Raw genomic sequence first — 44,331 nt, forward strand, 5'->3', positions numbered from 1 at the left:
GTACGTCCGGGTGTCGTCGTCGTCAGCGCTCATCGGACCCCCTTCGCCGGAAGGATTTCAGCCACGTCGATCGCGTGTCAAGGAATCGGGGGCCACCGGGCAGGCGATCGCGGTGACCAGGCGTCCCGGTGACCGCCCGTGGTGCCGGTCAGGCCACCCGGGCGACCGTCACGCCGCGCCCGCCCGCAGCACGAGCCGGTCGGTGGTCCTCTCCTCGACGTACGGCAGGTCGGCGTCCCAGCCGAGCCCGGGCGAGTCAGGCACCGCGACGAGGCCGTCGGTGCTCACGATCGGGCGGGTGGTGACGTCGCGGGCGTAGTACTTGTCGGAGCCGGAGACGTCGGAGGGCAGCGTGAAGCCGGCGAGTGCGCTCAGCGCGACGTTGGCGGCCCGCCCGATGCCGAACTCGTGCATACCGCCGCACCAGACCGGGACACCGTGCTCGCGCGCGAGGTCGTGCGCCCGTACGGCGTGGGTCAGCCCGCCCATCCGCGAGACCTTGACGTTGAGGACGCGTACGGCGCCCAGCCGCAGCGCGGTGACGAGGTCGTCCACCTCCTCGACGGACTCGTCGAGACAGACGGGGGTGTCGATCCGCTCCTGGAGGGCGGCGTGCGCGACGAGGTCCCGTGGCGCGAACGGCTGCTCGATCATCATCAGGCCCAGGCCGTCGAGCGCCTCCAGGACGGCCCGGTGCCCGGGGACGTCCCGGTAGGCGCCGTTGGCGTCGACGTGCAGCGGCACGTCCGGGTGCGCCGCGCGGACGGCCCGTACGGGCTCGACGTCCCAGCCGGGCGCGATCTTGAGCTTGATCCGGCGGTAGCCCTCGTCTACCCGCAGCCGCACCTGCGCGAGGAGGTCGTCGACGGTGGGTTCGATGCCCAGGGAGACGCCCGCCTCGACGGTGCCGCGCGAGCCGCCCAGCGCGTGCGCGAGGGAGACGCCGTTCGCGGTCGACCACAGCGCCCAGGCGGCGATGTCGAAACCGGCGCGGGCGAAGTGGTTGCCGCGTACCTTGCCGAGCGCCGTGGCCAGCTCCGCCGGGTGCGCCCAGTCGGTGCGCAGCACCATCGGCGCGAGGTGGTCCCGGGCGACCGCCCAGCAGCTCTCGACGGTCTCGGCGCAGTAGAACGGCCCGCTCGGCGACGCGATCTCGCCCCACCCCACTGCGCCGTCGGTGTCGGTGAGCGTGACCAGGACGTGCTCCAGCTCGCGCTTGGCGTGGGAGCTGGTCTGGAACCGGCGCACGAGCGGCAGCCGGACCCGGCGCAGCTCCACCACCTCGATCCGCCTCACGACGCCCCCTTCCCGTGCTCGGCGTGGCCCCGGGCCGGCCCGTGGGCGGCCTCCGCGCCCCGCCACCGGCCGGTCACGGCCGCTCCGCGTAGAGACCGAGCTCGGCGGCGAGGGCGTCGCGCTCGCGCAGGCGGCGACCGGCGCCCTTCGAGCTGGCGATGGTCAGGGTCGCGAGCAGGTGCAGCGCGAGCACCACCGAGGTGGGGGAGTTGGCGTACGAGGCGCTGTCGGCGCCGATGACGATGCGCGCGGCGGCGCTCTCGGCCAACGGCGCGTCCTCGGCGTCGGTGACGAGCACCAGCCGACCGCCGTGGCGGACGTACGCGGCGGCGACGTCGATGGTCTCGCGCCGGTAGCGCGCCATGCAGACGGCCACGAGCAGGTCGCCCTGGCGGATGTCGCCGAGCACGTCGAGGGAGCGCAGCGCCGCGCCGTCGACGAGGTGTACGCCGGAGAGCCCGGCGCTGAGGTCGGCGGCGAGCAGGGACGCGAAGCCGAGCGACTTGCCGTGGCCGAGCAGGTACCGGCGCCGGGCCGACACGATGAGGGCCGCGGCCCGTTCGATCGCGTCCTGCTCGGCGGCCCACGCCAGGGCCCTGGCGAACTCGGTGCGTTGCTGCTCCAGGACCCGCTGCTTGAGCACCTGCGCCGACCTGCGCTGCACGTTGCGGTCGAAGCGCTCCGCGGGCGTCGATCTCGTCGTGGTCATGTCTCGTCCCGTTCGAACAGGTAGCTGACGCGGCCGGGGGTCCGGGTGCGCCGCACGACGCCGACCAGCCGTCCGCCCGTGGCGAACCGGTCGGCCAGCTCCCGGCGCAGCCGCGCCCGCTCGTCGGGCGCCCGCGCGGCCGTACGGTCGTCGGCGGGGGAGTCCACGGCCGCGTGCCCGGGGGCGGGCGTCGGCGTGCTGCCCCGGGCGCGGTCGAGGTCCCAGCGGACCAGGACGCGGTCGCTGCCGCCGTCGTCGTAGAAGTCGGGCAGGAAGCGGATCCCGACGGCGCCCAGCACGTTCAGGTTGAAGTGGGCGTTGCGCAGCGCGTACGGGTCGAAGGTCCACCGCATCGTGTGCACGCCCGCGCGCCGGGCGGCGTCGGCCTGGGCGTGCTTGAGCAGACGGCCGACACCGCGCCCCTGGACCCGCGCGTCGACTACGGCGGCCTGCGAGTAGTGGTAGAGCTCGCCGTGCTCGACGCCTGTAAAGCCGTAGCAGAAGCCGACGAGGCAGCCGTCCTCGTCGAAGGCGCCGATCGCGGTTCCGGCGTTCTCGCCCAGCGCGGCCAGGAGGCGGGGGCTGACGGCGTGCTCGGGACCCTCGTAGCCGAAGACGCTCCGGTAGAGCGCCGACGCCGCCGTCCGCTCGGCCAGCCCGGCGAGGTCGCGCGCCACGATGCCGCGGGTGTCATCGGCCATCGCGCCTGCCCTCCTCCCAAGATAGCGATCGTATGTCTGCCAGGCTGCCGTAACGTCCGCTCGTTGACAAGGTCTTGGTTCGATCATAGTGTCCGTATGTGTCGTCGTCGTCGCATCCCGGTCCCGCGCTCGCCGCGCTGCGCCGCTACACGTTGCACGAGTCGCCGACCGGCGACCGGCGGGCGCTGGCCGCGCTGGCCGACGTGCTCGACGCGGACGCCGCTGACGCCGGCTTCCACACTGCCCGGGAGCCGCACCCCGACGGCGACCATCTGGTCTGGACCCTCCCGGCGTGCGGGGTCGCGGGCGGTCCGCTGCTGCTGCTGACCCACTACGACACCGTCTGGCCGGTCGGCACGCTGGCGGGCATGCCGTGGTCCGTCGAGGGCGACACCGTCCGCGGCCCCGGCGTCTACGACACCAAGGCCGGGCTCGTCGCACTGCTCGCGGCGGCGGCGCGCGTCGTACGCGAGGGCGCCCCGCACCCCGAGATCAGGGTCGTCGTCGTCGCCGACGAGGAGATCGGCTCGCCCACCGCCACCGGGCTGGTCCGGGCCGAGGCGGGCCGGGCCCGCGCGGTGCTCGGCCTGGAGCCGCCGCATCCCGGCGGCGACCTCAAGACCGGCCGGCGCGGCAGCACCCGGGTCCGCATCGAGGTCACCGGCGCCGAGGCGCACGCCGCGCTCGACCCTGACGCCGGGGTCAACGCCATCGACGAACTGGTCGATCAGCTCGTGCGGGTCCGCGCGCTCGTCGCGGGCCGGCCGGTCCTGCTCAACACCGGCACCGTCGCCGGCGGGGGCCGGACCAACGTGGTCGCCGGCGCGGCCCACGCCGACCTCGGCCTGCGCTTCACCGACCCCGGGAACGAGGACGCCGTCCTCGCCGGCCTGGCGGCGCTGCGTCCGGTACGCGGGCGCGCCCGGCTCGCCACCCGGCTGCTGTCGCACCGGCCCACCTGGCAGCCGGACGAGGCGGGGGCGCACCTGCTGGACCGGATCGTGGCCGTCGCCGCCGGCCTCGGTCAGCGCCTCGCCGGTCGCCCGGCCGACGGCGCCGCCGACACCAACACGACGGGCGCGCTCGGCCGTCCCACCGTCGACGGGCTCGCCCCGCCCGGCGGGGGCGCGCACGCCCGGCACGAGTGGGTCTCGGCCGCTGGCCTCGGTGCGCGCGCCGACCTGCTGGCCGCCCTGTTCACCGGCCTGCACACGGCGGGCCCGTCCCACGGGGACGGTGCCTGACCCGGCGCGCTCCCGGGAGCCGGGGCGGCGGGCACGACCCCGTGGCCCGGGACCGGGACGGCGGGCACGACCCCGGCGCCAGCGCGCGGATCAGCGCCGCGTCCTCGGTCAGCGCGACCGGGAACGCCGCGCGCGGGCCAGCGCGACCAGCCCCACGGCGATCAGCGCCAGCCCGAGCGCGCCGGCCGCCACGAGGTAGGTCCCCAGGGCGCCGGAGCGGCCGGTCCCGTCGCCGGCGGCGCGGACCGTCGGTTCGGGCGCGGCGGGCGACGTGGGGGACGCGACGGGCGCCGGCAGCGGGTAGCGCAGGACCGTGGGCAGCGTCCCGGGTGGCTGGTCGGCCGTCTCGGACACGGTCAGCAGGGACTGCCCGTCGCGGCTGTAGGTGACCGACTCGCCCTGCGGCTCGTCCGGCAGCGCGACGACCCGTGGCGTTCCGCCGGTCAACGCCGAGACCACGTCGCCGTCGCTGACGTCGAACTCGTACGCGTCGGCGTACGTGCGCAGGACCACCCGGCGTCCGTCCGGCGCGGTGGCGGCACCGGTGACCGCCGTGCGGCCGAGCGCCCCGAACGGGTTGCTCGTCGTGGAGGCCGGCAGCCGGGCCTGCCCCACCTTCTCCAGCCTCGCCGTCGTGCCCGGGCGCAGGGGGGCGCTCGGGGCGTACAGCGTGGCCGAGTACTTGGTCACGACCAGCGGCCGGTCGTCGGCGGTCACCAGCAGGGCCTCGGCGTCGTGCGGGCCGTCCGGGTACGCCATGCGGTACAGCACCGGTCGGTCGGCACCCGGCGGCAGCTTCCACACCGCGATCGTCTGCCGGGAGCGGTCGTTGTCGCCGGTGTCCGCCACCCAGACCGTGCCGTCCGCTCCGACGGCCAGGTCCTCCGTGTCGCGCGGACGCGACGGATAGGACACGCTCCGTACGACGGAGCACCGCTCGTCCAGGAAGAAGATCCGGCGGCGGGCCTCGTCGTCCGCGCCGTCGTTGACCATGACGAACCCGCCGTCCGTGGCGACCATCCCGGAGATCTCGCTCAGCCGGCCGCCGCGCACCTCGCACACCGGCGTCGCGGGTGCCGGCGCCGGCGTCGGATTGGCCACGGCCGGGCCGGGGGCCGTCGTGGCGGCCAGGACGACGACCGCCCCCGCCGCGACCCGTAGCCTCCGGGTCCCGTTGCCTCGTCGCCTCACCAGTAGTCCCCTCGGTGCGGGCCCGCCCCGCCCGGCAGCGGCGGTTACGCGAACCGGTGTCCCGCTCCTGCCGGACCGGGCGCCGCGTCGTGTGTCGTCACCGGCCGCCGTCCGCGCGGCACCGGTGCGTCGCCGACCCCGGACGCGAGCAACGTCCGGGCGCCTGACCAGGGGGTGAGTGTATGACCCGGGGGCACCACGCCCGGCACGGCCCGCCGGTGCGACGCGACCCGGGCCGCCGCCGTGACCGCGCGGGCCGCGACGGGCGCCCCCACCGCCCGGCACCGGCCGGCCGACGGCGGCGTACGCTGCCGCGATGACCGCACCGGCCCGCGTCCTCGTCTACGGGGTGTACGGCGCCGGCAAGTCCACCCTGGCGGCGCGGCTGGCCGAGCGGCTCGGGCTGCCGTGGTACCCGGTCGACGACCTGCTGTGGCAGCCCGGCTGGGTCGAGGTGCCGGTCGCCGAGCAGCGCCGCCGGATCGAGGCGGTCTGCCGACGCGACCGCTGGATCCTCGATGGCGCGTACCACGGCTGGCGGGACGTGGTGCTGGCGCGCACCGACCTCGTCGTCGGCCTGGACTATCCGCGCTGGCTCTCCTTCTGGCGGCTGCTGCGGCGCACCGTGCACCGGCTGCTGAGCGGCGAGGAGATCTGCAACGGCAACCGCGAGTCGCTTCGCAGCGTGTTGTCCCGGGACTCCATCCTGCTGTGGCACGCGACCGCCTTCCGCCGGGCCCGGCGGCGGATGCGCGCCTGGCAGGCCGATCCCGCCGGCCCGCCGGTGCTGCTGTTCCGCTCCCCGGCGGAGCTGGAACGCTGGTTGGCTGGCCTGACCCGCCGGTGAGGATCCTCGACCACCCCGCCCCGCCACCGGGCCGGGCCGGCGACGCCGGCGGGATCCACGCATGGACGTGCGCCATTGCCTTGGTCCCCGTGATCACCTAGGTTTTCACCCGATCGCACCCAGCCGCAGCGAGCACCTCCCCGGCTCTTGGCCAGGCAGCGAGACAACACCCATCGCGCCGCCGACGTGACTTAGGAGCTCACCGTGGCACCGTCTTCCGGTCGAAGAACGTTCCCCTCCCGCTGGCGGACGCCGGTCCGGCTGGTCGCGGCGGTGGCGGCGGGCACCATGCTGCTCGCCGTGGCCCCCGCCCCGGTCGTGGCGGCACCGCTGCCAGCGGGCGACACGACAGCCGAGGGGTCAGCCCGCCCGGCGTCGAGCAAGGCGCAGCCCAAGAGCGGGCTCTGGCTGGTGAAGATGGACAAGCCGTCGGTGGTGGCCGCCTCGCGGGCGAGGCCGGCAGCCACCGGCAGGATCGACACCCGGTCCGCGGCGAGCACCTCCTACGCGCAGGAGTTGGCGCGGCAGCAGGACACGCTGGTGGACGAGATGGAGGCGATCCTGGGCCGCTCCGTACGGGTCGCCCACACCTACCGCAACGTGGTCAACGGCCTGGCGGTCGAGGTCAGCGCGGACGAGGCGGCGCACCTGTCCGGCCTGCCGGGGGTCAGCGCCGTCGTACCTGACGAGGTCCTGGAGCTGACGACCGACACCAGCAACGCGCTGATCCAGTCGCCCGCGGTGTGGGAGGGCAGGACGGCGGAGAACGTCGGCACCCGTGGCGAGGGTGCCGTCGTCGGCATCCTGGACTCCGGCATCAACCCCGACCACCCGTCGTTCGCGGCGGTGGACGGCGACGGCTACCGGCACACCAACCCGTACGGTGCGGGCAAGTACGTCGGCGTCTGTGCCCCGACCCACGCCCAGCACAAGGCGATCTGCAACGACAAGCTGATCGGCGCCTGGTCGATGGTCGGCGCCGACGCCCGGGACGACAACGGTCACGGCAGCCACACCGCGTCGACCGCCGCCGGCAACCGGCACGAGGCGACCATGACCGTCGGCACGAGCACGCACAAGGTCACGGTCTCCGGGGTCGCGCCGCGGGCCAACGTCATCTCGTACAAGGTCTGCATGGTCATCGGCTGCCTCTCCTCGGCGACGATCGCCGCCGTGGACCAGGCGATCGCCGACGGCGTGGACGTCCTCAACTACTCGATCTCCGGTCGCGACGACCCCTGGAAGGACCTCGTCGACCAGGCGTTCCTGGAGGCGTACTCGGCCGGCATCTTCGTCGCCGCCTCCGCCGGCAACAGCGGCCCGGGCGCCAGCACCGTCGCGAAGACCGCGCCGTGGAACATGTCCGTCGCCGCGGTCAGCCACGAGCGGGTCATCGCCCACCGGCTCGACGTGACGGGCCCGACCCCCGTCCCGGCGGCGCTCACCGGCATCGCCGCCGTGATCGGGGAGAACTCGCCGAACCCGCCCATCGAGGGTGAGATCCGGTACTCCGGCGCCGTCGACGCGAACAACGTGCAGGCCTGCGTTCCGTTCCCGGCAGCGGCGTTCAGCGGCAAGGTCGCCCTGCTGCCCCGGGGCGGCTGCGACTTCTCCGTGAAGGTCAAGAACGCCACCGCCGCCGGCGCGACCGGCGTGGTCGTGCACAACCAGTACAGCGGCCCGCCGATCACGATGGGCGCGCTCGCCGGGACCACCATCCCCGCCGTGATGGTCTCCCTCGCCGACGGACAGCGGTTGCGCGACCACGCGGCCGCCACCGACGGCCCCGTCACCGTGCGCGTCGACCCCGGCAGCGAGGTGCTGCGCAACGGTGACTGGACCGACGTCGTGGCCGACTTCAGCTCGCGCGGACCCAGCAGGTTCGACATGCTCGCGCCCACCGTGGCCGCCCCGGGCCGCAACATCCTCGCCGCCACCATGGCGGCGAAGGACAACTCGGCCACGTACGCCTTCATGCAGGGCACGTCCATGTCGTCGCCGCACGTCGCAGGCGCCGGCGCGCTGCTGGCGGCGCTGCACCCCGACTGGTCGCCGACGCGGATCCGGTCCGCGCTGGCGGTCACCGCGGACCGCGACGGGGTGGTCAAGGAGGACGGCCGCACGCCGGCCGACGCGTTCGACGTCGGCTCCGGCCGGATCAACCTGGCCCAGGCCGCCCGGACCGGCATCGTGCTCGACGAGACCGCCGCGAACTTCGTCGCGGCCAACCCCGACGCCGGTGGCGACCCGCAGACGCTGAACCTGCCGGCCGTCGTCGAGCACCACTGCCTCAAGGTCTGCACCTTCACCCGGACGGTGTCCAGCGTGGCCAAGGTGGCCGCGACCTACCAGGTGACGCCGCAAGCCCCGACCGGGGCGCGGATCACGGTCGCGCCGACGCAGTTCACCCTGGCGCCCGGCGCCAGCCAGGAGCTGACCATCACCCTGGACGTCACCGGGACCGCCCGCAAGAGCTGGCTCTTCGGTGCGATCAACCTGACCACCGACGCCCGGCACGCGCCGGACGGGCAGCCGATCGCCCAGGCCCACTTCCCGGTCGCCGTCCTTCCCGCGGCCCCGGACCTGACGGTCGACAAGACCGAGCTGAGCTCCAGCATGGACGTCGCGCAGAACGAGAGCCACACCGTCAAGGTGGGCAATGCCGGCGGCGCCGAGCTCACCTGGCGGGCGACCGGCGACGGCGACGACTGCGCCTGGCCGACCTGGGTCAAGGTGACCCCGGCGCAGGGCATCCTTGGCGCGTTCAAGAGTCAGGACATCCAGATCACGCTCGACTCGACCGGCCTGGACGACGGTGGCGTGTTCCGGGCCAACCTGTGCCTGGCCAGCAACGACCAGGACCAGCCGACGACGACGATCGCGCTGGAACTGACGGTGGTGCCGGTGCCGAAGATCGAGGTGGCACCCAGGTCGCTCTCCGCGCGGCAGCCGGCCGGGCTGGTCACCAGCCAGAAGTTCGCGGTACGCAACGCCGGGCACGGCGTGCTGGACTGGCGGCTGGACGACCCGGACGCCGGCCCGGGCGACGAGCGGATCCGGCTCCTGCGCGACGGCGTCCTGCTGGTGCCCAACTCGGGCAGCGCCACCCGTGGGGTGATGGCGTTCGACCCGCACTCCGGCAAGCTGATCGACCCGCAGTTCGTCCCGCACACCGCGTTCGACCCGTCGACCAGCCTGTACACGCCGTTCCAGGTCATCGCCAAGCCGGACGGCAGCGGCTTCCTCATGTCCGACCAGGTCAACTCCGTCATCACCGAGTACGGGCTGGACGGCCGGTTCCGTCGGGTCTTCGCGCCGGCCTCCGGCGTACGCGACCCGGCGATCATGACCAACGTCCGGGGCATCGCGCTGTCGCCGCGCGGCACCGTCCTGGCGACGGTCGCGAGCCAGGCCAACGCCCACTCCGTGGTCGAGTTCGACGCCGAGGGCAAGTATCTGGGCACGTTCGTCGCCCCGGGCGCCGACGGGCTCAAGGGGCCGTGGGGGATCCTGTTCCGCGGCGACGACATGCTCGTCTCCGCCAGCGACAGCGACGCCATCCACAGCTTCACGAAGGACGGCTCCCGCGCCAACGCCCGCTTCTTCGAGGGACTGAGCTGGCCCGGCCAGCTCGCGGAGCTGCCCAACGGCAACGTGCTCGCGGCGAGCTGGGGCAGCGGCTCCACCGCCGGGGTCTGGGAGATGGACCGCGCCGGCAAGCTGGTCGGCGTCTACGCGCCGCCCGGTGGCTCCGGGTACCAGGGCGTACACCCCCTCGGCAACGGCAACATCCTCACCACCAGCTCCAAGGGGGTCCACGAGATCGACCGCTCCGGCCGCCTGGTCGAGGTCGAGAACGACAAGGGGGCGGCCCGCTTCATCACCCACGTACGCCTGCCGGACCTCCAGCCGTGCGTCACGCCCGACGAGGTGCCGTGGCTGACGGCGTCGCGTACGGCGGCCGGCACCGGCGCCGGCAGATCCAGCGAGGTGACCATCTCGATGGACAGCACCGGGCTGGCCGCCGGCACGTACCGGGCCCAGCTCTGCGTGACCAGCGACGACCCCACCACCCCCCTGGTGACGCTGCCGGTGACGCTCGAGGTCACCGACCAGACCTGCACCCAGGTGGTCAGCGGCGAGCGCCGCGGGCCGCTGCTGGTCGGCGCCGGGGTGGCCTGCCTCGCGCCCGGCGCCGCGGTCTCCGGACCGGTGAGCGTCGGCAGGGGCGCGGGGCTGGTCGCGCTCGACGCCAGCGTCGTCGGGCCGGTGACCGCCACCGGGGCCTCGGTGGTGGAGCTGACGCGCAGCCGGATCGACGGCCCGCTCTCGGTCGCCGGCGTCACCGGCCGGGTCCTGATCGCCGGGACGCGGGTGACCGGCCCGGTCGCCGTGGTCGACAGCCGCACCGGCGACACACCGGTCGTGCTCTCCGGCAACCGGATCGACGGGCCGCTGCGGTGCGTGGGCAACCAGCCGCCGCCGGTGGACGGCGGCGTGGCCAACACGGTCGGCGGCCCCGCCTCCGGCCAGTGCCGAGGGTGGTGAGCGGGCCGCCCCGCCCGGCTCGTCGCTGACGTGGCCACCCCCGCCGGTCCTCGGGCGGCCGGGTGGGTGGGTGCGATGAGTACGCGGGCTCACGTCCCGGAGCCCCGGCTGCGCCAGGCTGTACGCCATGACCCCGTCGACATCCGCCGCCCGCCCCCGGTACGCCCTGGTGCTCATGACGGCGCTCTGGGTGGTGGCCTGCCTGGCGTTGCTGTGGTGGTTGTTCACCATCGGCATGGAGGGATGGGCCGACCACCACTCGAACGGTGACGCGCGGGCGGCGGAGATCGGGCGTCGCTCCGCCCGTGCGCTGGTACTGCTGGCGGTGGTGGCGGCGGGCGGAGCGGCCGTCATCGCGCTGGTGGCGTTCGGCTGCCGGTACCGCCGCACCGCACTGGTCTACGCGTTCCTGGCCGTCGTGATCACGGTGGCGTTGACGCCGGCGGTGGCGGACGCGGCGCGCACGCTGAGGCCGCCGGCCACGCCCGTCCCGGCGCCGACGACCTGCCAGGAGCACAGCGGCGGCGACAGCCGCTGCCCGGGCGGCTGAGCGCGCCGGGTGGGTGGACCGGCCTCGTGCCCGGCCGGGGCCCGGCGGTCGACAGATCCATTCGTGGCTATGTATCGTCACTGCCTCGACCGGCGCACCCGACCAGCAGGGAGCACGTGATGGACCAGCTCGACCCGCCCGCCTGCTGTGGCGACGGCCCGCCGGCCACCGGCATCGACCGCCGGGCGGTGCTGCTCGCCGCCGCCCTCGGCGCGGGCGCCCTGGCCGGTCTGGCCGTTCCCGGCCGCGCCTCCGCCGCGCCCGCGATCTACCACCCGTTCGCCGCGTACCCGGTCACCGGCACCTGGCAGGACCACCTGAACCGGGGTTCGCTCGGCGGCGTCGACTTCGGCATGCCGGTCGGCACCCGCCTGCCCGCCTGCGGCGCGGGCACCGTGCAGAACATCCCGTACAACGGCACGGGCGGGCACACCGTCACCATCCACCACGCCGACGGGTACCGCAGCCAGTACATGCACCTGTCGCAGTTCCTGCTCGGCAACGGCGCGGCCGTGTCCAGCGGCACCGTCGTCGGTCTCTCCGGCGGCGCGGCCGGCGCGCCCGGCTCGGGATCCTCCACCGGGCCGCACGTCCACTGGCACATGATCAATCCGGCCGGCGTACGCATCAACCCGTTGGCCTACCTCGGGCAACAGCCCGCGCCCGGGCGACTGCCCAAGACCTCCACCGAGCACGACGGCATTCCCGGCACCATCTTCTACCAGCGCATGCAGAACTGGCTGCGGCTCACCGCCGGATACACCGGCCCGATCGACGGCGTGCCGGGGCCGAACACGTATGCCGCCCTCCAGCGGGCCATGCGGGCCTACGGCTACACCGGACCGATCGACGGCCAGCCCGGCCCGAACACCTGGCGTGCCGTGCAGCGCCTCGCCTCCGGCCACGGCTACACCGGCCCGATCGACGGGGTGATGGGCCCCAACTCGTGGCGCGGCTTCGCCCGCTTCCTCAACCAGGACAGGTGGGACTGAGCGTCCGTCGGGCTCACAAGAGCGCCGACGAGGGCCGTCCCCCGATGCTGCGGAGGACGGCCCTCGTCGACGTACGCACGCGTCAGGCGACCGAGGCGGGGAACCTCTCCCACACCCGGTGGGCGGCCAGCAGGCGCTGCACGGCGGCGAAGACCTCGGCCCCCGAGCCACCCGCGACGACGCCCGGCGTGCCGGCGACCCCGGCCTGGCTCAGCACGTCGACGCCGGCGCCCCACGCGCCGATCGCCTTGGCGTGCCGCCAGCACTCGTCGATCAGCAGCAGCACCCGCGGGTCCACGGTGGCGGAGTCCGCCGCGCCCGCCTTGGCGTCGCGCGCCGGCGACGCGTCCGGTGCGGGCGTCGGCGCCCCGGCCAGCAGGAGCACGTCGAACTCGACCGAGCGGCCGGTGGCGAAGGTGCGCTGCACGGGCAGGTCGCCCACGAGGCCGCCGTGCGGGGCGATGAGGAGCGGCACCATGCCGGCGGCGAAGACCGCCCGGCGTACCTCGTCGACGTCGTCGAGCCCGGCGCGGGGGTCGACGACGATCCCCACCGTGCGACCGTCGGCCGGCCACTGCCTGCCGACCTGCGACAGCGCGGGGCTGGGCGCGGCGTCCGTGAGCGGCACGGTCGGCTCCGGTGCGGGCAGGCCCAGCCCGGTGGCGACCTCCGCGCACAGCACCGGGTCGATGTTGGCGAGACACTGGAGCTGGCGCTCCCGGATCGCCTGGTGGTAGCACTTGCCCAGCTCGAAGGTGTAGGCGCGGACGATGTGCTCCTTCTCGACCGGCGACATGCTGAGCCAGAACAGGCGGACCTGGCTGTAGTGGTCGTCGAACGAGACCGGGTTGGCGCGTACCTTGGGCGCCTGCGTCACCTGCACCGGCACGTCGACGAACGCGCCGTCGGTGTCCCCGGCGGGGAAGGGGTTGCCGCCGTCGAGCGAGTTCGGCCGGTACGGCGCGACCCCGGCGTGCACGGCCTGCTGGTGGAAGCCGTCGCGCAGCATGTCGTTGACCGGGGCGTGCGGGCGGTTGATCGGGATCTGCGGGAAGTTCGGCCCGCCCAGCCGGGTGAGCTGCGTGTCGACGTAGGAGAACAGCCGGCCCTGCAACAGCGGGTCGTTCGTGACGTCGATGCCCGGCGGCAGGTGGCCGACGTGGAAGGCGACCTGCTCGGTCTCGGCGAAGAAGTTCGTCGGCGTCCGGTTGAGCGTGAGCTTCCCGACCGGCTGCACCGGCGCCAGCTCCTCCGGCACGATCTTCGTCGGGTCGAGCAGGTCGATCCCGGCGAAGGTCTCCTCGGGGGTGTCGGGAAAGACCTGGAGGCCCAGCTCCCACTCGGGGAACGCGCCGGCCTCGATGGCGTCGTAGAGGTCGCGACGGTGGAAGTCCGGGTCCACACCGCCGAGCAGCTGCGCCTCCTCCCAGGTCAGGGAGTGCACGCCGAGCTTCGGCTTCCAGTGGAACTTGACCAGCGCCGTCTCGCCGGCGGCGTTGACCAGCCGGAACGTGTGGACGCCGAAGCCCTCCATCATCCGGTAGGAGCGCGGGATGCCGCGGTCGGACATGTTCCACATGGTGTGGTGCTGCGCCTCGGTGTGCAGGGAGACGAAGTCCCAGAAGGTGTCGTGCGCGCTCTGGGCCTGCGGGATCTCCCGGTCGGGGTGCGGCTTGCCGGCGTGGATGATGTCCGGGAACTTGATGGCGTCCTGGATGAAGAAGACCGGCATGTTGTTGGCGACCAGGTCGAAGGTGCCCTCGTCGGTGTAGAACTTCGTCGCGAAACCACGGGTGTCGCGGACCGTGTCGGCCGAGCCGCGCGAGCCGAGGACGGTCGAGAACCGGACGAAGACGGTGGTCGTCCTGCCCTTGGCCAGGAAGCCGGCCTTCGTCACGCCCTCGGCCGTGCCGTACGCCTCGAAGACGCCGTGCGCGCCGGCGCCACGCGCGTGCACGACGCGCTCGGGGATGCGCTCGTGGTCGAAGTGGGTGATCTTCTCGCGCAGGTGGTGGTCCTGGAGCAGGACCGGACCGCGTGGGCCGGCCTTCAGCGAGTGGTCCGTGTCGCGCAGCCGCGCGCCCTGCGCCGTCGTGAGGAAGGCGCCCTGCTGGCCGTTCGCCGTCGTCGGCGCGCCGGTCGGTACGCCCGTCGGCGTACGGGTCTCGGGCGCGCCCTGTTCCGTCTTGGGCGGCAACGGCTCGTGTGGCGTCGTCGGCTCCTCGACCGTCGGCGGGGCGCTACCCGGCGCGCCCGGCACGTCCGGGGTCAGCGCCTCGGCCACCTTCCCGGCTGCGGTTCCCACGACGTCCCTGACCGCCTTGGCGGGCTTGCTGACATCCATCTGACGAGTTCCTCCGTGAAAGTGGCGATGAGCAGGCGTCTTGGCCCGTACCCCCAGCCGGGCGGGGGAAACGGGGACGCGACGACGGGAACCACCGGTGCCGGACGCCGGCCCCGGCGCGTGGATCGACCGGGCCGACACGTACCGGCTGGACGGCCGCTACGGCCAGTACGTGGTCGCCAGCCCCGCGCGCCGGGCCGCCGTCACCGTGACCGCGCAAGCGGAGCGCGATCAGGACCTGCTCGCCGCCATCCACGAGCTGGTCGTCGCGCGGCTGTGACGCGTCGATGCCGTCCGCCAGCGGGGCGGACGGCATCGGCCGTGGCGGTCAGCAGCGCGGCACGCCGGGGATGAAGCCGTCGTGACCGGTCAGGACGAAGGCGTCAGAGACGTACCGGTTGGTGCCGATCCGGTCCCAGACGTTGGTCGTGCCGTAGGGGCCGGTCACCGTGGTGCCGACGGCCTGGCAGTAGATGCTGACGGCCGCGCCGTCGGCGACGGAACCCACGACGCTGTAGCCGGTGCCGGGCCCGGAGCGCACGTTGAGGCTCACCCCCTCGGTGTTCACCGTGCCGGAGCCGACGCCGCTCTGCTGGTTGACCAGCTGCATGTAGTAGGTCCAGTTCCAGTGGGGGCCCGGGTCGGTGTGGGTGGCGCCGGGGACCTCGTGGTGACCGATGATGTGCGCCCGGTCCTTCGGGATGCCGTACTTGTTGGCGAGGCTGCGGGTCAGCGTCGCCGACGCCCGGTACATCGCGTCGGTGAACCAGGCCGCGTTGTCGACGTACCCCTCGTGCTCGATGCCGATGGACTGGGTGTTGTAGGTCCAGTTGCCGGCGTGCCAGGCGATGTCCTTCTCCCGCACCGACTGGGTCACGGCCCCGTCGGAGGAGCGGAACGTGTAGTGCGCGCTGGCCTTGGCGGCCGGGTTCTGGAACCAGCTGATCGAGCCGGCGTAGCTGCCCTGCGTGACGTGGATGACGATGTACCGGACCGGGTGGCTGGTGGGTCGGCTCGCCACGGTGTAGTTGCTGGTGCTGGCCGGTGCCCAGGCGGCCGGCCCGTAGTCGGTGCTGAGGATGCCGACCTCGTCCGAGGCGCCCGGCAGGTCCCGTTCCGGCGTCACCGGGCGGCCCTGGACGCTGCCCACCCCGGCGGGACCGGTGTCGAAGCCGGTGCCGAGCAGGTCGTAGACGGCGTCCGCGTAGAGCCGGGCGAGCGCCGGGCTGGCCGCCCCGCCGTAGCGGGCGACCGGGGCGTACCACTCGTCGACGTCGTCGCGCTCGGCCGCGTCCAGGCCGGCCCGGTCGGCGTAGGAGCGCAGGACGGCAGCCGCCCCGGTGATGTTCGCGGCGGGGTCGGCGCGCAGCGCGCCACGGCTGAGCCCGGTCAGCGTCGCCGCCTCGTCCAGGGTGCGCAGCTTGGGGTTGCTGACCAGGTGCATCATGCCGTAGCCGCCCGCCGCGCTGGGGGCGCCGCCGTGCCCGTCCAGCCGGGTCTCGGCGTAGCCGAGGGCGACGAGCAGGTCGCGGGGGACGTCGTAGCGGCCGGCGGCGGTGTCGAAGGCGGCGGCCAGCCGGGCGGCGGCCGGTGGGCCCGCCTCCGGGGCGGCCGACACCGGCGCGGCGGCCAGGGCTGATCCGCCGGACAGGACCAGGGTCGCGGCCAACGTGGCGCCGAGCAGCCCACGCCTGCGTCGCGCGACGGGTCGAGCAGTCATCTGCACCCCTCCCGATATTCGTCGACATCGATATAAGCCGACGGGTGGCGGTACCGTACACCGCGACGCGAGTCGATGTAAATCCCTTCCGCCCTCGCGGGCGGCGATGACGGAAACCTTCATCGATGGGGCGGGCGACCCCTCGGTCGGCGGCGTGCGGGGTGCCGCGCTCGCGGCGCGACCGGCGTCACGAACCGCCGAGGCGGGGCATGACCGGCCGGACCTCGACGGGGGCGCCCGGCCGCCCGCCCGCCCGCGAGCGGTACTCCGGCACGCCCACGCAGGTGAAGAGCAGGGCCGCGAGGTCGTCCGGCTCGGCCAGCAGATCCGGGACCGCCGCGTCGAGGAAGGTCATGCCGGAGGCGCCCGCGCCGAGGGCGTACGCCGCGAGGTGCAGCCGGCCCTCGACGAGCCCGGCGGCCAGCTGGGCGTCGCGGTAGCCGCGGTCGTCGAGCGCCGACAGCGGCGCCGCGGCCACGACGACGTAGGCCGCGTCGCCGGCGAGCGCCTGGTCCAGGCAGACCCGCAGCAGCTCGTCGCGCAGGTCGCCGGCCCGCAGCGGCGCCGACAGGTCGGGCCACCGGTAGAGGCCGGGCGCCACGCCGTCGACCCCGTGCACGGCGACCCAGTGCGGCACCGGCACGCCGCGCAGGGCCGCGGCCAGGGGCCATTCCAGCAGGGCGCGCGGCAGCGTCCGGGACCTGTCCATCCGCCGTTGTGAGCCGCGCCGGCGGACGACCTCGTCGAGCGGGTCGGACGGCGGGAACGTCGACAGTGGCTCCGCCGACGGCCAGGGCGCGCCGAGCACGTCCCGCTCGCCCGCGCGCTGCGCGGCGGTGCACAGCGGCAGCTCGACCGGGGGCAGCTCGCCGGAGAGCGCCGGCCCGGTGGGCCCGATCGCCGGCTCGCCGTCGCCGAAGGACAGCAGAGCCAGCGGGTACTCGTGCACCCCGTCCGCGCCGACGAGCGCGCGCACGGTGGCGTCCGGGAACAGCGACCGCAGCCGCGGCGCCAGGCCGGCGCTCGCGGCCGCCGCCGACAGCTGGGACAGCAGCGTGCCGGCGTCCCAGTAGAGGTGGCGCCAGCCGCGCTCGGCGTAGCGCCAACCCGTGCGCCAGGGCACGCCCGTGACCACCAGCGTCGTGACCGCCCCGGCCGCGGCGGGCGCCACCCGGACGAGCGCGTGCCGCCGCGCGTCGTACCAGTGCACGCCGTCGGGCACCCCCGCGACGCCCCGGGTGCTCGCGTAGACCTCCAGCGGGAACCGCGCCCCCGCCGAGCCGGAGGCGCGGTAGAGGACGGGGCGGCCGTTGCGTTCGGCGGTGCGCACGACGCCGGCGCCGAGGAAGAGGACGCGGCCGAGCTGCGCGGCGTCGAGGGGCCGGGCGGGGGACGCGACGCCGGCCAGCACGGCGGTCGCGGGGACGCCGGGATCGGGCAGGTCGCGGGGCAGGGCGAGGACGGCGGGGCCGTCCGGGTAGCCCTTCATGGGCGGCGGCAGGGTCGCGGGGTCGTTCGGGACGAGGTCGTGGCGTACGCGGGGATCGTCCACGGGCACGTCCCACTCGCGGCCCGCCTCGTAGGACGTCAGCCGGTGCAGCAGCCCGGCGCCGGTGTCGAGGTCCATCCGGTCATCCTGCCAGCGCGCGACGCCCCACGGGGGACCGCGCGGCCGGCGGGGCGCCGCCGCCGGTCAGGCGCTCTCCACCTCGGCGGCGAACTCGCTGAGCGCGATCCGGTTCGGCAGGCCCGTCTTGCCCAACAGGCTGGACACGTGCCGCTCCACCGTGCGCGGGGACAGGTGCAGCCGGGCGGCGATCTCCCGGTTGCTCAGCCGCCCGACCAGCAGCCGCAGCACCTCGTACTCCCGCACCGTCACGCCCACCGACCGCAGCTCGGCGGGGATGTCGCCCGCGCCGGAGCGGCGCTGCGTCAGCCGTACGCCCGCCCGGCGCAGCAGGGCCCGGCAGGCGCTGGCCACCGCCGGCACGTCGCTCGAGTGGAAGTGCTCCTCGGCAGCGCGCAGCCACTGCACGGGCGTTCCCCAGCCGTCGGCGAGGGCGGCCTCGCAGACCAGCCGCAGGGCGAGGTGCCGACCCATCGCGTACGGCGCCCCGGCCCGCATCGCCTCGGCTGCCGCCTGCGCCGCCGCCTCCGCTCGACCGGAGCGGCCGAGCAGCACCGCCTTCGCGAAGAGCGCGAACTGCAGGTCCCAGCGCAGCCTGCTCGCCGAGTCGCCCTGCACCGCCTCGTAGGCCGGCCAGCCGGCCTCGCCCGACATGACCTGGAGCAGCAGGTGCAGGCCGTGCCGGCCGGAGAGGTGGAAGACCGTCGGGCTCTGCGCCTCGGCGTCGAACGCGCGGGCCAGCTCGTCGAGGGCGCGGGGCCGGTCCTCCTCCAGCAGCGCGCAGAAGGCCCGGGCCAGACCGTGTACGCGGGTGGCGTGCAGGGCCTGGTCGCCGCTCCACCGGCGGAACTCGGCCAGCGCGTGCTCCATCTCCCGGCGCCGCCCCCGGTGTGCGGCCAGCACGGCGCTGACCAGCAGCACGTACTGGGTCGTCTCCAACAGCTTCAGCCGGGTGGTGGCGGCCAGCACCTGCTGGACGAGGGTGGCCGCCGTGTCGAAGTCGCCCCGCAGCACCGCGTGCAGGGCGAGGCTCGCCTCCGCCTGGTGGCGGGCGGTCACCGCGCCGGCCTGAGAGGCCCGTTCCCGGGCCTGTTCGAGGCGGTCCAGGCGCGCGTCGCGCAGCGCGTCGTCGTTGCCGAGACGGATCAGCGCGTGGATCTCCCAGATCGGCAGCCGGTGCTGCGCGGCGATCGCCAGGGCCCGTTCCAGGCACCGGGTCGCCTCCGCCGGGTCGCGGTGCCGGGTCAACGCGCCGAGCAGCTGCCAGGCCTGGCAGGCCACCACGGGCAGCGGGACGGTCTCGGCGACGGTGGCGGCCCGCCGGGCCAGCGCCTCGGCGGTGGCGAGCTGGTCCTGGCCGGCGGTGTCCAGCACCAGGTGGGCGGCGACCACGTCGACCGGGGCGGTGTCCTCCGCGGCGGCGTCCGGACCGAGCAGGGCCCGCGCCTGCTCCACCTGGGCCAGCCCCTCGGCCGACCGGCCGGCGACCGTCGCCGCCCAGGCCAGCCGGGTGTGCAGCTGCGCCCGCCGGCGCGGGTCGACGCCACCGATCTGGTCGAGGGTGCTGACCGAGGCGAGCGCCCGCTCGACCAGCCCCGCCTCCGCCAGGGCGTGCAACAGGGCTTCGAGGGCCGCGGCGCGCGCCACGGGGTTCTCGCCGAGCAGGCCGATCGCGCGGTCCAGCAGGGCGACCGCCGTGGTGGCGCCGCCCTGGGCGATCGCCCGCCGGCCCGCCTCGGTGAACAGCCGGCCGGCCGTCTCCGGGTTGTCGGCCTCCAGGTGCAGGGTGGCCGACACCTGGCACCACTCGCCGGGCAGCCCGGGGAAGACCGCCTCCACCGCGTCGGCCATCCGCTGGGCGAGCCGGGCCCGGTCGCCGGGACCGAGGAGGGTGAGCAGCGCCTCCCGGGTGAGCCGGTGCCGGAAGGCGTACCAGTCGGTGAGCTGGTCGTCGACCGTGACCAGCCGCGCCGCGACGTCACCGCACAGGTGCTCCAGCACGCCCCGGTCGCTCAGCCCGGTGGCCGCCTGCACCACGGCCAGCGGGAAACGCTGACCCAGCAGCGCGCCCATCGAGAGCAGCTCCCGGGCCCGGGGGTCGAGCTGCTCGACCCCCTGCGCCATGCCCTTCGCCAGGGTGCTCGGCAGGCCGGCCGGCAGTTCCTCGGACATCCGCCAGCCCTCGGAGCCCCCGACCAGCAGGTCGCCGTCGACCATGCCGGCGACGAGTTCCTCGATCAGGAAGGGGTTGCCGGCACTGCCCGTCGAGACGAGGGCGTGTGCGGCCGCCGGCACGCGCTGCGGGTCGGCGTCGAGGCACGCGCCGACCATCTGCCGCAGCTCGTCGTCGTCGAGCCGGCCCAGCTCGATGAGCGTGCACTGACCGCGCTGGGCGGCCGACCGGGCGATGGTCGACGCCGCGCAGGGCTCGGCCCGGATGGCGCCCAGCAGCAGGGTCGGTTGCAGGGCGAGGTTGTCGATGAGGTACTCCAGCACCGTCAACGTCTCCGTGTCGGCGTCCTGGAGGTCGTCCAGCAGCATCAGGCAACCCCGCCCCGCGCCGGCCACCCCGGTCAGCCGGAGGACGGCCTCGGCGAGGATCACCAGGGACGCGTTCTCCTGATCGGCCGGCGGCCGCCCCCAGTCGGGCACGAGCCGGCCGAGGATCGGGCCGTACGGGCCGAGCGCGCCGGGGTCGACCGGCCCGGAGCGCAGCAGCGACAGCACCGCCTCGGTCAGGGGCCGCAGCGGCACCGCTGTGCCGATCGTGCTGCCCCGGCCGCGCATCACCCGCATGCCCGACGCGGTGGCCAGTTCGGCGACCCTTGACGCGAGGCGGGACTTGCCGACGCCGCTCTCGCCGACCACGAACACCGCGCCGCCACGGCCCGCCCGCGCCGATTCGAGGCTTTTGCGCACCGCGTTGAGCTCGACGTCCCTACCGATGAACTTCGAGGCGCGGTACACACTGCGCACGCTATCCGAGGAGGCAGGCCACGGCCCAACGCGGTGCCGACGACGCCGGCCCCGGGCGGCTATCCGATCACAGCGGGCGCTCGGGGCAGCAGGTCGTCAGGGGCGCGGCGTCCGCAGCCGCGGCGCCGCCGTCACCGACGAGACCGCCGATCACCATGCCCACGGGTACGACCAGGCTGGCGAGGGCCGCCGCGCGGATACCGAACGTCACGACGGGCTGCAACCACATCGCTCCGGCCGGGTCGTCGATCGGCGCCGCGGGGTCGATCTCGTCGGCACGGTACGAGGGGAGCTGGTTCTCGGACAACTGTCATTCCTCCTGGAGTGCTTCGTAGGGTGCTTCCGGAGCTTGCCGCTCCACTCGAGATCGTCGTCGCTCGCCGGGCGGTCCTCAACCCGAGGAACGCGGTTCAGGGGTCGGTTCCAGCAGCAGCACCGACGGCACCGGCCCGGCCCGGCAGAGCCGCAGCAGCCCGTACCCGATGCCGGCGAGGCCATCGACCAGACCGGGGGTGGGCACGTTGCCCGGCGTACCGCAGCGAGCCCCGTGGCGGTCGACGGCGGCGAGGACCCGACCGGCGAGTCGGCGCGTCGCCGACCCCTCGCCGTCGAGGACGCCCGTCGCCTCGGCGACGCCCAGCTCGCCGTGGCAGAGGCTGAGGTCGTCGAGCAGCGGCCGGTCGGTGAGCAGGCGCAGCGCGTCGGCGTCGAGCGGGCCCGTGTCGGGGGCGAGGGCGTGGTGGGCGAGGGCCAGGCCGGCCGCGCCACGACACCAGCCGTACCCCGCCGGACCGCCTCCGCCAGGGGTGCCGGCCCCCCGCAGCGCGCGCCGGCCGGCCCGCGCGTACCGGGCGCCGCCGGTGCGGGCGTAGCGGCCCAGCGCCCAGCCGATGCCGGCCAGCCCGCCGGCGAAGCCGGCCTCCGCCGGCAGCTCGTCGCGCTCGACCGCGTCGACGAGCCGGTCGGCCCAGTCGCGGGCGAGCGACGCCGCCGGCGCGTGGTCCAGCTCGGCGTGCACCGCGTGCATGGCGGCGAGGCAGCCCGCGCCACCGTCGGCCCACGCGAGAGCCGACGATCCCACGCTGGCGGCGGCGGCCAGGTCCACCGCCGCGCGGGCCTGCCCGGCGATCCCGGGGTCGGCCAGCAGGGTGGACAGCCGGGCGAGCCCGTACGCGATGCCGCCGAGGCCGTACAGCCCGCCGGGGCCGATGGCGGCCACCAGGTCCGGGCGCGCGCCGAGCAGGCGGAACAGCCCCGGCACCCCGCCGACGGCCCGGCGGGCCAGCTCGGCGTAGCGGGCGTTGCCGGTCACCTCGGCGAGCTGGCCGAGGAAGAGCGCGACCCCCAGGTGGCCGGTGGCGAGCCCGGCCCCCATCGGCAGGACGAGCCACTGCCGGTCGTCGACCAGCTCCAGGCCGAGCCAGTTGACCCGGCCGGCACCGGTGACGCCGCGGGCCTGGATCTCGTCGGCCAGCGCGCACGCGGCGGCGAGCAGGCGCTCCGGCGAGGCGGCGGCGCCCGCGACCGGCCGGGACGTCGGCGTGGCGGCGTGCCGGTCCCCGGCGGGACGACGGGTCGCCAGCGTCGCCGTGACGATCCACTCCTGCTGCCGCCGGTCGGCCTCGCCCAGCGCGGCGATCTTGTCCAGCGCGGTGTCGAGCCCGCGGCGGGCCAGCGGTACGGGCAGCGGCTCGCCGCCCCCGGCCACCCGGACCGTCCGGCTGCCCGGCGTGCCCTCGAACAGCGGTACGTCGCCCGCCCACAGCGCGGCGACCTCGTGCCGCGGGAACTGGGCGAGGAACGGGTGCCCGGCGGCGCTGGACCAGAGGACGCCGAACGCGCGGTCGCGCTCCAGCGCGTCGCCGAGCACGTCCGGGTGCGTGGTCTCGGTGAGCAGACCGTGGTACGCCGAGGTGGGGCGGGCCACCAGCCGTACCGGGACGTCGGCGCAGGAGCTGACCAGCTCGGTGAACTCGCGCCGGTGGGCCCGGATCGTGTCGTACGCCAGCCGGAACCCCGCCCGCAGGGCCGGCTCGTGGGCACCGGGGTCGACCACGGCGTCGCCGACGCGGGGCCGGTTGCGCCCGCCGACGAAGTCGACGGCCCGGCGGGTCAGCCGCATCCGGTCGGTGCCCGGGTCGGCCCAGTCGAGGGCGCTGACGGGGGCGGTCGCGCCGTGGTCGCCGCCGACGCCGGAGAGGTCCATCGCCCCCTGGTCGCCCACGACGATCACCGGTATCAGGCCGGTCCGGTGCACCGAGGCGGCCAGCAGGTCGGCGGCCGGGTCACCGGTGCCCGCCGCCTCGCCCAGCGGGGGGTGGAAGAGCGTCTCGGTGTCCACGACGACCGGGGTGTCACCGGCGGCGATCAGGTTCTCGTAGTGCATGTCCGTGGCGTGCAGGGCGTGCAGCAGCGCGACCAGGGCGCCCTGCCGGCGGTAGAAGTCGTCCGCCTGCTCGGGGCGGCTCAGTGCCGTCGCGTCGACGTACGCCGACCAGCCGTAGCCGGGGCGGGTCAGGGCGGCGACCCCGCGCAGCCCGAGCCCCGGCGCCCGCCGCTCCAGCCAGTCGACGAATGCGGTGAAGCGGACCTGGGAGGCCAGCTCGCGCGGCTTGTAGACGACACTCCGGCCGTCGGCGAAGCACAGCACCGTGGTCGTCCGGCCGCCGGTGTGCGCGTCGCCCAGGTTGCTGCGGAACGCGACCAGCGGGCCGGGGTCGGCGCCGCCGAGCAGGGCCGCCACCAACTCGTCGCGGTCGGCGAGGAAGCGGGTCAGCAGCTCCAGCCCGGTCCGGGCGGCCGTGGTGGCGGCCTGCGCCAGCAGACGGGCGAGCACGGGACGGCGCTCGACCAGCTCGGCCAGCCCGGCGGGGTCGCGGAGCTGCGCCACGAAGTCGGCGAAGCGGGCCCGGCCGTCGGCGCCGGCGAGCAGGCCGGCCGCGCGGCGCCGGTGCAGCTCCGAGACCAGCGTGCGGGCCGCGACGGCGAGCAGGCGGTCTTCCAGCGTGGCGGCGAACCGGTCGGTGAGGGTGGTCAGGTCGACCGTCTGCCGCGTCGCGATCCGGCCGGCACCGGCGCGGAACCGGTCGGCGGTGACGTCGACGAACGGTCGCAGGGGCGCGGCGAGGGCGGCCCGCCAGTCCGCCGGGTCGGCCTGCGGCCGGGGCGCCGCCGCGGTGGCCAACGCCGCCTCGACGGTCTGCGCCCACGGCGGGCGGGTCGTCCTGGCGGCGAGCGCGGCCGGGTCCTCGGCCAGCAGCCCGCGCAGCCCCGACTCGTCCAGGCCCACCTCGGCCAGCCGCGCCGCCAGGCCCGGCCCGTGCCCGGCCCGCCACCGGGCCAGCCTCCGCTCGACGTCCGGGCCGCTGGCATCATCGGCGGCAGCCGGGCCGCCCGCGCCGTGTGGGCCGTCGCTGCCGGGTCCGCCGGTCGTGGCGCGTGCCGCGTCGCCGCCGGGCCCGCCCGTCGTGCCGTCCGCGTCCGTCGGTGCGTCGGCGGGCGGCCGGCCCGGTGCGCCGACGGCCCGGCCGGGCACGCGTTCGTGCAGCGCGAGCCCCGGCGCCCACCAGTGCGGGGCCAGCCGTACGCCGGAAAAGGCGTGCTCGGTGGCGCCGGCCGGGGGAGTCGAGGTCACCGTTGCAAGGTGCCAGAGCGGGGCGCGGAGTTCATGCGTGGAAACTACCCACATTCATGCTCCGGTGCTGGCCGCGGCGGTGGGTGCGAACCCGCCGGGCCCAGGGACGGCCTCACGGGCCGCGCCGGCCGGTGATCCTCACCCCGGGCGCGACAGCCCCATCCTAGTCACGATCAGTGATCAATTGAACGGTCAGCGTGACATCGGCGGGAAATTGGGTGCCGCCCACGCATGTGGATGGTGCCGGTGCCGATGAGTCTTCGGACGACTGTCTACCCGGGGCGGCGCGATGAACGGAGCCAGGGATGGAGTTTCGGGTACTGGGGCCGGTGGGGGCCTGGAGGGGTGACGCCGAAGTGGCGCTGGACGGCGCGAAGCAGCGGACCGTGCTCGCGGCGCTGCTGCTCGCCGAGGGGCGTACCGTGCCGGACACCCGGCTGTGCGAGCTGCTCTGGGGGGAGCGGCCGCCGGCCACCTTCGCCGCCCAGCTCTACAACTACGTCTCGCGGCTGCGCAAGTATCTCGGCGCCGAGGTGGACATCGCCCGGCAGTGGTCGGGATACCAGATCCGCATCGGCGCCGCCCAGCTCGACCTCGACGAGTTCGAGCGCCTCGCCGAAACCGGGCGCGAGGCCCTGCGCGACGGCCGGTACGCCGAGGCCGCCGAGCGGCTGCACGCCGCCCTGTCGCTGTGGCGCGGCCCCGCGCTGTCCAACGTGACCGAGCACCTCGCGGCGGCCGAGACACACCGGATGGCGGAGCTGCGGATGGCGGTCCTGGAGAGCCGGATCGAGGCCGACCTGCGGCTGGGCCGGCACGTGCGGCTGGTACCCGAGATCACCCAGCTCGTCGCCGAGCACCCGCTGCACGAGGGACTGCGGGGCCACCTGATGACCGCCCTGCTGCACTGCGACCGGCAGGCCGACGCGCTGGCCGTCTACCACGAGGGCCGCCGGGTGCTGGCCGACGAGCTGGGCGTGGACCCGGGGCCGCTGCTCACCGAGGCGTACCGGTCGATCCTCGCCGGCCCCCCGGCCCCGGCGGTCGTCGCGGAGCCGAGCTGGCACGGCGTACGGCCCGCGATGCTGCCGCCCGGCGTCGCTGACTTCGCCGGCCGGGAGGAGGAGCTGAGCGGGCTGCTGCGGGTGCTGACGGCCGAGCCGACGGCCCGCCCGCCGGTCGCCGTGGTCACCGGGATGGCCGGCGTCGGCAAGAGCACGCTGGCCCTGCACGCGGCCCACCTCACCCGCGGTGCCTTCCCCGACGGCCAGCTCTACGCCGACCTCGGCCGCGCGAGCGGCAACGCCGTCGAGCCGTACGACGTGCTCGGCTGGTTCCTGCGCAGCCTCGGCCACGCCGAGGCGGCGATCCCGAAGGGCCTCGACGAGCGGGTCCGGCTCTACCGCAGCCAGCTCGCCGGCCGGCGGCTGCTGGTCATGCTCGACGGCACGGCGGACTACGCGCAGGTGTGCCCGCTGCTGCCCGGCGACCCCGGCTGCCAGGTCATCGTCACCAGCCGGCTGCGGATGCCCGAGCTGGCCGGCGCCACGTCGATCGAGGTCGGCACCCTGGACCGGCGGCAGGCGCTCGCGCTGCTCGGGCGGATCATCGGGGCGCAGCGGATCGCCGAGGAGGCCGACGCGGCCGAGCGGATCGTCGAGCTGTGCGGTCGGCTCTCGCTCGGCGTCCGGGTCGCCGGATCGCGACTGCTGGCGCGCCCGCACTGGTCGCTCGGGTACCTGGCGGACCGGCTCGCCGACGAGCGGTACCGGCTGGACGAGCTCCGGCTGGGCTCGATGGACGTCCGGGAACGGCTGGACAGCAGCTACCACCAGCTCGCCGACCTGGGCCAGCTCGCCCTGCGCCGGCTGGCGCTGCTGCGCACGCCGGCCTTTCCGAGCTGGTGCACGGCGGAGGTGCTGGGGGTGTCCCGGCACGCCGGCGAGGAGGTGGGGGAGCACCTGGTCGACGCCCGGCTGCTGGAGATCGTCGAGTCCGACGGCGGCCGACGGCAGCGGTTCCGCTTCCACGACCTCGTGCGCGTCTTCGCCCGGGAGAAGGCCGACCAGGCCGACCGGGTGCTGGTGGCCGGCGCCGGGGCGCTGAGCGCGGTGGGAAGCTGAGCCGGCGGCGGTGTAGAGAAGATATAGCCGGCGGCCGCACGGTCACGGGGTGAAAAGCGTGACAACGAGGGACTGCGCAACGGCCGTCCCCGTCGACGTGGAGCGCGTCGCCCCCGACACGATCGTGGCCCGGATCCGACCCGACCTCGACGATCCGGTCTTCGCCGGCCACTACCCGGGCTTTCCGCTGCTGCCCGGGGTGCACATCTTCGAGTTCGTCCACCGGGCGGTGCGCGCCGTGGCCCCCGAGCTGGTGCTGACCGAGATCGTCAGCTGCCGTTTCCTGCTGCCCTTCCGCGGCGACGACGAACTCGTCGTCACGATCCACCGCGACGGCGAACTGTGGCGGGGCGAGGTCGCCGTCGCCGCCGTGCCCGTCGCCGAGGTGCTGCTGCGCTACGCGAGCGAGGAGTGACCGCCATGATGGGGATCGAGGAGATCAAACGGATCGTCCCGCACCGGCCACCGATGCTGCTGGTCGACCGGGTCACCGAGCTGGTGCCCCGGCGACGGCTGGTGGGCTCGCTCACCGTCACCGGCGACCGTCCGCTGCCGATGTCGCTGCTGCTGGAGTCGTGGGGGCAGGCAGCGCTGGTGCTGATCCGACACGACCGGCCGATGCCGGACGTGCTGACCGACGGCGTGCCGGTGGCCGGCGTCTTCGAACACATCCGCTTCGGCCGCCCGGTGCTGCCCGGTGAGACCGTGCAGCACCGGGTCACCATGACCCGGCTGGTCGCCGACACCGCCTTCGTCACCGGCGACAGCGTGGTCGGCGACACCGTGGTGCTGCGGGTCGGACGGCTGGTCGGGGCGATGCGCTCGGTCGACTCGCTGCGGGCGTCCCTGGCGGCGACCCGGGACGCGCGGCCGGCGGCGCCGGACGACCCGCAGGCCGGCCCCGATCCGCGGGCGGCCACGGGCGCCCCGGCGGCGGCGGGCACCGGGGCGGCCCGGTGAGTGCCGGCGGGCGGCCCGTCGCCCTGGTCACCGGCGGCTCGCGGGGCATCGGCCGGGCCGTGGTGCACCAACTCGTCCGCGACGGCTACGACGTCGCCATGTGCTACCAGTCCAGCAAGGACGCCGCCGACGAGGTCGTCGCCGAGGCGACCCGCGACGGCGGGCGCGTGCTGGCCATGATGGTCGACGTCGCCGACGCCGCGGCGGTCCGGGACTTCGTGTCGACCACGGAACGGGAGCTGGGCGAGGCCGACGCGGTGGTCAGCGTCGCCGGCATCATCCGCGACAGGCCGCTGGCCCTGATGGCCGACGCCGACTGGCGCGCGGTCATGGAGGTGAACCTGGACGGCACGTACCACCTCTGCCGCGCCGTGGTCCGCCGGATGATGCGCCGGCGCGCCGGGTCGATCGTCACGGTCTCCTCGGTGTCGGGGGTGGCCGGCAACGCGATGCAGACCAACTACTCCGCGTCCAAGGCCGGGGTCATCGGGTTCACGAAGGCGCTGGCCAAGGAGGTCGGCCGGTACAACATCCGGGCCAACGTGGTCGCCCCGGGCTACATCGACACCGACATGATCGCCGCGCTCTCCGGCGAGCTGGAGACCGTGGCCCGGGACCGGGTGGCCCTGGGCCGGCTCGGGCGCAGCGAGGAGATCGCCGAGGTGGTCTCGTTCCTGCTCTCCTCGCGCGCGTCGTACCTGACCGGCCAGGTGATCACCGTGGACGGCGGCCTCGCGATGTGACCGGCCGCCGGCCGTCGCGGGTGATCCTCGGGTACCAGGGGCCGAGCAGCCGGGTCAGGATGTCGGTGCGGTAGGCGTCCGCTCCGATCAGGATCCTGGCCCGGTCGCGGGCCACCCCGCGCAGGATGGCGCGGGCGGCGTGCTCCGCCGTGACCGCCACCGAACGCTCGAAGTGCTCCCGGACCGCCTGGTAGTCGCGCAGCCCGTCGTTGCGGGCGTTGCGCATGATGTTCGTCCTGATCCGGCCCGGGTACACGCAGCTCACCCCGACCGGCACCCCGTCGGCCCGCAGTTCCCGCGCCACCGCCTCCGTGAAGCCCCGGACGGCGAACTTGGCGGCGTTGTACCCGCTCTGCATCGGCGCGCCGGCCAGGCCCAGCACACTGGAGACGTTGACCAGACGGCCACGCGAGGCGGTCAGCAGCGGCAGGAACGCCCGGGTACCGTGCACGACCCCCCAGAAGTCGACGTCCATCACCCACTCGAGGTCCTCCCAGGCCCCGTCGCTGACCGAGGCGAGCAGGGTCACCCCGGCGTTGTTTACGACCAGGTCGGCGCGGCCGAAGTCGGCCTCGACCCGCCCGGCGTGCGCCAGCACCGCGGCCCGGTCCGTCACGTCCAGCCGGTAACCCCGCACCTGGCCCCCGGGGCCCGCGCAGCGGCGTACGGTCTCGCGAAGCCCCTCGTCGTCCACGTCGGAGACGGCGAGCCGGGCGCCCCGGGCGGCCAGCTCGACGGCGAGCGCGCGCCCGATGCCGGAGCCGGCGCCGGTGACCACGGCCACCCTGTCAGTGAAGTCTCGCATCCTGGACCTTCCCGATCCGGTCTTCGGGCCTCGGCGGTCCGCGCCCGACGCAGGATTCCTCCGCCGGCTATGGCATTCCTATGCCGCGTCGATATGTAGAGAAGCTATGAGGCGGCTGCCCGACCTTTCTCCCGGCAGTCCTCGACGCGGCTGCCGGCCGGGTTGACGAAGGGAGAACGATGTCGGGCATCTTCGGTTCGGCGATCACCGGGCTCGGTGCCTATCGGCCCACCCGCGTGGTCACCAACCCGGACATCGCACTGCGTACGGACGTGACCACGGAGTGGATCGAGGAGCGTACCGGGATCAAGACCCGGCACAGTGCCGGCCCGGGGGAGACCGTGCCGATGATGTCGGCCGAGGCCGGCGCGAAGGCGCTGGCGATGGCGAACGTCGACCCCTCCGAGGTCGACCTGCTCATCCTGGCGACCGCCACCAAGCGGGACCGGATCCCGGGCGGTGCGCCGGAGGTCGCGCACCGCATCGGCATCCCGGCCACCGGCGCGTTCGACCTGAACGCCGCCTGCGCGGGCTTCGCGTACTCGGTGTCGGTGGCGTCCAACGCCGTGCGCCTCGGCGAGGCGCGCAACGTGCTGGTCGTCGGCGCCGAGCACCTCACCGAGTTCATCGACCCCGAGGACCCGGCGACGTACGTCATCTTCGGTGACGGCGCGGGCGCCGCGGTGATCTCCCGCTCCGGGACCGAGGGCATCGGCCCCGTGGTGTGGGGCAGCGACGGCCGCCGGGCCCCGATCCTCGGCACGAAGTGGGCCAAGGACGGCAAGGAGTACGCCTCGATGAACGGGCCGCTGGTCTACCGGTGGTCCACCAAGAACATCCCCCCGGTCGCGCGGGAGGCCTGCGCCCGCGCCGGGATCGACCTGTCGGAGATCGACTGGTTCGTGCCGCACCAGGCGAACCTGCGGATCATCGAGCAGCTCGCCGAGATCCTGGAGATCCCGGAGGAGAAGGTCGCCCGGGACGTCATCGACACCGGGAACACCTCGGCGGCCTCGGTGCCGCTCGCCCTGAGCCGGCTGCACGAGAGCGGCCGGACAAAGCCCGGCGACAAGGCGCTGCTGCTCGGCTTCGGCGCCGGCCTCGCCTACGCCGGCCAGATCGTCCGGATGCCCTGAACACCCTCCCCGAAAGGACACTGACATGACCGTTGACCAGGTGGCCGCCGACGTCGAGCAGCTGACCCGCAAGCTGATGACCGAGGAGCCGGACCGGCCGATCTCCGCCGACGACACCTTCGTGGACCTGGGCCTCGACTCGCTCAAGCTGGTCGACCTGCTCGGCGCCGCCGAGGTGCACTTCGACATCGAGGTGCCGGACGAGGAGGTCGGCAACTTCGTCCGCGTCCGGGACCTGACCGACTTCGTGCTCGGCGCCAAGTGAACGCCGGCGACGGGGACGCCCGGGAGCTGTCCGTCGGTCAGGCCGCACAGTGGGCGCTGTACCGACTCGCGCCCGAGAGCTCGACCAGCAACGTGGTGACGGCCGTGCTCGCCGAGCCGGCCCTCGACACCGACGTGCTGCGGGCCGCCCTCGTCGCCGTGCAGGAACGGCACGACCTGCTCCGGTCCCGGTTCACCGAGACCGGCGCGGGGCCGGTGCGGCTGGTGGCCCCCCGCGGCTCGGGCGCGGTCGAGGTCCGCGACGTCGGCGACGTGGACGAGGCGACGCTGCGTACGCTGATCCACGCCGTCGGTGAGCGGCCGCTGCGGCTCGAACAGGACGGCCCCCTGCGGGCGGTGCTGCTGCGGCGGGGCACGGACTGCGCGCTGGTGCTGGTCATCCACCACATCGCCACCGACGGGCTCTCCCAGTACCTGATCTGGCGGGACCTCGGCGACGCGTACCGGGCGCTGCGGGGCGGGGGCACGGTCGACTGGCCGACGCACCCCCGCTACGACGAGTTCGTCGCGCGGGAGCAGGCCATGCTGGCCGGCCCCCGCCGCGCCGAACTGGCCGAGCACTGGGCCCGCACCTGCGCCGGGGCCACCGCCGCCACCCTGCCCACCGACCGGCCCCGCTCCGCCACCCGCTCGTACCGGGGCGCGGCCGTGGCCCGGACGCTGCCGGAGGACGTCGCCCGGCAGGTACGCGCCACGGCCGCCGCCCTGGCGGTCACCCCGTTCACCGTCCTGCTCGGCGTCTTCGAGGCGCTGCTGCACCGGTGCACCGGGCAGCGCGAGTTCACCATCGGCTGCCCGGTCTCGGTGCGGCGGGGACGGGCGCTGCGGGAGGTGGTCGGGCTGCTGGTGAACCCGGTCGTGCTGCGCTCGTCGTTCGCCCCGGACACCACCTTCGCGGCGGCGATCGCCGCCGCGGGACGCCAGCTCTCGGACGGGGTGGCGCGCGCCGCCTACCCGTTCCCACTGGTCCAGGCGGCCCGCCGGGACCGGGACCCGCTGGTGCGGGTCACCATCACGCTGCTCACCCGGCAGCACGGCGACACCCTGTCCGACACCAGCAACGGCTTCGTCGGGCACCGGGTCCGCCAGGTGGTGGTGCCGTACGACGAGGGACAGTTCGACCTCGCCGTGACGGTGCACCAGCTACCCGACCTGGCGCTGCGTACCGAGTTCAACTACGACACGGACCTGCTCGACCGCGCCACCGTCGAGCGGCTCTTCGACCAGTACCTGGCCCTGCTCGGCGCGGCCTGCGCCGATCCGGCCGCGACGGTGGCCGACGCCCGCCTGGCCGGCGACGTCGACGAGCGGATGCTGCTCGAACTCGGCATGAGCTGAGCACTCCGGCCACCCGGCGCCCGTCATCGACGCGGTGCCGCACAGCGCCCGCACGGTGGCTGCGGGCGACCTTCCGTCAGCCCGGAGAGGGGGTTGAAATGGATCAGGGAATTCTCTCCACGGTCGGCAACACGCCCCTGGTGCGCCTGGACCGGTTGTTTCCCGAGTTTCCCGCCCGGGCGTACGCGAAACTCGAACAGTTCAATCCGGGTGGGAGCATCAAGGACCGGGCGGCGCTGAACATGCTGCGCGGGAAGATCGAATCCGGCGAACTGGTGCCGGGACGGTCCGTGGTGGTGGAGTCCAGCTCCGGCAACCTCGCCATCGGCCTGGCCCAGATCTGCGCGTACTTCGGCATCCGCTTCATCTGCGTGGTGGACCCGAAGACCACCCGGCAGAACCTGGCGGTGCTGGCCGCGTACCAGGCCGAGATCGACATGATCGAACACCCCGACCCGGTGACCGGCGAGTATCTCGCGGTCCGGCGACGCCGGGTGCGCGAGCTGGTGGAGACCGTGCCCGGCGCCTACCGCCCGGACCAGTACACCAACCCGCTCAACGCCGGGGCGCAGCGGCAGACCATGGCCGAGATCATGACCGAGCTGGACGGCCGGGTCGACTACCTGTTCTGCTCCACCGGCACCTGCGGCACCCTGGTCGGCTGCGCCGACTACCTGCGCGAGAACGGCCACCGGACCCGGATCGTCGCCGTCGACGCCGTCGGCAGCGCGATCTTCGGCCACCCGCCCGCGCCCCGGCTGATCCCGGGGCACGGCGCCTCGGTGGTGCCTCCGCTGGCCGCCAACGCCCGCCCGGACGAGGTGCTGCACGTCTCCGACCTCGACTGCGTGGTCGGCTGCCGGCTGCTGGCGGTCCGGGAGGCCATCCTCGCCGGCGGCTCCTCCGGGGCGACGGTGGCCGCGCTGCGGCGCCGGATGGCGGACCTGCCCGCCGGGAGCACCAGCGTCCTGATCTTCCCGGACAACGGCGACCGCTACCTCGACACCATCTACTCCGATCGCTGGGTGACCGAACAGTTCGGCGAGGTCAGCCACCTGTGGAAGGGCGACAAATGCTGATCATCGGCCATGCCGTGGTCCGGGACGTGCTCGACGGCGACGAGGCCCGGGTCATCGACCTCGTCCGGCAGGCGTACCTGCTGCACGAGCAGGGCCGCACGAGCGTGCCGCACTCGGTCTTCCTGCGCTTCCCCGACGACGCCCGCAACCGCATCATCGGCCTGCCCGCGTACCTGGGCTCCGAGCCGCCGGCCGCCGGCATGAAGTGGATCTCCTCGTTCCCGGCGAACATCGAGCGGGGCCTGGACCGGGCCAGCGCCGCCATCGTGCTCAACTCGCTGGAGACCGGCCGGCCCGAGGCGGTCATCGAGGGATCGGTCGTCTCCGCCCGGCGGACCGCCGCCGGCGCGGCCCTCGCCGCGCGGCTGCTGACCGCCGAGCGCCCTCCGGACGGCGTGGCGCTGATCGGCTGCGGGCTGATCAACGAGCAGGTGCTGCGCTTCCTGACCGTGGCGCTGGCGCCGCCGGCCGCCCTGGTGCTGCACGACGCCGACCCGCGCCGGGCCGAGGCGTTCGCCGCCCGCGCGGCGGCCCTGCTGCCGGCCACGACGATCAGCGTGGCGGCGAGCGCCGAGCGGGCCCTGGCCGCCCACCGGCTGGTCTCGATCGCCACCACCGCCAGCGAACCACACCTGGAGCTGACGGCCTGCCAGCCGGAGAGCGTGGTGCTGCACCTGTCGCTGCGCGACCTGCACCCGGCGTCGGTGCTGGCGGCCCGCAACGTCGTCGACGACCCCGACCACGTGTGCCGCGAGCGGACCTCGCTGCACCTCGCCGAGCAGCTCACCGGCGGCCGCGACTTCATCCACACCACCATCGGCCGGCTGGCCGGCGGTGCGGCGCTGCCCGACGCAGACGTGCCCGGACCGGTGGTGGTCTCGCCGTTCGGGCTGGGCGTGCTGGACATCGCGCTGGCCGAACACGTCCGCCGCGCGGCGGCCGAGCGTGGCCTCGGCGTGCGGATCGACGACTTCACACCTGTGCCGGCCGCCGCCGTGGCGGCCGCCGAACCCACGAGGGAGACGACATGAGCGACGACGACCGCAGCTACCTGGTGGTGCTCAACGACGAGGAGCAGTACTCGATCTGGTGGAGCGACCGGGCGCTGCCGGCCGGCTGGCGTGCCGAGGGCACCGAGGGCACCCGCGAGCAGTGCCTCAGCCGGATCAACGAGCTCTGGACCGACATGCGGCCGAAGAGCCTGCGCCTGCGGATGGACGGCGCGTCCGTCTGACGGCCTTCCGGCAGGCGTGACCCCCCGGCCGTCCGCGACCGACCCCCACCCCGGAGGAGCACCCCGATGAGCACCCCTCTGTCCACCCCGCCGGCCGCCGGAGCGGGCACGGCCGATCCCGTCGTCCTGCCGGACCTGATCGCCCGCCAGGCCGCGGCGACGCCCGACGCGACCGCGGTGCTGGCCGGCGACGTACGGGTCGGCTACGCCGAGCTGGACCGGCGCGCCAACCAGCTCGCCCGGCACCTGGTCGGGCTGGGCGTCGGTCCGGAGTCGACGGTCGGCGTGTACCTGCGTCGGGGCGTCGACCTCGTGGTCGCCCTGCTCGGGGTGTGGCGGGCCGGCGGCGCGTACCTGCCGCTGGACCCGGCGCACCCGGTGGACCGGCGTCGGTGGATCGTCGCCGACACCGGGGTGGACGTCGTGCTCACCCAGACCGACCTGCGCGACGACGGGCTGACCGGGCCGTCCCACGTGGTCTGCCTGGACGCCGACCGGTCCCGGATCGAGGCCGGGCCGGACACCGCGCCGCCGGTACGGATCGACCCCGACAACGCCGCGTACGTCATCTACACCTCCGGCTCGACCGGGCGCCCCAAGGGCGTGGTCGTCACCCACGGTGCCATCGGCAACCGGGTGGCCTGGACGGTCCGGCAGCACGGCCTGTCGCCGGCGGACCGGGTGTTGCAGAAGACGGCCGTGAGCTTCGACGCGGCCGGCTGGGAGTTCTTCGCCCCGCTGATCTGCGGGGCGAGCGTGGCGCTCGCCCCGGACGGCGCCGAACGCGATCCGGCCGCCCTGGTGGCGGCGGTCATCCGGACGTCGGCGACCGTGCTCCAGGGCGTCCCGTCGGTGCTGCATTTGGTGACGGAGGAGCCGGACTGGCCGAGGTGCACCTCGCTGCGGCTGGTCTTCTCCGCCGGTGAGCCGCTGCACGCCGAGCTGTGTCAGCGGCTGGCGGCGGTGCCCGGGGTGCGGGTCTGGAACACCTACGGCCCGACCGAGTGCGCCATCGACGTCACCGCCCAGCAGGTCGACCTGGCCCAGCGCACCGGCCCGGTGCCGATCGGCCGGCCGCTGGACAACCTCCGCCTCCAGGTGCTGGACGCCAACCGGCGGCCGGTGCCGATCGGCGTGGTCGGCGACCTGTACGTGGGCGGGGCCGGGCTCGGCCGCGGCTACCTCGGCCGCCCCGACCTGACCGCCGAGCGGTTCGTCCCGGACGAGTACGGGCCGCCCGGCGCGCGGCTCTACCGCACCGGCGACCAGGTCCGGTGGCGCTCGGACCGGAGCCTGGAGTTCGTCGGCCGCACCGACGACCAACTGAAGATCAATGGCGTACGCATCGAGCCGGGTGAGGTGGAGGCCGCGCTGGCCGCCCACCCCGACGTCCGGCGGGCGGTGGTCGTCGGCTTCGCCGAACCCGGCGGCAGCCCCAGGCTGGCCGCGTACGTCGCCAGCCGGCACCCGCTGACCGCCGCGCAGCTGCGCTCCTTCCTGGCCGACCGGCTGCCCGAACCCCTGGTGCCGGCCGTGTTCGTGCCCGTGGCGGAGTTCCCGCTGACCACCGGCGGAAAGGTGGACCGGGCGGCGCTGCCGCCGGTCGAGACCGCCGACCGGACGGCCTACCTGGCCCCGCGCACCGACGCCGAGCGACTGGTCGCCCGGCTCTGGCAGGAGCTGCTCGGCGTCGACCGCGTCGGCGTGCACGACGACCTATACCAGCTCGGCGGGTCGTCGCTGGTGACCGTCCGCCTCGCCAGCCGGCTCGCCGCCGAGTCGGGCGTGCGGATCGGACTGCGGGACCTGCTCGCGGCGAGCACCGTCGAGGCGCAGGCCGCCCTGCTGACCGACGACGCCCCCGCGACGTCGGCGGTGCTCCCGGTGCCCCGCACCGGCGCGCTGCCGCTCTCCCCGGCCCAGCGGCGACTGTGGCTGCTGGACCAGCTGCACCCGGGCAGCCCCGAGTGGGTGGTGCCGCTCTACCTGCGCCTGCCCGGCTCGCTGGCGCCCGACACCGTACGGGCGGCGCTGACCGCGCTCGAAGCGCGGCACGAGGCGCTGCGCACCCGCTACCTGACCCGCGACGGTGAGCCGTACCAGCGCGTCGACGCGCCCGGCCCCGTCGACCTCACGGTCGTCGACGCGGCCGAGGCCCCGCTCGTCGACCTCGTCGACGCGCAGCTGCGCGAGGGCTTCGACCTGCGTACCGGGCCGCTGTGGCGGGCCACCCTGGTCACCTCGGCCGGAGCGGACCACCTGCTGCTCGTGGCGCTGCACCACATCGCCTCCGACGCGAGTACCGCCGCCGTCCTGGAGCGCGACCTGCGGGAACTCTGCGCGGCCGAGGCCGCCGGCCGGGAGCCCGACCTGCCGGAACTGACGGTGCACTACGCCGACTACGCGACCTGGCAGCACCGGTACCTCACCGACGAGCTGGTCGAACGGGAACTCGGCTTCTGGCGCGAGCACCTGACCGGGGTGCCCGAGCTGGCCCTCCCGCTGGACCGGCCCCGGCCCCCGGAGCGCGACCCGCGCGGGGCGCACGTCGAGTTCGAGGTGCCGGCGGACCTCGCGCAGAAGCTGACCACGCTGGGCCGGCGCTGCTCGGCCACCCCGTTCATGACCATGCTGACGGGCTTCGCCACGCTGCTGGCCCGCTACAGCGGGCAGTGGGACGTCGCCGTCGGCGCGCCCACCTCCGGCCGGCGGCCCCCCGAGACGGAGCAGATCGCCGGGGTGTTCCTCAACCCCGTCGTGGTGCGCTGCACCCTCGACCCGTCCGCGCCGTTCGAGGCGGCCCTGCGGGCCGTCCGGTCGCGCACCCTGGCCGCCCTCGCCCACCAGGACCTGCCCTTCGAGCGGGTCGTCGACGACCTCGTCGACGTGCGCGACCTCTCCCGCACGCCGCTCTACCAGGTGATGCTCAACGCCCAGGAGGGCGGCATCACCGGCCAGTCGACCGACGACGAGGCGCTGCTGGACGCCCTGCGCCGGGCCGCCCGCGTCGCCAAGACCGACCTCACCATGCACGTCTGGCCCCGCCCGGACGGCACCCTGGCCGGCAGCCTGGAGTACGCCACCGCCCTGTTCGACGAGCCCACCGTCCGGCGGATGGCCGAGCACTTCGTCCGGCTGCTCGCCGCGGCCGTGGCCGAACCGAGGACCCCGCTCGACGACCTCGACCTGCTCTCGCCGGGCGAACGCCACCTGCTCCTGCACGAGGTGCACGGGCCCACCGTGCCCCGCCGTACCGAGACCGTCTGCGACCTCTTCGAGGCCCAGCGCCGCCGCACGCCCGACGCGGTGGCGCTGCGGCACGGCGACCTCACCACCACCTACGCGGCGCTGGACGACCGGGCCAACCAGTTCGCCCACCACCTGCGGCACGCGGGCGTCGCCCGGGGCGCGGTGGTGGCCGTCCTGCTCGACCGGGGCGTCGACCTGGTCGCGGCGATCCTCGGCACCTGGAAGGCCGGAGCGGCCGTGCTGCCGCTCGACCCGTCGTACCCGGCCGGGCGGATCGCGCACATGCTCGCCACCGCCGGCGTGAAGCTGGGCGTCACCCAGGCGGCGTACGCGCCCCGGTTCGCCGTGCCGACCCTGCACGTGGACACCCACCGGCTGATGGTCTGCGCCGGCCCCACCGACCGGCCGGAGCGCGACACCGACCCGGAGGAGACGGCGTACGTGCTGTTCACCTCCGGCTCGACCGGCCGCCCGAAGGGTGTGCTGCTGCCGCACCGGGCGGTCACCAACTTCCTCGCCTGCGCCGTCGAGACCGAGGCCCTCGGCGACCGGGGTGCCCGCGCGGGGCGGGGCGACGGCGCACCGCTGTTCACCACCATCGCCTTCGACCTGTCCATCCCCAACCTGTTCAGCCCGCTGGTCTCGGGGCAGTCGGTGACCCTGCTGCCCGCCGCCCTCGACATCGCCGAGCTGGGCGGACTGCTCGTCAAGGCCGGCCCGTTCGACCGCTTCATCATGACCCCGCCGCACCTGGAGCTGCTCACCGAGCAGCTCGACGACGAGCAGGCGGGCCAGCTCTCCGGTCTGATCTGGACGGCGGGGGCGGCGCTGCGCGGGGAGATCGCCAACCGGTGGCTGGACCGGCTCGGGCCGGGCGGCCTCACCAACAGCTACGGGCCGACCGAGACCACCGTCATCATGACGGCCCACCCGGTCGAGACGGCGCAGCGCACCGACATCGTGCCGATCGGCCGGGCGATGGCGAACACCACCGTCCGGGTGCTCGACGACGCGCTGCGGCTGCTGCCGGTCGGCGTGGTCGGTGAGCTGTACATCGGCGGGCAGTGCCTGGCCACCGGCTACGCCGGGCGGCCCGACCTCACCGCCGAGAGGTTCGTGCCCGACCCGTACGGGCCGCCGGGCAGCCGGCTGTACCGCAGCGGTGACCTGGTCCGGATGCGTTCCGACGGGGTGATGGACTTCGTCGGCCGCGTCGACGACCAGGTCAAGGTGCGCGGCTACCGCATCGAGCTCGGCGAGATCCGCGCGGTCGTCGAGGAACACCCCGCGGTGGCCCAGTGCGTGGTCATCGTCCACGAGGACCGGCTGGTGGCCTTCCACCGGGGCGAGGCGCCCGACCTGGCCGCGCACTGCGCCCGGCTGCTGCCCGACTACATGACCCCCAGCCTGCTCGTGCCGGTCGCCGAGATCCCCCTCAACGCCAACGGCAAGGTCGACCGCGCCGCCCTGCTCGATCTGCTGGCCCGGGCCGTGTCGACCGGCGCGGCCGGCGCCGAGGACGCCCTCGTCGCGCCGCGCACGATCGTCGAGGAACGCCTCTGTGCGATCTGGAGCGACCTGCTGGGCGTGCCCGTCGGCGTACGGCACAACTTCTTCGCCATGGGCGGGCACTCCGTCCTCGCGGGCCGGCTGGTCGCCGGCCTCCAGGAGGAGTTCGACCTCGACGTGTCGCTCCGGCTCGTCTTCGAGCACCCGACCGTCGAGGCGATGGCGGGCGCGGTGGAGGACCTCATCCGGGCCGAGGTGGACGCGCTTTCCGACGCCGACCTGACCGAAGACCTGCGGCAGACCAAGGAGCACCAGGCATGACCTCGACCGCGAACCAGCCGAACCTGCGCGAGTCGCTCGTCCAACGCCGGTTGGCGGGCAGGGCCGCCGGCCGGCGCGCCGGGATCCCGACCGTCGACCGCTCGGGCGACCTGCCGCTCTCCTTCGGCCAGCAGCAGATGTGGTTCCTCAACCGGCTGGACCCCACCAGCCCGGAGTACCTGGTCTCCTCGACGCTGCGGCTGCGCGGACCGCTGGACCGGGCCGCGCTGGCCCGGGCGTGGGACGCCCTCATCGCCCGGCACGAGATCCTGCGCACCCGGTACGCCATGGCCGACCTGACGCCGGTGCAGGTCGTCGACGAGCCCCGCCCGCAGGAACTGCCCCTGGTCGACCTCTGCGGGGTCGCCGAGGCCGAGCGGGACGCCCGGGCCACCGGGGCGATGACCGAGCTGGCCGCCACCGGCTTCGACCTGGCCACCGAGTGGCCGGTGCGGGCGACGCTGCTGCGCCTGGCCGAGGCCGAGCACCTGCTGGTGCTGGTGCTGCACCACATCGCCTGCGACGCGCCCTCCACGGCGGTGCTCCTCGGTGACCTGGCCGAGCTGTACGGCGCGTACGTGCGGGGCGAGCAGTCGCCGCTGACGCCGCCGGCCGTCCAGTTCGCCGACTTCGCCGCCTGGCAGCGCGACCGGCTGCGCGGCGACCTGCTGGAGCGGCACCTGGAGCACTGGCGCGACCGGCTCGCCGGCCTCACCCCGCTGGAGCTGCCCGCCGACCGGCCGCGGCCCCGCGTCCGCGACTGGCGGGGCGCGTCGGTGCCCTTCGCGCTCTCCGCCGACCTCTCCGCCGCGCTGCGCGAGATCGCCCGCGACGCGGAGACCACCCTCTTCGTCACGCTGCTGACCGCCTTCCAGGCGCTGCTGTCGCGCCACACCGGCCGCACCGACATCCCCGTCGGCAGCGTGACGTCCGTGCGTGACCGCGCCGAGCTGCGCAACCTCGTCGGGTACGGCATCGACAACCTCGTCCTGCGCGGCAGCTGGACCGGGGACCCCACCTTCGCCGACCTGCTGCGCGCCAACCGCGCCACCGTGCGGGACGCCTTCGCGCACGCCGACGTGCCCTTCGCGCTGCTGGTCGACGAGCTCGAACCGGAGCGGGACCTCTCCCGCACGCCGCTCTACCAGGTCGCCTTCACCCTCGGCGACGACGCCCCCGGCGGCACCTGGCCGGCCGGCCTCGCCGCCGAAACGCTCTGGCCGCCGACCCGGGTCGCCAAGGTCGATCTGCAACTGCACGTCGTCGAGGGCGCCGACGGCCGGCTGCGCGGGCACCTGGAGTACGCCACCGCGCTGTTCGACCAGGCCACGGTGCGGCGGCTGGCCGACCACCTCGGCCGCCTGCTGGAGCACGTCGGCGCCGACCCGCACGCCCGGATCTCCGCGCTGCGCATCCTCGACGACGCCGAACTGGCCGCGGCGACCCCCGCGCCGGCCCGCCCCGCCGCACCGGTGACCGGCACCGTGCACGGCGTCTTCGCCGCCACCGCCGCCGCCCACGCGGGCGCGACCGCCGTCGTGGCCGGCGCGGTGCGCCTGACGTACGCCGAACTGGACGCCACCGCGAACCGGCTGGCGCACCACCTGCGGGCCCTCGGCGCGGGCCCGGAACGGCTGGTCGCGGTCTGCCTGGAGCGCGGCGCGGAGCTGGTGCCCGCCCTGCTGGGCGTGCTGAAGTCCGGGGCGGCGTACCTGCCGGTGGAGCCGGGCGTCCCCGCCGACCGGCTCGAATTCATGCTCGCCGACGCCGGTGCGCGGATCGTGGTGACCACCGAGGCCCACCGGGCGCGGTTCGTCGACTTCGACGGCGCGGTGGTGGTGCTCGACGACCCCGAGCACGCCGGGCGGATCGCCGGGCGACCCGGCACCGACCCGGGCGTCACCGTCGACGCCGAGAACCTGATCTACGTCATCTACACCTCCGGGTCCACCGGTCGCCCCAAGGGCGTCTTCCTGACCCACGCCAACGTGCTGCGCCTGATGACCGTGGCCCAGGACGACCTGAACTTCGGCCCCGCCGACGTGTGGCCGCTGTTCCACTCGTACGCCTTCGACGTGTCCGTGTGGGAGCTGTGGGGCGCCCTGCTGCACGGCGGCCGGCTCGTGGTGGTGCCCCGCGAGGTCACCCGTTCCCCCGGCGACCTGCTCGACCTGCTGGTCGAGGAGCGGGTCACCGTGCTCAACCAGACGCCGACGGCGTTCCGCGGCCTGGTGGGGCTGGCCCGCGACGGCGACCCCCGCATCGACCGGCTCGCCCTGCGCGCGGTCGTCTTCGCCGGTGAGAAGCTGGAGTACGCCGACCTCGGCCCCTGGGTGGCCCGGCGCGGGCTGGCCGCGCCCCGGCTGCTGAACCTCTACGGCATCACCGAGATCACGGTGCACGCCACCTACTACGAGGTGGGCCCGCAGGACCTGACCGGCGCCGCCAACCCGATCGGCGTCCCGCTGGCCGACCTGAGCATCCACCTGCTCGACGCGTACGGCAACCCCGTGCCGGTCGGCGTCACCGGCGAGATCCACGTCGGCGGGCCCGGCGTGGCCCGGGGCTACCTGAACCGGCCCGAGCTGACCGCCCAGCGGTTCGTGCCCGACCCGTTCGGGCCGCCCGGCGCCCGGCTCTACCGCAGCGGCGACCTGGCCCGCCGGCGCGCCGACGGCAGCCTGGAGTTCGTCGGCCGGATCGACGACCAGGTGAAGATCCGGGGCTACCGGGTCGAGCTGGGCGAGATCGAGGCCGCCATCGCCGCCCTGCCCGGGGTACGCGAGGCCGTGGTCGTCGTCCGCGAGGACACCCCCGGCGACCGGCGGCTGGTGGCGTACTCGGTCGTCGACGAGCAGGTGGAGCTGCCCCGGCCGGGGCAGGTGCGCGCCGCGCTGGCCCGCACCCTGCCCGAGTACATGATCCCGTCGGCGTTCGTGCCGCTGGCCCGGCTGCCGCTGACCGTCAACGGCAAGCTCGACAAGCGGGCGCTGCCCGCGCCCGACCGCACGGTGACCGCCACCGACCGGCCCTACGTGGCGCCGCGTACCGAGGTGGAGGAGCGGCTCGCCGCGATCTGGGCGGAGCTGCTCGGCCTGGAGCGGGTCGGCGTCGAGGACGGCTTCTTCGACGTCGGCGGCGACTCGATCCGCGCCGTGGCGCTCGCCGGGGCCATCCGGAACGCCGGCCTCGACGTGCAGGTGCGCGACCTCTTCGAGCGGCGCACCATCGCCGAGCTGGCGGAGTTCCTCACCGGCCGCCCCGCCCCGGCCGCCCAGGAGCCGGCCGTCGCGCCGTTCGCCCTGATCGGCGAGGCCGACCGCGCCGCGCTGCCCGACGGCGTCGTCGACGCGTACCCCTGCACCCAGGTGCAGCTCGGCATGCTCGCGGAGATGCTCGCCGACGAGCACAACCACTACCTCAACGCCACCACCTACCGCATCCCCGACTCCGGCGAGTTCTCCCTCGACGCGTTCCGGGAGGCCGCCGCGCTGCTGGTGCGCCGGCACGAGGTGCTGCGCACGTCGTTCGACCTGACCGGCTACTCCGTGCCGATGCAGCTCGTGCACGCCACCGCCGAGATGCCCGTCGGCATGGACCGGGCGCGCGCCACCGACCGGGCCGGCCTGGAGCGGGAGCTGCGCGACTTCATCGCCGCCGAACGGGCCGAGATGTTCGACCTCGCCCGGCCGGCGCTGTTCCGGCTGCACGCGCGGGTCTGCGCGGACGGCAGCTGGTGGCTCACCCTCACCGAGTGCCACCCCATCATGGACGGCTGGAGCTACCACTCGCTGATGATGGAGTTGGTCGGCGCGTACCACCGGATCCGCGACGGGCTGCCGGTCGAGCCCCGCCCGGCGCCGCCGGTGCGCTTCGCCGACGCCGTCGCCGCCGAGCTGCGCTCCACCGCCGAGGGGATCGACCGGGCCTTCTGGCACGGCCGGGTCGCCGGCCGGGACCGGTTCGTGCTGCCCGAGGGCTGGGGCGACCCGACCGCCGAGGCGGGCGCCCAGTACGACCACTGGGTGCCGCTGCACGACCTGGAGCCGGGCCTGCGGGCGCTGGCCCGCCAGACCGGCGTGCCGTTCAAGTCGGTGATGCTGGCCGCGCACCTGAAGGTGATGAGTCAGCTCACCGGGGCGGAGTCGTTCTTCACCGGCCTGGTGTGCAACATCCGTCCCGAGGTCGCCGGCGCCGACCGCGTCTACGGGATGCACCTGAACACGGTGCCGTTCGTGCACGACGCGGGCGCGCGTACCTGGCGGGAGCTGATCGCGCGGACGTTCGCCGCGGAGCTGGAGGCGTGGCCGCACCGCCGGTACCCGCTCCCGGTGCTCCAGCGCGAGGTGGGCGACGGCGGCCGGATGCTCGACGTCCGGTTCAGCTTCCACGACTTCCACCAGATCGACACCGACGAGATCGACTACGCCGACTCGATCGACGACAGCCCCAACGAGTTCCCGCTCGGCGTGATCAGCCGCCTCGGCTTCATCACGCTGGAGGCCAACCTGCGCCACCTGGGCATGGCCCAGGTCGCCCGCCTCGGTGGCATGTACCGGGCGGTGTTGGAGGCGATGGTGGCCGACGTGGACGGTGACGCGTCGGTGGTGTGTCTGCCGGCGGGTGAGGTGTCGGTGGTGTTGGCCGACGGGGTGTCGGCGGTGGCGCCGGTGTCGCGTTCGGTGCTGGACGAGTTCGAGGCGCGGGCGGCGGAGACGCCGTCGGCGGAGGCGGTGTCGGTGCCGGGCGGCGCGGGGATCGGCTTCGCGGAGCTGGACGCCCGGGCCGGGCAGGTCGCCCGCTGGTTGGCAGCCCGGGGTGTGGGTGCCGGTGCGGTGGTGGGTGTGCTGCTGGACCGGGGTGTGGAGTTGGTGGCGTCGATGGTGGGGGTGTGGAAGGCGGGTGCGGCGTTCGTGCCGGTCGATCCGTCGTACCCGCCGGGTCGCATCGCGGCCATGCTCGCCGACGCGGGCGCCCGGGTCGCGATCACCTCGGGCCGGTACGCCGACCGGTTCGCCCCGGTCGGCGTGGAGGTGGTGCGCGTCGAGGAGATCGGCGAGACGGACGCGCCGCTGCCGGTCCGCGCCACGGATCTCGACGAGTTGGCGTATGTGATTTTCACGTCGGGGTCGACGGGTCGGCCGAAGGGTGTGCAGGTGTCGCACCGGGG

At 74.8% G+C, this 44,331-nt stretch carries 30 protein-coding genes (1 of these 30 only partly in view); 18 read left to right on the forward strand and 12 right to left on the reverse strand.

Annotated elements, in window-relative coordinates:
- The 4 genes from AC5L34_RS16355 to AC5L34_RS16370 form a co-directional block, all read right to left on the reverse strand.
- Positions 1 to 33, reverse strand: the 5' portion of a protein-coding gene (locus AC5L34_RS16355) for an MbtH family protein (RefSeq protein ID WP_088999746.1). Its footprint begins 189 nt before the window's first position; 33 of the gene's 222 nt are visible here — the first part of the coding sequence; its start codon is at positions 31 to 33; its stop codon lies off the left edge, out of view.
- A 135-nt stretch (positions 34 to 168) separates the two neighbouring features.
- Positions 169 to 1,296: an o-succinylbenzoate synthase gene (menC, locus tag AC5L34_RS16360; protein WP_441175820.1), complete on the reverse strand. Its 1,128-nt coding sequence runs from the start codon at positions 1,294 to 1,296 to the stop codon at positions 169 to 171.
- Between the two features lie 73 nt (positions 1,297 to 1,369).
- Entirely contained in the window at positions 1,370 to 2,005 is a 636-nt protein-coding gene (locus tag AC5L34_RS16365) for a MurR/RpiR family transcriptional regulator (protein ID WP_441175819.1), read from the reverse strand.
- A complete protein-coding gene (locus AC5L34_RS16370; RefSeq protein WP_441175818.1) occupies positions 2,002 to 2,706 on the reverse strand; it encodes a GNAT family N-acetyltransferase in 705 nt (234 codons plus the stop codon). The genes AC5L34_RS16365 and AC5L34_RS16370 overlap by 4 nt, the downstream gene beginning before the upstream one ends.
- 98 nt (positions 2,707 to 2,804) lie before the next feature.
- Here AC5L34_RS16370 and AC5L34_RS16375 point away from each other — a divergent pair, with 98 nt between their 5' ends.
- Positions 2,805 to 3,950 (forward strand): M20/M25/M40 family metallo-hydrolase, encoded by a 1,146-nt coding sequence (locus AC5L34_RS16375; RefSeq protein ID WP_441175817.1) that lies wholly within the window; start codon positions 2,805 to 2,807, stop codon positions 3,948 to 3,950.
- A gap of 108 nt (positions 3,951 to 4,058) precedes the next feature.
- On the opposite strand, the gene AC5L34_RS16380 is transcribed toward AC5L34_RS16375, so the two are convergent.
- Positions 4,059 to 5,141, reverse strand: a complete 1,083-nt coding sequence (locus AC5L34_RS16380) for an SdiA-regulated/phytase-like domain-containing protein (protein WP_441175816.1) — start codon at positions 5,139 to 5,141, stop codon at positions 4,059 to 4,061.
- Between the two features lie 316 nt (positions 5,142 to 5,457).
- Here AC5L34_RS16380 and AC5L34_RS16385 point away from each other — a divergent pair, with 316 nt between their 5' ends.
- The 4 genes from AC5L34_RS16385 (at position 5,458) to AC5L34_RS16400 (ending at position 12,078) form a co-directional block, all read left to right on the forward strand.
- A complete protein-coding gene (locus AC5L34_RS16385; RefSeq protein WP_441175815.1) occupies positions 5,458 to 5,988 on the forward strand; it encodes a P-loop NTPase family protein in 531 nt (176 codons plus the stop codon).
- 204 nt (positions 5,989 to 6,192) lie between these two features.
- The gene (locus AC5L34_RS16390) at positions 6,193 to 10,536 is read left to right on the forward strand and encodes a S8 family serine peptidase (RefSeq protein ID WP_441175814.1); all 4,344 of its coding nucleotides are present in this window, start codon (positions 6,193 to 6,195) and stop codon (positions 10,534 to 10,536) included.
- A gap of 127 nt (positions 10,537 to 10,663) precedes the next feature.
- A complete protein-coding gene (locus AC5L34_RS16395; RefSeq protein WP_441175813.1) occupies positions 10,664 to 11,086 on the forward strand; it encodes a DUF6234 family protein in 423 nt (140 codons plus the stop codon).
- Positions 11,087 to 11,205: 119 nt separating this feature from the next.
- Positions 11,206 to 12,078, forward strand: a complete 873-nt coding sequence (locus tag AC5L34_RS16400; RefSeq protein ID WP_441175812.1) for a peptidoglycan DD-metalloendopeptidase family protein — start codon at positions 11,206 to 11,208, stop codon at positions 12,076 to 12,078.
- An 82-nt stretch (positions 12,079 to 12,160) separates the two neighbouring features.
- Here the strand turns inward: AC5L34_RS16400 and AC5L34_RS16405 are convergent, their stop codons facing one another.
- Positions 12,161 to 14,422, reverse strand: coding sequence for a catalase (locus AC5L34_RS16405; RefSeq protein ID WP_441175811.1), 2,262 nt, complete (start codon positions 14,420 to 14,422; stop codon positions 12,161 to 12,163).
- A gap of 97 nt (positions 14,423 to 14,519) precedes the next feature.
- Between AC5L34_RS16405 and AC5L34_RS16410 the strand changes: the two genes are divergently transcribed.
- Complete coding sequence (locus AC5L34_RS16410; RefSeq protein ID WP_441175810.1) at positions 14,520 to 14,702, forward strand: hypothetical protein; 183 nt, start codon at positions 14,520 to 14,522, stop codon at positions 14,700 to 14,702.
- 48 nt (positions 14,703 to 14,750) lie between these two features.
- On the opposite strand, the gene AC5L34_RS16415 is transcribed toward AC5L34_RS16410, so the two are convergent.
- From AC5L34_RS16415 to AC5L34_RS16435, 5 genes are all read right to left on the reverse strand, one after another.
- Positions 14,751 to 16,142, reverse strand: coding sequence for an N-acetylmuramoyl-L-alanine amidase (locus AC5L34_RS16415; RefSeq protein WP_441175808.1), 1,392 nt, complete (start codon positions 16,140 to 16,142; stop codon positions 14,751 to 14,753).
- Positions 16,143 to 16,329: 187 nt separating this feature from the next.
- Positions 16,330 to 17,769, reverse strand: a complete 1,440-nt coding sequence (locus tag AC5L34_RS16420; protein WP_441175807.1) for a nitroreductase family protein — start codon at positions 17,767 to 17,769, stop codon at positions 16,330 to 16,332.
- Positions 17,770 to 17,835: 66 nt separating this feature from the next.
- Positions 17,836 to 20,736: an ATP-binding protein gene (locus AC5L34_RS16425; protein ID WP_494825745.1), complete on the reverse strand. Its 2,901-nt coding sequence runs from the start codon at positions 20,734 to 20,736 to the stop codon at positions 17,836 to 17,838.
- A 76-nt stretch (positions 20,737 to 20,812) separates the two neighbouring features.
- Positions 20,813 to 21,052 (reverse strand): hypothetical protein, encoded by a 240-nt coding sequence (locus AC5L34_RS16430; protein WP_363627260.1) that lies wholly within the window; start codon positions 21,050 to 21,052, stop codon positions 20,813 to 20,815.
- Between the two features lie 84 nt (positions 21,053 to 21,136).
- Entirely contained in the window at positions 21,137 to 24,379 is a 3,243-nt protein-coding gene (locus AC5L34_RS16435) for a type 2 lanthipeptide synthetase LanM family protein (RefSeq protein WP_494825747.1), read from the reverse strand.
- 305 nt (positions 24,380 to 24,684) lie between these two features.
- Here AC5L34_RS16435 and AC5L34_RS16440 point away from each other — a divergent pair, with 305 nt between their 5' ends.
- From AC5L34_RS16440 to AC5L34_RS16455, 4 genes are read left to right on the forward strand one after another with little or no spacing between them, the layout of a single operon-like run.
- The gene (locus AC5L34_RS16440; RefSeq protein ID WP_441175804.1) at positions 24,685 to 26,502 is read left to right on the forward strand and encodes an AfsR/SARP family transcriptional regulator; all 1,818 of its coding nucleotides are present in this window, start codon (positions 24,685 to 24,687) and stop codon (positions 26,500 to 26,502) included.
- Positions 26,503 to 26,560: 58 nt separating this feature from the next.
- Positions 26,561 to 26,917, forward strand: coding sequence for an ApeI family dehydratase (locus AC5L34_RS16445; protein WP_357723282.1), 357 nt, complete (start codon positions 26,561 to 26,563; stop codon positions 26,915 to 26,917).
- Positions 26,918 to 26,922: 5 nt separating this feature from the next.
- Complete coding sequence (locus AC5L34_RS16450) at positions 26,923 to 27,462, forward strand: 3-hydroxyacyl-ACP dehydratase FabZ family protein (RefSeq protein WP_441175803.1); 540 nt, start codon at positions 26,923 to 26,925, stop codon at positions 27,460 to 27,462.
- Positions 27,459 to 28,205, forward strand: coding sequence for a 3-oxoacyl-ACP reductase family protein (locus AC5L34_RS16455; protein WP_101410854.1), 747 nt, complete (start codon positions 27,459 to 27,461; stop codon positions 28,203 to 28,205). Before AC5L34_RS16450 ends, AC5L34_RS16455 begins: the two co-directional genes overlap by 4 nt.
- On the opposite strand, the gene AC5L34_RS16460 is transcribed toward AC5L34_RS16455, so the two are convergent.
- Entirely contained in the window at positions 28,177 to 29,010 is an 834-nt protein-coding gene (locus tag AC5L34_RS16460) for an SDR family NAD(P)-dependent oxidoreductase (RefSeq protein WP_494825750.1), read from the reverse strand. The two genes, AC5L34_RS16455 and AC5L34_RS16460, sit on opposite strands and share 29 nt — an antisense overlap.
- A 179-nt stretch (positions 29,011 to 29,189) precedes the next feature.
- On the opposite strand from AC5L34_RS16460, the gene AC5L34_RS16465 reads away from it, so the two are divergent.
- The 8 genes from AC5L34_RS16465 to AC5L34_RS16500 all read left to right on the forward strand — a co-directional run.
- Entirely contained in the window at positions 29,190 to 30,146 is a 957-nt protein-coding gene (locus AC5L34_RS16465) for a beta-ketoacyl-ACP synthase III (protein WP_101410850.1), read from the forward strand.
- A gap of 25 nt (positions 30,147 to 30,171) precedes the next feature.
- Positions 30,172 to 30,411 carry an acyl carrier protein gene (locus AC5L34_RS16470; RefSeq protein WP_101410848.1) on the forward strand — a complete coding sequence of 80 codons (240 nt, stop codon included), beginning with the start codon at positions 30,172 to 30,174 and terminating at the stop codon, positions 30,409 to 30,411.
- On the forward strand, positions 30,408 to 31,769 hold the full coding sequence (locus AC5L34_RS16475; protein ID WP_494825753.1) for a condensation domain-containing protein: 1,362 nt from the start codon (positions 30,408 to 30,410) through the stop codon (positions 31,767 to 31,769). Before AC5L34_RS16470 ends, AC5L34_RS16475 begins: the two co-directional genes overlap by 4 nt.
- A 98-nt stretch (positions 31,770 to 31,867) precedes the next feature.
- Positions 31,868 to 32,848: a 2,3-diaminopropionate biosynthesis protein SbnA gene (gene sbnA, locus AC5L34_RS16480; RefSeq protein ID WP_101410844.1), complete on the forward strand. Its 981-nt coding sequence runs from the start codon at positions 31,868 to 31,870 to the stop codon at positions 32,846 to 32,848.
- Positions 32,842 to 33,879: a 2,3-diaminopropionate biosynthesis protein SbnB gene (sbnB, locus tag AC5L34_RS16485; protein ID WP_441175800.1), complete on the forward strand. Its 1,038-nt coding sequence runs from the start codon at positions 32,842 to 32,844 to the stop codon at positions 33,877 to 33,879. The genes sbnA and sbnB overlap by 7 nt, the downstream gene beginning before the upstream one ends.
- Positions 33,876 to 34,082, forward strand: a complete 207-nt coding sequence (locus AC5L34_RS16490; RefSeq protein WP_091630399.1) for an MbtH family protein — start codon at positions 33,876 to 33,878, stop codon at positions 34,080 to 34,082. The genes sbnB and AC5L34_RS16490 overlap by 4 nt, the downstream gene beginning before the upstream one ends.
- A gap of 66 nt (positions 34,083 to 34,148) precedes the next feature.
- A complete protein-coding gene (locus AC5L34_RS16495) occupies positions 34,149 to 39,161 on the forward strand; it encodes a non-ribosomal peptide synthetase (RefSeq protein WP_441175799.1) in 5,013 nt (1,670 codons plus the stop codon).
- Positions 39,158 to 44,331: amino acid adenylation domain-containing protein (locus AC5L34_RS16500; RefSeq protein ID WP_494825756.1), on the forward strand; the 5,174-nt coding region annotated here is incomplete at its 3' end. The genes AC5L34_RS16495 and AC5L34_RS16500, both read left to right, overlap by 4 nt.

Source organism: Micromonospora sp. ZG13, from assembly GCF_059359355.1.

Excerpts from the sequence above, each read along its gene's own strand:
- AC5L34_RS16365 (WP_441175819.1), bottom strand. The coding sequence starts at position 2,005 with ATGACCACGACGAGATCGACGCCCGCGGAGCGCTTCGACCGCAACGTG.
- AC5L34_RS16370 (WP_441175818.1), bottom strand. The coding sequence starts at position 2,706 with ATGGCCGATGACACCCGCGGCATCGTGGCGCGCGACCTCGCCGGGCTG.
- AC5L34_RS16385 (WP_441175815.1), top strand. The coding sequence starts at position 5,458 with ATGACCGCACCGGCCCGCGTCCTCGTCTACGGGGTGTACGGCGCCGGC.
- AC5L34_RS16395 (WP_441175813.1), top strand. The coding sequence starts at position 10,664 with ATGACCCCGTCGACATCCGCCGCCCGCCCCCGGTACGCCCTGGTGCTC.
- AC5L34_RS16400 (WP_441175812.1), top strand. The coding sequence starts at position 11,206 with ATGGACCAGCTCGACCCGCCCGCCTGCTGTGGCGACGGCCCGCCGGCC.
- AC5L34_RS16405 (WP_441175811.1), bottom strand. The coding sequence starts at position 14,422 with ATGGATGTCAGCAAGCCCGCCAAGGCGGTCAGGGACGTCGTGGGAACC.
- AC5L34_RS16415 (WP_441175808.1), bottom strand. The coding sequence starts at position 16,142 with ATGACTGCTCGACCCGTCGCGCGACGCAGGCGTGGGCTGCTCGGCGCC.
- AC5L34_RS16420 (WP_441175807.1), bottom strand. The coding sequence starts at position 17,769 with ATGGACCTCGACACCGGCGCCGGGCTGCTGCACCGGCTGACGTCCTAC.
- AC5L34_RS16440 (WP_441175804.1), top strand. The coding sequence starts at position 24,685 with ATGGAGTTTCGGGTACTGGGGCCGGTGGGGGCCTGGAGGGGTGACGCC.
- AC5L34_RS16450 (WP_441175803.1), top strand. The coding sequence starts at position 26,923 with ATGATGGGGATCGAGGAGATCAAACGGATCGTCCCGCACCGGCCACCG.
- AC5L34_RS16460 (WP_494825750.1), bottom strand. The coding sequence starts at position 29,010 with ATGCGAGACTTCACTGACAGGGTGGCCGTGGTCACCGGCGCCGGCTCC.
- AC5L34_RS16465 (WP_101410850.1), top strand. The coding sequence starts at position 29,190 with ATGTCGGGCATCTTCGGTTCGGCGATCACCGGGCTCGGTGCCTATCGG.
- AC5L34_RS16470 (WP_101410848.1), top strand. The coding sequence starts at position 30,172 with ATGACCGTTGACCAGGTGGCCGCCGACGTCGAGCAGCTGACCCGCAAG.
- sbnA (WP_101410844.1), top strand. The coding sequence starts at position 31,868 with ATGGATCAGGGAATTCTCTCCACGGTCGGCAACACGCCCCTGGTGCGC.
- sbnB (WP_441175800.1), top strand. The coding sequence starts at position 32,842 with ATGCTGATCATCGGCCATGCCGTGGTCCGGGACGTGCTCGACGGCGAC.
- AC5L34_RS16490 (WP_091630399.1), top strand. The coding sequence starts at position 33,876 with ATGAGCGACGACGACCGCAGCTACCTGGTGGTGCTCAACGACGAGGAG.
- AC5L34_RS16495 (WP_441175799.1), top strand. The coding sequence starts at position 34,149 with ATGAGCACCCCTCTGTCCACCCCGCCGGCCGCCGGAGCGGGCACGGCC.